Origin of the sequence: Levilactobacillus yonginensis (genome assembly GCF_964065165.1) — a bacterium.
In the GTDB taxonomy this organism is placed as follows: Bacteria; Bacillota; Bacilli; order Lactobacillales; family Lactobacillaceae; genus Levilactobacillus; species Levilactobacillus yonginensis_A.
In genome coordinates, this window is sequence record NZ_OZ061551.1 from 1 (window position 1) to 43,285 (window position 43,285).

The following is a 43,285-nucleotide window of genomic DNA, read 5'->3' on the forward strand; positions in this document are numbered from 1 at the left end:
TACACCGGCACCCCCATCTTTAATGAAAATAAGAAACAGCTCAAGGGTGATCTAGCGGTCACGACTGAGGAGCTATTTGGTAAAGTCTGTCACGTTTATAACTTGCGAGATGCCTTAGAGGACCAAGCCGTGTTACCGTTTAACGTCGAACATGTAACAACAATTGGCAAAGATACGTTAATAACCCGGGCCCTCGAGAAAGAAACCCAGCGCGTCAAAGCACGTCGCGATAAGCAAGGCCGCCTGCTGAGTACAGCTGATGAAGCAAAAATTCAAGCCAAGATTCAAGCGATGTCAGTAAAGGACTTGGAAGAAACGTATTTAACTCCGGCTGACTTTGAGACCGATGAACATATTAACCAAGTTGTTCAATATATTTTACAAAAAGGCCCGCGTAAAACGAGTTTGGGTCATGGCAACTACAATGCTATTTTGACCACCAGCTCCATTGAAATGGCGCAACGCTATTATCAAGCCTTTAAGGCCGCTAAAAGGACTATTCACAATCAGCTAGATCCTGATTGGCCCCGAATTGCGATTACTTATTCATTAAGTGAAAACGAAGATCAGAGTGCGCGAAAACATGACCAAATGGCCACCATTTTAAAAGATTATAATCAGCAGTATCACACTAATTTTGATTTAGTCGATTTGAATCTCTACAACGAAGATGTCGCGAAACGGGCCGCCCGGCGTGAGGCGGTCTTTGCTCATTTACAAACGGATCAAGAAATTAATTTAGTGATTGTGGTGCGGCGATTATTAACAGGCTTTGATGCCCCTCGGCTAAACACGCTCTTTGTTGACCGTACCCTAGCCTATCAAGAACTCATTCAAGCTTACTCACGCACTAACCGGCTCCAAAACCGAGAATTAAAACAAGAGGGTCAAATCGTGACCTTTCGGGTGCCGGCAATCATGGAAGCGAATGAACGTGAAGCTTACAAGTTATATAGTGGCGAAGGCTCGTTTAATGTCATCATTCGTCCCACTTATCAGCAGGCCGTCTTAAAATTTCAAAAGGCTGTGGTGGATTTAAAAGCCATTGCTCAAACGCCGACGGCGGCCGATGACCTGAAAGGAACCACTGCCAAGGTACAGTTTGTGAAAGCCTTTCGCCAAGTGAATCAGCAATTGAATTCCTTATCGATGTACAACGATTTCACTTGGGAAAACAGTGAAAAGGCCTTTGGTATCGCTCAGCCCGAAGTAGAATCCTATACGGGTAAATATTTGCGAATTAAAGCGGCGGTTACTAACCAAGAGCCTGAGAAAATCCCCGAAGAATTAGCCGCCTTAGACTTTTCCTTAGCTGTTGGCTCAGTCGTCTTGGTGGACTATGATTATTTGACGCAATTAATTCAAGACTGGATTGATGAACAGCAACGGTACTCGACACCCGATCAGGCCCAAGCGCATATGACAGATTACCTGCAAAACAGTGCCAAAGTACAGGCTAGTTTGAATAAATTGGCGGAAACGCAACCGCAACAGGCCCAGTTAATTCGCGAAGCCATGCCTTATATTGAGCAACAAATGCAACAGTCTCAGCAACAGAGTGACCAAAATAAAGCACCAGTAGCGTTGAATGCTCGGGAGTTGGTGGCTGATTATGCCCAGAGACAATTGGTCAAAAAAACGTCGGTATTCGCCCACACGTGGGGCTTAGATCAAACAGCCCTATTGCGGGTGGCACGTGAACACACCGTGGGTACCGATGAATGGCATCATGAACAAGAATTAACGCAGTCAGCGAATTTAGCAGCGGCCTTACAAGCTCAAACTGCCACTGGGCCGAAGATTCCAGCTATTTTGCCACTATACCGGATTAAGTCCCAGGCCGCTTGGCGGCAGTTTATTGAACACGATTTAGCAATTTATCTACAAAAATAAGTGAGGTTAAACAATGTCAGAAAAAACAACTCAAGCTAGTCAACTTGAAAGCGCCCTATGGAATGCGGCCGATGTCTTACGCGGGAAAATGGACGCTTCTGAATATAAAAATTATTTATTGGGGTTAATTTTTTATCGGTTTCTATCTGAGAAAACCTTAACGACCTTTAGTGATTGGTCAGGCGAAACCGAAAATGTCCCCCGGAAATATGCTCAGTATATGGATCCTCAGTTTGAATTGGAAGGCGTCTCGGTGCAGCCCAGTTTAGTGGAGTATTTGCAAAACACGCTCGGCTATTTAATTCAACCACAAGCGTTGTACACCACCCTGATTGGCAAGATTCAAGCCCACACTTTTGCGTTAGACGATTTATCTCAAGCACTTCATGATCTGGAACAGTCGACACAAAATCTATCTTCAGCGCAAGACTTTTCGGGCTTGTTTGCCGATGTGGATTTAAGTAGTAATAAATTAGGCAGTTCTTTACAACAACGGAACCAAACTATTAGTGATACTATGTTAGCTTTAAATGCGATTGATCTTATCCATCATCAAGGCGACGTCCTAGGTGACGCCTATGAATACTTAATCGCGCAATTTGCTAGTGATTCTGGTAAGAAGGCGGGGGAATTTTATACCCCACGACAGGTGTCCGACATTATTGCCCAGATTGTGACTTATCAGCGCAATGCAGGTGACAACCAATTGCGGACTGTCTATGATCCAGCAGTTGGTTCTGGTTCGCTGCTATTAAATGTCGGACAGCACGTGCAAGACCCCAATTTAGTGAGTTATCACGGCCAAGAATTGAACACCACGACCTATAACCTGGCCCGTATGAACCTAATGTTACATGGAGTCTCGTATGACGATATGCACTTACGCAATGGTGACACGTTAAGTAAAGATTGGCCGGTTGACGAACCTTACTTATTTGATGCGGTCGTCATGAACCCGCCCTACTCGGCACACTGGGATAACAGTGATAAACGCTTGTCTGATCCCCGTTTCCGCGACTATGGCGTCTTACCACCTAAATCTAAAGCCGACTTTGCCTTTCTGCTACACGGCTTTTATCATTTGCAGGAACACGGGACTATGGGCATCGTCTTACCCCATGGCGTGTTATTTCGGGGGGCTAAAGAAGGCAAGATTCGCCAAAAGCTCCTGTTAGATAACCGGATTGATGCCATTATTGGACTACCCGCCAATATTTTTCATTCCACTGGTATTCCAACGTTAATCATGATTTTAAAGAAACATAAAACCACTGATGACGTCTTGTTTATTGATGCGTCACGGGAATTTGAAAAGGACAAGAATCAAAATAAGCTAACGGCAGCCAATATTCAAAAAATTGTGGCCACTTATCAAAACCGGCAAGATGTCGATAAATATGCTCATGTGGCCTCACCGGCGGAAATCAAGGAGAATGACTACAACTTAAATATTCCGCGCTACGTTGATACATTTGAACCGGAACCCGAGATTGATCTGAACCAGGTCAAAGCTGATCTAAAGCAACTGGACGAGGAAATCAGTCAGAATGAACAAGCCTTTAATGAATTAGCTAGCCAGTTAGTGACCACCCAGGTGAATGACCAGTCAAAACCGGAGGCCCACAATGAAAGATAACCAGGCTAAATATCCGCAATTAAGATTTAAAGGTTTCACTGATCCTTGGGAAGAGCGTAAGTCTAAGGATTTGTTCACTCCTATTAATGAACGTAATAGAGAAGATTTGCCGGTTCTATCAGTTACTCAAGATCAAGGTGTAGTATTACGAAATGACTTAGCGATTGATATCAAGTATGACAAATCAACTCTGTCATCATACAAAGTGATTCATCCCGGAGATTTCGTTATCAGTTTGAGATCTTTCCAAGGTGGATTTGAATTGTCAAAGGTTCTTGGTATTTCTAGTCCCGCGTATACTATTTTTGATTTGAAAAATCTGACAGCACATAATAAGTTGTACTGGAAGTATATTTTTAAAAGCTTTAAGTTCATTGAATCATTAAAGACCGTAACATTTGGAATTCGTGACGGCAAATCCATCAGTTTTAGAGAATTTAGTGATTTGAAGATCAATTATCCTAGTGATGTTTCTGAGCAAGAAAAAATCGGTTCATTCTTCAAGCGGTTAGACTACACTATCGCTCTTCATCAACGTAAGTTAGATTTACTCAAGGAACAGAAAAAAGGCTACTTGCAAAAAATGTTCCCCAAAAATGGCAGCAAGTTCCCACAATTAAGATTTTCAGGTTTTGCTGACGCTTGGGAACAGCGAAAGTTGGGGGACATATTTTCTGAGCGAAATGAACGAGCCAATTCGGGACAATATAAAATGCTATCCATAACCGTTGATTCAGGCATTGTTCCTGCAGATTCCCTTGATAGGAAAGATAATTCGAGTTCAGATAAATCACACTATAAGAGGGTTTTTGAAGGTGATATAGCATATAATTCTATGAGAATGTGGCAAGGTGCAAGTGGAGTTTCTGAAATGAATGGTATTGTAAGCCCAGCATATACTGTCCTTAAACCATCAAAGCAAACTGATACAAAGTTCATTTCATATCTTTTTAAACTAACCCCAATGCTTCAAAGTTTCCAAAAGAATTCTCAAGGCTTAACTTCAGATACTTGGAACTTAAAATATAAGCAATTTAGCCCGATAAAAGTAAAAATTCCAATTCTAAATGAACAAATGAAGATTGGTAAAGTGCTTGAAATGTTAGATGATTCCATCGCTGCCAATCAACGTAAGCTTGAAAAACTCCAAGAACTAAAAAAAGGGTATCTACAAAAGATGTTTGTATAGGGGCTATAATTAACAAATACCCCCTCAAAAACATTGAAAGAATAGCCCCCAATATCTACATTATAGATATTGGGGGCTATTTTAATTTATTCTTTTATAAGTGCCCCTAAACTATAGCTATTGATTCAAGATTTCATGGGAGCCAGTTGCAACCAATAACAAAATCAATTCATCATGATCTAGCTGATAAATAACAATCCAGTTGTCATAATTTTTACCATAGTTGCCATATCTGGCAGGGCGAAATTCACGATAGCCACGCCAATTTCCTTTTAATGCATGATCTTTAATCTGTTTCAAAACAGGATGACCAGTGAAACCATGTTGATGACGCGGTTGATGGTGTCGATTGGGGACATGAAGGACTCCTTTTCGGTTTATTGACGTGTCACACACCACTTAATGTTATGAATGTTTAACTTTACGCGTTTTAACATTTACTTCTGACAAATCATGATCACTGCCAGCTAACAATCGTTTGATGTGTTGTACCCGACTCCCAGCGCTATCTCCACCTGCGTAGACGGCAACGTCAGAATCACCTAGTTGCCGGTAACGTTGATCTGCCTCGACTTCATTAACATGTTTAACAAGGCTTTCATCACTATTGGCCATGGCAAAAAAGTTAGATGGGTCAGCATCCCACAGGAGGTCAATCAGTTGATTGTATAAATCAGTCCAACTTTTAATTTGAACCACCTGATCATCAACAAAACTGAAAGCAACTGGCTTAGTGCCGGTTGGGTTGGCTTCTAGAATCATATCCAACGTATCCCATGAATTTGGATCGTCTTTCGCAAGCTGAGTTGACACCTTGGGACGTGGCCAAACTGTTAACGCTCTTGTTAACAAATCAGCCTGCCGTTCTTGTAAAGTTGCTTCATCCCACTTATCGAATTGCGCTACCCATTGGTTAAGTTTAATACCTGACTTACGATAACCGTCTTCCATATCCCGCTTCTCAATATAAGGTCTATTGCTCATCTGACCATTAAACCCAGTTAAAGTCAGGTTAGCTAGTCGGTTCAACCAAACATTGTGGACCGGTCGCCAATCGGTCCCCAAAGCCTTCTGCCAACTACTATTCACAACTTGCGGCATAATATGTTCAATCGAGTACTTACCAGATTGCGCCGCATCGAATAAGTCCTGCTCCTCACCACTCGCATTATTCAGTTCATCTAGAATGAACCACAGTGACATAGAACTCATGCGGTAGTAATCTTTCTCGACCAACGCGTCTTTTAAAGATTTATCTGTTGGAAAACGTTTATTTTCTTTAACGATCTGCATCAACACTAACTTCAAGCCTCCAACATAATCAACCTTAGCCTGGTCAACATAATGCTCCACTTGGCGATCCAGCGCGGCAAACAGCAAATTCAGCCCAGTGGTGGGGACGCCAATAAAAAGCCGCCGGGCCAGATAGGCAAGCAAAACCTTCAATACTTCAACTAACTGATCAGCCGATAGCGCGCCATCACGCGTTTTTGCAAACACCTGCAATAAGTACGGCACCAAAATATCGTTATTCAAATGACCGAGTCTAATCAAAAGTGATTTGACTCGTTGATCTTTGATGTCAACAGTCGCTGGCGACGTGATTTCCGCAAAGAGTTTGGCTGCCGCCTTCTCCTTTTTCAATTGAGCAATTTGATCAAAATCTTTGGTCAAGCCCACAAAACGGCGATAATCGCTATAAATCTCATTTTCTTTAACCGGCTTTGAGCTCCGAGCCAAAGAGGTCAAGTACTGCCGATAGAACCGCGAGAGCTCCTCACTACCAACTAGGCGCTCGTTCTCTTGCCATAGTTGAAAAGCCGTTGCTTGTTGATCGCCCTTCAAGCCCATCAGCAAAAAGTTCCGGATCTTGTCTGATTCCGTTAAATTCATACCAGTCGAATTTAAACTTTCAAAGATCAATTGAGCGTCATCGTACTGATCAACAACGATGTTCATAACTTGCAACCGCTGTTCCAATAAGGAAAGCCACTCACGAACTGTTAAGTCTCCCTGCTGCAAAACATTCCAAAAATAAGCGTAGGTGCTTTTGAAAATCGTATCCGCAGCTGAAATACCATTAACTAGTACATCGACATACTGTTCCTCATCACCAGGTACCGGATGCAATCGATTCTTCGCGATTGAATCCCGATCAAACCTGTCTATTAAAAACATTTCGTTAATTCGTTGATAATCCACATCACTTGGTCCTAAAAAATCACGGATAGCAATCAAGAATAACGAAACAGTGGTCAGTCGTTGCTGACCATCAATGACATCTACTGTACTAGTGTCACCAGTGGCGTTCAAAATTAAACTTCCAAAGAAATATCGCTCGCGTTGATTCGCATAAGCCGTCTTCAAATCCGCGACAAGCCGTTCCAACTGTTCCCGCCGCCAACTATAGCGCCGTTGATAAACTGGAATATTGATAGTCCTATTATTCGCAATCACCTGACTGACGATAAGCTCTGCATTGCCCTTCAAAATTGTCACCCCAAAGTAGTATTTTGCTGGCTGGTTCAAATTGATTGACACTAATTGATCGCTAGCATTCTCCGGGTATTAGCATACCAGAGATGTGGGGTTGTGGCGAAGTTTGGTTGCTGATGTTCTTGGAGTTTGCTTGGAACGCTTGGGAAAAGCGTAAGTTGGGTGAACTTTATAAGAAAACTGTCGAAAAAAATGATGGAACATTTAGTCAAAACCAAATTATTTCAGTTGCAAGTATGTCTTGGAATCCCAATGCTCGTCCAACAACTGAGGGATACTTATCCACATATAACGTATTAAGAACAGGGAATGGCACACTGTCTACCGCTATTACGATATGTGGCGAGATAAACCAGACCCGACAGCTGATTCGCTATTAGAAAGGTTTTTAAAAAAATGTTGCTTCCTATCGCTTTGCACAGGGCCGATCGGCCCGAACGTCGTTTGTGATTGTTGATGCTCAAAGTGTTAAAACCACTGATTTAACGAAAAATAGTGGCTACGATGGCGGCAAAAAGATTTCAGGGATTAAGCGTCATATGGCGGTTGATATTAATGGTTTACCACAAGCCAATCATCCGAGGCACAGATGACGGTATATGGCGGCGATTAATGCTAATTCCATTCAAGGTTCAAATACCGACAGGTAAAGTTGATAAGGACTTAAAGTATAAGCTTCAACGTGAGTCAATTGGAATTTTAAATTGGATCGTAGAAGGCGCCTTAATGTGGCAGAGGGAGGGATTAAACCCACCAGCGAGTGTGACTAACGCTAGTCGGCAATATCGTGAGGAAATGGATGTCATTAGTTTATTTGTGGATGATTGCTGTGAAGTGAGTGATAGTTACCGAGCTCCGGCTGGTGAACTTTTTAAGAAATATCAGTCATGGGCTAATGAAAATTCAGAATACTCGATGAGCAAGCAAAAATTTGGCCGGGAAATGCGGCAGAAATTTGAATTTAAGAAAACAAAACATGGAAGATTTTATTCAGGGATACGAATAAAAACAGACCAAAGACTAAATTGGATTAAGTAAGGTGACGGATAAACTCAAAAGGTGTCGGATGGGTGACGGATAAAAAAATCGCTCAATCCCTTGGTACTACTACTATTATTACTCTTTATTCTTTAGGTGACGGATAAATGTATAAAAGTAGTACGCAAATTGCAAGAACAAGTTAGTCACTAGGACCAAATACTGATACCAAGGGATTCTCAGGGGTTGAAGTTGGTGGCGCGAGGAGCCTAGCCGCAGGCGGCGGCGAAGAGTTCGGCGGGAGTCTGGAAGCCTAGCAGACGACGAGGTGTGTTATTCAACTTGTCCGCTGTTCTAGCAACAGCCCGAGGACTTACGGCGTCTAAGGACATGCCTTTGGGAAAGTCATAGCGGACCATCCGGTTATGGACCTCATTGGTTCCCCGTTCACTAGAGGTGAACGGGTGCGTATGAAAGACTGGTGCCACTGAACGCAATGCCTCGCTCAGCAAGGCAAACTCAGGTCCGTTATCAGCGGTGATCGACTTGATAACTGGTCCATACTCTGCGAGGATTTCTCGCAGGGCGTACTCAACCGAATCGGCGTCACGCCCGTCAATCAGACGGATAAATTGGAAGCGAGTTTGACGCTCAATCAGGGTCATAATCACACTCTCATGGCCATCACGTTTACCAACGATAGTATCAATCTCGAAATGACCAAACGTCTTGCGAGAGTCAACTTCAGCCGGACGTTCTTCAATACTCCGTCCCATTACACGCTTATTTTTGTGATTAACGTGCTTGGGTAGTCGCCGCCGCATTTTCTCGGTAAGATCTAAGTTACAGACCTCTAAAAGTTGTTCGTCGATGTACTTGTACAACGTTTGGGTACAGACCATCTCGTCAGGCCGAAAAAGGTTTAACACCTTGGCGCGGCCTACAGCAGCATCTGGAGCCCAGCCATCAGTCTTAAAGTGTTCTACAAAGAAGGCTATAAAGTCAGCCGCCTGGAAGAACTTACAAGGCCTGTGGCAGGCCTTGCGGTTCTCGTGGTACCGCTGGTCGGCTAGTTCCGCCACGTAGACCTCATAGAAGACTACGTTACCGTTAACGATTTTCTTATTGGTTACCAAGCCTCGCTTGATTTCGTTGTTTATGGTTTGCGGGCTAACGCCAAGTAACTCAGCAATCTTCCGCCGAGAAAGCTTGTCGTGGTTAAAGTAGACCTCAATGTTTCCACGCTCTTTCAAAGTTAGATGGTGACCCTTGGGACGATTCATGGTAAGCTGTTCTTGCATCAAGACGAAGACCTCTTTCATTGTTTGTGTGAGAACTCCAATGATACCTGAGATTTACGTCTTGGTGTATTTATTTTGTCCTAAATTTCAAGTGGCTAACTTGATTATAAAATTCGCCGTATAAAAGTAGTATATAAAAAGTAAAAAAATATATATAGGAGAAAGAGTTTATTTTGATTTATCCGTCACCTGACAAAAAAATCGGATAAACACTTACTGCGCCAACGCATACAGCGATTTAACCATCCGTCACCTTATCCGTCACCATCCGTCATATTGGAGGTGTGACCATTAAATCAGAGCATGAGATTCAAAATGAAATTTTACTAGAGTTATCAAAAAGCGGCACAACCGTATGCCGAAGTAATGCTGGAAAAGTTAAAACTAAAGATGGCCGAACAATTGCCCTGTTTCCTAAGGGGTGGCCTGATATTACTGGATTCCGTCATTCGGATGGAAAGATGATATTGATTGAGTGCAAAAACGCTCGTGGACGGCTGCGTAAAGACCAGCAACAGTTTGAAAAGTTTATTAGTCAATACCCAGTTCTATATGGTGTTGCACGATCAGTTGAAGATGCGTTAAAAATTGTTGATAAGGAGTAAAAGTTATGTCATCAAACAAGGAAATGGCTGAAATTAGAGCTGCTTACGCCAATTATGGCGACGATCCAGATAAGTGGCCGGAAGATGTTAAAAAAGAAATCCGCGGTCAAGATGAGGAACAGCATACGGCAGAAAATAATATCCTACGCCACCTGATTCTCCGTGGATACACCATCCAATATATTGCACAAGAACGGTCAAAGTCACCGCATTATCTAAAGCAATTACGTGGAAAAATGAAAAGTCGTGACGAATTGGATTACCAAGCCACGCCAGATGAATTAGCACAGCTAAAATACAACCTCGATCACATGGATTGGCCTAACAATAAAGGAATTGCTAGTGTTATGGGACGCGACAAAGATTGGGTGCGCTGCATGCGAGTGAAGCTACGGGAGGCAGAACATGACACACGAACAGATTGAGTATCGCAAATATGTGCTGCAAGGCATGGCAAGCTATGGTGGCGATGTGGCACAGGCGTTGGTGTGGTGTGGCAATCACTTTATCAAGCTGGGCGATAGCCAGCGCAACGCGATTAACAAATTGTCAGCGAAGGAACGCAACCAGGTTATCCATGAGCTGACAATGAGATAAAATTCATATTTCATGTAGGAGGAAAATAGCATGAATGAAAAAAATTATGTTTTTTATAACAACAAGAGTCATTCCTATATTAAGCGGATGGATCGTCGTCTAGTTAGCGGTTACGTTGAATATTGTGAAACGGATGACCCTGACAAAGCACTTTCTGTTCTGACCGACATGGACCAGGCAACATCAATAGCAAATAGAGCTGCTGCTGAACTTAAATTACCAGAAAAAACAATTCTTGTTAAGAAAGCTAGCCAAGGCTCTATTGAATACACACGAAATAGGAAGCTACTTGCAGATTTACATGAAGCAGTTATTTCGTGTGTATTCCAGGGGGGATAAAATGGCAAAACGCGCTGTCAATCAAACAATTAATGACTTTATAAATTACGCAGGAATTGAGCTAGAAGAATCAGATGATTGGGAGGACTAATCTTGGATAAAACGCGCGACGCAATGAACGGCAACCAACGTATGCTGCTTAGCTATCTGGAATCATTGGTACTAGAAGACGATGTATTGATGGGGCTGGCTGAGTTTCAATCCAAATTAAGCGATCACAGCGTGCCTAAGGAAGTTTACATTGCTTTGGGTATGCTGAGCAATGTGGAGATTACTAACGTGCTACACGAGCTTACACGGCCATTTTAGACAGCAAAAAAGGGCTGACGTAACAGCCCTCACCCCAAATTGGCTTCTAAAATTAACTCTTACTCCGTGGCCAACAAACAAAACATTATGCCATTAACATTAAAGCAAACTTAAAATAAGCTTAAGATGGAGGAATGATGGGTGAAACGATCGACGATTAGAACGGTAGAGGACATCTTACGGGATTATCCTAAGATTGATAAGTACATTGAACAACGTGAACAGGAGTTACGTTATCCGGTAACGCCGGTTGATGAGAATGTTGGCGGTGGTCGGGCACAGAACGGGTTCGACGATAGCGAAGACCGGTTAATTATCACAATAGATGAGGATAAGCGGATTAACGCACTCAAGAAGCAACGCCAAGTTATCGATGACTGCTTAGATGAAGTGGGAGAAGACACCGAGATTATTATTGACGAGCTGTATTTCAGAAAACGGCCTCGATATACGATTGATGGACTAGTTGTGAACCACTTGATTGGGTGCAGTCGAGCAACTGCATTTAGATTGAAAAAGCAATTCATTTCAAGCTGTGCAAAACAATTGGGACTTTACTCTATGAATTGAGACTAAACTGGTATTTTTGACCCCTAGTTTGGGTGTAAATTGGTAACATAAGCGATTGATGAAATGGACGTGCATAGCTCAACGGCAGAGCAAAGAAGATACGGGTTCGACTCCCGTTACACGTATTGTTATTAAGGACCTTTAACTCAGCTGGTTAGAGTAGACGGCTCATAACCGTTCGGTCGTAGGTTCGAATCCTACATGGTCCATTGGTCAGCAACCACGGTATTGCGCAATACCAAAATGCGAGTTCTATACGCTAAGCTTAAAAGCGTAAGTCGACGGGTGGTTGAAACGTGGATGAAAATAGAAAAAGTCCACGTCAGGAGGTTCATAACCGCGTGTGGTTCGATTCCACACCAATCACATATACGGTCGTCTCTAACGAGGCGGCCTTTTAATTTGGAGGAGTAGCAATGAGAAACTATCAACGGGACAACTTAATATTCGGCCTGCTGATGGTGCTACTCATTATTGTGTTGGGAGTGTGGTTACATGCGACACACTGAGTATGGCTACGTTAGCCCAGCAGAGAATCGTTGCTATCGTGACTTGGAGCGTTGGTTGGATGATAAGAAGAAACGTGAGCGTCGTGCTAAACAGCATGGCGCTTTTAATATGCAATTGAAAGGAATACATAGACACAATGAAATTAAAAGATAAATGGAAGCGTGGGCTGCCATACGTTGGCAACAAGGGACAGAAGGTTGAACAAATTATGGAAGCCCTACCCGATGGCAAACGATTGGTTGATATATTCGGTGGTGGTGGATGTGTTAGTTTGACGGCTGCTTCATCCGGAAAATACGAAGAAGTAATATATAATGACCGAAGGAAAACCGTGGTTGAGCTATTAAGAGCATTAATTAATGACAAACCGCATTTTAACTTGATGGATTACGTAGCATTAACACGAGAACAATTTTTTGATTGGCGAGATAATCAACCTGATTCGATCGAACGAATGTTAGTGTTGATTGCTTATTCATTTAGTAATAATCAGAAGAGTTATTTGTGGAGTAAAAAAAGTGAAGAGGAAAAGCTATTGCTAACCAAGGCACTATTTTACGGAAACACTGGAACAGAATTTGACCAATTATATAACTATTCTTTAAATGCTAATACAATTAGTGAGAAGTACAGATTATTCCATAAATGGCGACGAGAACAAATGAATATTAATTCTCGTTTTGACCAACTGCAACAACTGGAGCGACTGCAACAACTGGAGCGACTGCAGCAAACTGTACGGTTGGAACAACTGGAATATTCTGTAAAGGACTATCGCGAACTAGTCATCGATACTGATGACGTTGTTTACTGTGATCCATCATACGTTGGGACTCAGTATGATTATGGTGGATTCGACCATAAAGCATTTGAGAATTGGTATCTACATGAATGCCCAGCAAAAGAAATTTATATTAGCGAATACACAAAGCTACCTCATACCGAGGTGGCTTTTAATTTTGGCAAAAAAATAAACTTTTCTGGAGTAAACAAGCGTAGAGATGAGTTGCTGCTAAGAGTAGTCCGTTAGTAAATATGTTAGATGGAACACTAGCGTTGTATGTAATCAATCCAATTAGACGGAGGCGATGATCATGCCAAGGGTAAGACGCTGTAGACAGCCAGGGTGCCATGCCATGGTTAACTTCCCTGATCATTATTGCAAGCAACACTATGAACATGAAGCAGAGTACCTAGCAAGCCGTGAGCGTTGGGCACGTAGCCACGATAAGCATTACACGCACAAGTACAACACGGTCACACGTAATCGTGATGACACTAAGCGCCAGCAATACAACTTCTATCGTACAAGACAATGGTCACATCTAAGACAACAAGTCCTAGAGCGTGACCATTACTTATGTGCTTACTGTAAAGTGCAAGGCGTTATCACACCTGCTAAGACAGTGGATCATTTACGACCTATAGAAGCTTTTCCAAATGATAAAGCTAACATAAATAATCTTGTTGTTATATGCAGACAGTGTCACGCACTTAAAACTCGGTTTGAGCAAAAGTATTACGGATGTGGGAAAGACAACGTGTTAACAGACGCAAAACCAGTAGATGATATTAAGAAGATAGTTTTGTTAATGAGAAAGGAACATATTTAATGGAACACTGGAAGACAGTTGACGATTACAAGAATCTTTATGAGGTCAGTTCATATGGCAGAATCAGAAGTTTAGACCGCTTTGATAGACTAGGACGAATAACTTGGGGAAAGGTTCTAAGCCCTACTAATAATGGAAATGGTTATTACAGTGTTATGCTTTGCAAGCCTAATTCTAAAAGAAGATGTTATGTTCATCGACTTGTGGCAACGGCATTCGTTGACAATCCTAATAGTTTTCTTGAAATAAACCATAAAGATATGAATCCTAGAAACAATAGAGCATCTAATCTTGAATGGTGCTCAAGAAAATATAATGTCAATTATGGAGATCACAATGTTAAATTGTCGCATACCAAAGGAGAGCCTTTTAAAGCTATTAATTGTTTAACTCACGAGAGCAGCCTGTTTTACTCAAAAGATACGGCCGCTTCAGAATTACATATTGGTAGAGACAAAATAGTTAAAGGCTTGAAAGAAGGAAAAATAAGCTACTTTTTTAAAGGACAAAAATTTAGTTGGTATTTTGAAAGATTGCAGCCGAAATAAAACAATAAAAATTACCCCCCCGCCTATTTTCAAAGCAAGGAGAGCCGCACATAACCCTCATTTTGTGACGCAAACGTTTTTTTAAAATTTTTAGGTAGGGGGGTCACGAAATAATGAAAGGAGGCAGAGAAAATGAAGAAAACGGATAAAGACGTCAACAATGGTCAATTAACGCGCACACCGCCAGCTTACTTAGGACGGCAAGCTAAGGTCGTTTGGCGTCGATTAGTGCCTTTTTTAGAGGATAACACCCCAGTTAGACGTATTGATAGCGGGCTTGTGGAACAATATGCTTCTCAGTATGAGATTTACCGCAATGCGTATAAACATATCCAGGAAAACGGTGAAGTCCAAGCAATCTATAAAACGTTACAAGATCAGACCGGTAAAAAAATTGGTCGAGACTTCGTGGGATACAAGCGTAATCCTATGACTCAAATTTACGATTCAGCGGTTAAAAATCTGACTAAACTAGGCGCTGAATTGGGACTATCTCCTAAGTCACGTAGTGATTTACTCAAGTTAAACTTAGATGACCACAAGGATGAGCGAAGCGTTGATGAACGTATGCGAGAATTTTTGGGAGGGTAAAAAAGACTACTTCTTAAATGCAAAATATTTCATTGTCACTAATCTTGACGAAGTCCGTCTCGGTGTCTATCAATTCGTAATCTACTCCTAAAGACTCATCAAGTTGCTTAGCTCTTTCAAGCATTTGTTCAACACTATTGCCATGAACAATCTTAGTTTTCATCATTGTTGGTCTCCCTTTCTATTTCTTCAATCTGAAATAACGTATTCAGTGCCCTTTGCCGATCATACTCATTATCACTTTCAGCTAACGACTTGTAAGCCAATGACCGCATAACATAGTTGTCTACTCCCCAACCGGCAGTCGTAAACTTGAAATGATCCGAGGAAAATCCCTTAAACTGTGGAAACTCTCGCTTATATTCGGCTAATGTTTGATGTTGGCCGCTATCAATGAGGCCCTTATCAAAAGCCAATTGTGTTGGACACCCATTACTATCCAAAACACCCTCAGCAACTAATTCTCGGTAAATATCAGCTTTAATGCTATTTGCTTTAGTCATATCTAATGGAAACGATTCGTTTAAAATATCAAAGGCCTTTTCTACTAACTTAGGATACTTGATTTTCATTTTGTAATCTCCTTAGTGTATTTAGCGGGTTGTTACCGAAATTATGGATAGTAGTATCCAAACATATATCCAACTTTTATAGATCAAATATGCCTATATATCAACGTTTTCACCCATAGTATCCATAATATCCAACATTTATGGGGTACCCCCTCGCACGCATAATAATATATATTCTATTATTTTTTAGAATTTATTTTCTTAGTATGAGTTTAAGGTTGGATATTATGGATAGTCCCTTGTGGCTCTAAGGAATTTTCTGGATACTACATTGGATATGCTTTTGGATATTACTCCTCAAATGCTGGGTTGATATAGCTTTTTGTGAGCTTTAATCCTCTAAATCGCCAAATGAAATTGTGGTCGTGCATTCCATGCTGGCTTCTAACTTTTTGCACCCCATACGCTTTCAGGTTTTCGGTGATCGTCTGTGCGGTAGTCTTATCGGAGTAGTTGTTTTCTGAGCAGAACGCCTTATATTCAGCAACTACACTCTTACTAGAATCGCCCTCGTCCTTGCTGATATCAATCTCACAAGCTTCTTCAATGAATTGGCCGAAGTGGTCGTTCAATTCTACCCACTCGTCACGAGCAAGCTTCATATCGTCCGTTTCAGTCAGTGAACCTCGTTTCATGGCCGCCATGAATGCTTTAATGCACTGGTACACGAATGCGCTTCTTTCATCCTTGACGAGTTGCATATCATGTTCTTTCCAAAAATCCTTATTGACTGTTCGGGTGTTGCCGTTGATGAACTTGATTAGAACCAGCCGGTCCGTCATGCCATTGGATGAGTCGGTAAATGATGGTAAGGCATTCGCGCTGAAAATCATCTTGGCGTAGTTGATAAAGGTAAAGTTTTGCATACCCTTGAATTCCGCGTCAAGGCTATCCCCCCCGCTTAGCTTCTTCAAAACAGCCGTGTTGCTAAGGTATCCTTTAGGAATATCGGCAACAATATTGGCTTCCATGCCATACAATTGTGCTGGCTTAAAACGTGCGTCATTGCCAGCCAATTCATCAGGCGGAACGGCCGCATAATTGTCAGCCCCGTAAAGTGTCTGGGCGAGAAGATCAATGAGAAATGTTGTCTTACCTTCGCCACCATTACCACTAAGAAACACCATTTTTTGAAACGGTCGGTAGCTATGGTAGAAACCATAGCCGATATACTCCTTTAAGAATGTGGCAGCATTGCCGACCATATCTCGAAGTAATGCGTCTGTTCGGGGTGTCATCATACCACTAACGTCTAAGTCATAATCATGGCCGTTCAGCAAATAGTTTTCAGGGTTCTTAGATTCCAGTTTTCCGGTTGCCATGTTGAACGTGCCATTTCTAAAGGCAACTAAATTGGGGTTAGCATGGTCAAATGGGTTGTCTCGCTGGTTAGCTTGATACATGAAGCGTTGAGTGTAGCGCCGCACCCTACCAATGTTTCCATCGTTGTAAACGCCCCACGGCTTTAGAATATGCGTCAGGCGGCTTTCAATGTAAGTAACGGCTTCTTTATCTTTAAACATTCGCCAAGTCCCGGTAATATCAAGGTAGACAGCACCCTCTTTTAGCATTGGAAAACTAGTTAGATGATCATGCTTAATCAGTTTATCGCCTAAAACTATTTCACTAACAAAGACTTTAAAAACAGGCTTGGGATCGCCCTTCCCCTCAACCTTGTAATATGCGTTAATCCATGATGGCAGGCTTTCTTTGAGTTCTTTATTGAAATCAGATAACGCCTGTGGATCTCTTAAAGTGGTATCATCGGGAGCTTCAATGAAATTTACATCTATTGGGGTTAATCCCTCGTCGATGGCGTTGCCGTCTTTTGATACAACTACGGATAACCGCTTCTTATCATGGTAATTAGCCAGCAATTCTTGAGTTTCTGACGGAATTTCGTTCAAATTGCTTCATCTCCCGTTTCAATATCGAGTTATAAATCGTGGTAACTTCTTTCGTTTCTAGTGGCTGATCAATAAATCGCTCATTGATTGAACAAGCTAATTCGTAAACAGTTTCTGGCTCGGCGCCGGTAACAAACAATCTTCCAATCATTTTAGTTAACCAAGCATTCCGATTGCCTTGGGTTGTCCCGGTTACCATTTCATCTAACAAGCGCCCCGTATATTTCTTTAAGCGCGTTGTATAGGCGTGTTCTGACGCACCGTTCAAACTATTGGTGCTTAATTCATCAACTAACCAATTAGGCGCCGGTTGAATATCAGCCAATGTTCGCCCAGATAAGGGTGCATAAGCCGCACCATCAACTTCACTTGGTGCAATCACTGTGAAATCACTTAGCAGATCAATGCCCGGCCAATTATCGACCTTGCGCACTTTGTCTCCGGTATACTTAAAGAAGTAGTGGAGACCACCGCTGGCTGTCTTTTCAATGTACGTATCTGGTGAAAGTGACTTACCTTGGCGCTGTAATTTCATCAGGCTATCTTTTCCATTCTTAGTAGAATCGTGAATATCAACATCAACCACCAATAAATGGGACGTGTCTAACCGCAATCCCAAATTGTAATCCGGGTTACTTTGAAACCAGTCCATAATGGTGTTTTTGTCTCTGGTGGCTTCTAAATATCCGTGGTGGCCCTTAGGTGGCGTCTTCGTGTTAGCTGATAAAGGGTAAATTTCATATCCGCTTTCAACTAAATCAAGTGCCACATACAACGAAGCGAATTCCTTCATTGTTTATCGCCACCAAACATATTAAAATTGTCCACGTTTGTGTAGTGATTTTCAGCATATTGATTTATTACTGTAATTAACCCGCGTAGGTCACCAACCCTATCTATATCGTTGTCTAAATTATCACTGGCTAACTGACTTAAGGCTCCCAATGCGTTGGCTAACGTACCTGATTCAAACGCTAAATCATCTAAGTCCTCTATTTTATTCATTTTTATCTTTTCCCTTCATCAAAACAGTAGTGACGTGTTATAATTAAGGGGAAACATACATCCCATCCCTAATTATCTGACCTACTGCCGTTCAAAGCTAAGTAGGTCTTTTTTGTATGCCTTCTTCATTCCAACTAACGCCGTAGCAATGCCAAGAAAATAACTGGCAAAAAGTCCGACTAACAATAAACTGACCAAATTCATAGGGCCACCTCATCAAGCTTTTAAATAATATCAGACAAAAGCATCAAATTGTGTCTTCACATCGCTATTTAACGCAACAGCTATTTTCATAGCTGTTGGCCCCGTGCAAGTCCTTTTTCCGTTTAATACCTGAGATAAAAATGACTCGCTAATCCCCGTAATATCAGACATTTTGGATTGGGTTAGGCCCTGTAAAGCAATGCTTTCTTTTGCTAGTTTGGAATTTTTAATCTTGCACTTCAAAATATCGTCACCTCCTATCTACAAGAAGCATGATAGCATACTGAGATTTTGCTTGCAAACGTTTAGCATACATTTGTCAAAAAAACGTGTTTTTGTCTGATGTTTATGAGATAATTATCTCATCTTGAACTAAAGGAGTAATATCATGAACGACTTTGATTATAAATTCCCGGAAGTTTTAAAATTCATTCGTAATCACACACCTTATCAAGGCAAAAAAAGGCTATCCTTGAGAAAATTATCTGAACTTTCCGGCGTATCAACACCATACATTTCACAGCTAGAACAATTCAGCCAGCAAAGAAAGCCAAGTATGGAAACCGTATCAAAACTAGCAACTGGCTTAACAGTTCCTACAAAAGCTAACCAAAGTGACATGTTTAAGCTACTAAGTAGCACAGCCGGATATTCAAAGATTGATCCACGTGTCGCCCTGAAAATCACCAAAACATTACCTAACGTGAAATTTTCCGACTTTTTGCAACTCGTTTTAGGATATACAGGAACCATTAATTTAGATGAAAATAACGAGGAAAGGATTGCAAACGAAGCTTATAAAAACTGGGATAATTCAGAATTAGAAACAGTTAACGAATTGCTGTATCAATATAAATTAATGCGAAATAACATCCACTTAGAAGATTGCGAAGATGGGAATCATAAAATTATGCTAGATTCAAAAGATCTAACCAAAGTAGAAAATATTGTTTTACTTGGTGCAATAAAAACAATTCGAGAACTAAGAAACAATGGTAAATAAAAATAGGCCAGCAGACTACAATTAAGTAATCTACTGGCCTACTATTAATTATTATTCTTCTTCTCGTTCAATTCCCCACTCGTCAACATTTACAATGTCATCAATAGCAGGACCATTATTGGCCGCAAGAGTAACATCAATGTCATACCAATAACTAATATACCTACCTCTTACTCCAAGTGAAAAATTCTCATTACCTGATTTAACACAACAGGAACGACGTAGCCAATGACACACAAGATAATACCGGTCTTTTGAATAACGGTTAAGTCCTTAAAATCATGCCAGAATCCCACAATTAGACAAATAACCCCAATTAAAATTAAGAATGAAATTAAAACTGCAATATTAACCCAATTAATCATGTGATCACCTCATCTATTAGCTATACCGATTCTTACTTTACATAAGGCGGCTTATCCCAAGTAACCCACATTCACCGCGGTACTTCCACATTCCGTTCTTTTTTGATTGTGAACTTGTCCAAAAAAGAAGTGGTATAGGTCGCAGATTGGCTTTAATTGGGGAAAGAAATTTTGTGAAATTTACTGGTATTACGTCTAGGCCATTCCCTTAAATTCAACTGTCTCATTCTTTGTATTAACCAAAAATTTGCCAACACTTCCCCGATACTTCACTGATACTTTAAAGGAATACTTGTAATTTACCCGAGTGTATCGAATACTACTAATTCTTCCCTGATACCCTTGACTACGCAAAACTCTCTTCACTTGGTTCCTTTGTCGATCAGTAATTCTTGCAGAACTCCGATAGATTGTCTTCTTAACGATCACATCTGGATTCAATGGAACAATGTAATCCTTACCTTCCAACAATTCCACCAACTTTCTTTTTTCTTTGGAATTTGTCTTGACGGGTTACGGTTTTCCATTCAGTTTAGAGGGAGTGACGTTTTGAGCGCAGAATTGTTCCCTGGAATCAGCTATTTGGAATAACTGAACCAGAGTACAATTCTACTACTAAAAGTTTCCCCTTAGTTCGTCGGTCGTTAACGCCCGTCGCTTGTCTGTACAATTGCGGTATTGCTACCACCACTCATTATAAACCTACGTTTTCGGTTTAACCTACTAAAAAACGCCCTAGAAGGCGTTGATGATACGTATTTATTTTTGTTCGATCACCAACTAATCAATGGCACCAAGCCGAAGCTTCGTTTTACCACCCGCGCCGTTAATGGTCGCGCTCACCATTCACCACCCAGCCGTACAGATGACCTTGTTGTGGTATAGCCAGACTTATTGAAGTCGCACTGGCAAACGTGTCCCCTTGGATTTAGACCCCAGCTTGTCCCCTAGGGCTTTAAAAATCGCACCGGCCATGATATAATAGTCATTAAATAGCGATGACTTTTATGTGGCGCTCACCGATTCCCGTCGGTGGGTGTTTTTTTGTATTCACTTACAAGTACAATTGTATTTCTCTCAATAAAGGAAATCAACACTTTTTTAAAAAATGTATACATTTTTACATTAGTACAAATACTAATGTAAAAATTAGTATTTGTATACTCATTAAAAACGCCTATATTGCAGTCTACATAGAGCTCATGTATACATTTTTACTTTTACACACTTGTATTTGTATACATGTACTAATTTTTGTGCTATGCTTTAAGAGCATTACACTACATATTTATGAGGTGATATTTTGGATAGCAAAGTCATAACATTTTCAAACTTTAAAGGCGGGACTGGCAAGACAACTAATAGTACAATGACTGGTATCGAGTTGGCACGTCGTGGGTATAAAACACTATTAATAGATTTGGATCCTCAAGCTAACGCCACTAATTTATATTTAAAAACTAAAAATAACGTCGGCGGTGAAGTAACTTCTTTTGATGAAACCTTGATGACCGCAATTAAAAACAAAAACCTCAAACCAGCTATCATCAACGTAATCCAAAATTTAGATATTCTTCCATCCTCAGCTGACTTTTCTTTATATCCTAGATATATGGAGAATATAATTTCTGACTACACCGATCGTGTAAAATACTTGTCTACCTTAATAAATCCGTGGAAAGATGACTACGACTACTTGTTGGTAGACGTTCCACCTACAATTAGCCTAATCACAGATACCGCATTATATATGACAGACTACGCGATTGTCGTTCTTCAAACTCAGGAAAGATCGCTTCAGGGTGCCCAGGCATTCATCAAATACATGCAAGATCAAATTATCAATGAATTCCACGCTCCGACATTAGATTTACTAGGAATATTGCCGGTTTTGCTGAAAAATGGTGCCCCTGTCGATAAGAGCACCTTAGCTAAAGCAATTGATATATTTGGTAAAGAAAATATTTTTGACATAACAATTAAAAATATGGAACGCTTAAAACGATATGATGTAACCGGGGTGACATTTAAAGATCAGTTTGATAAAGCAGTTCAAGACGTATACTCCAACGTTACTGATGAAATATTTAGCAGAATGGCTGGTGAATAGGAATGAGCGGATTATTAAACAATCCCAATCTAAAAAAACAACCAAAGACGGACCCACTTGATCGTGGACAAGATATCAAACCCAAAAACACCTTTACTACAGATGATCTTAAAAGTAATAATGGCAAACCATCAAAACCGGGAAAAAGCGTTGCAGATTCTGTTACTTTTTATGCTAACGTTAGAATCAACAACCATATTAAGAACAAAGCGGAAGCTTTATCTGGAATTGGTCTATATAAATCTCAAAAAGATGCCATTGATAACGCATTAGACTATCTCATTGATTCTTTAGACGCTGAAGACAAGCGAAAATTTACTTTTCAATTAGATATTCTGGAGAGTAGAGACGCCCGAACTAGGGGAAAATAATATCGCGCTCTCAGACAACACGTTCAGCTTTTAGACGTATACTTGTCCGTTTAAATTAAGCAGAATGCACACAAAAAAGTCCTCTATTATGCGGAATAGAGGGCTTTTCTGAAATCAGTACATACAGGCTTTGCTTAGGAGCGTTGCTTGTGTCCATTTAGGACATACACAATCATATAACAATCAATCAATGCTGTCACTTAACTTACGCAAAAAAGCCACCCATACTACTCAAAAAATATTCACAACCTATCTAAACAACCGTTTCCAAAAGTTCTCTCTCGTCTCATTAGAGGGCTTTTCGTTTTGCTTGCTTATATTTGTATATGAATCATTGCTATCGTCCTTAGAATCGTTCTCACGGCTTTGTAGGGTGTTGCTTTTGATATTTTGTTCTGACTTTTGATTTTCAAGTAATTTCTGACTGGATAAATTTAATTGCTGTTGTTGGTCTAATAATTTTTGAAATTTGTTTATCTGTTGATCCTTTTCGTCAAGTTGGCGTCTAAGTATATTAACTAATTGATCGTTGCTTGACGTGCTTTTGTCTTGTCTATGGTCCCCTGTCAATAAAATAGACAATTTAAATAGAGACTTTTTTGTCCTATGCCACGACTAAATTTTGAATTTGAGTTTGATACTCATCTTCAAGTTGCTTTGGTGATTTGAATCCACAGTGACTGTGAATTCTAACTGTGTTGTAAAACGTTTCAATGTACTGAAAAACTAGTCGTTTAGCTTCGGAGTATGAATGGATTTTAAACCGATTTATCCATTCACGCTTAATCAAGGCATGAAACGACTCAATGCAGGCATTATCCCAAGGATAAGCTTTCTTTGAATAGCTTAATGTCATGTTAGCTGTAACTTGATTGTAAGCTTCAGACGTAAACTGACTACCACGATCACTGTGCATGATTAATGGCTTGCTAATATGGCGACTGTGCTTAGTCTTTTCAATAAGTGGGATGACATTCGATACCTCCAAGGTTTCAGATAAGTCCCAACCAATGATCCGTCGGGAGTACAAGTCCATAATACTGGTTAAATAAACGAATCCGTCATGAACTGGAATATAAGTGGTGTCAATGCACCAAACGGCGTTTGGTCGCAATGGATTGAACTGCTCGTCTAAAATATTTATTAGCTGTTTATCAAACTTAGAATTGCGAGTGGTAGTCGTCCAAGGGGTTAGGTAAACGGCGTGAATGCCAAGTTCACGCATATACTTACCAACAGTTCGTTCAGCGATCTTATATCCTTTTGAGCGAAGTTCTTGGGTGATTTTGCCGGCACCGTAAATACAAAGGCTTTTGAGCCAAATTGCTTTAATTTCACCTTGAATAAACTTCTTCCGAAGCTTTCGCGGTGATTGGTGATTATGACGCTTTTCTCGTTGATAGTAACCACTTCTTGAGATTCCAACATAATCACACATACCATTGATGGAAGGGTGGGATTCCAAAGCGTGCTGAACGTCCATTTCTTGGTATACCTTTTCGGTAGTTACTTGCTCAGAATCCCGATTGATTTTTTTAACACTTCGATCGCTCCTTCAGCGTCACGAAGTTGACGCTTTAGTCGTGCAATCTCCTTGTCCTTATCGCTGGCAAAATTACCAGAGCCACGGCCAAACTCCCCAGTCTCAGTAAACAGCTTAATCCATTTATGTAATGTACTAGCCCCAATACCTAGATTCTTACTTATTTCATTCATGGTCATGTGATCCTTGTTATCTAAGTAATACTGAACGGCCTGTTCCTTAAATTCCTTGTCATAACTGTGCTTCGTCATTATTTGATCCTCCAATTTACTTCCTTAATTATACTAAATCAGAGTCTCTATTTAACTTGTACACTTTTTATTCTAGGCCCAGTCATTATATTGTATGATCTCACTCGTGCTAGTCTATGGCTTTGGCATTGGGAACATGTATGGCAGTTACTGGATCTGGCTCGTCGGTGGTGCACTGTATTTTCCAGCTATCTTTATTTTTACACGGGTCAACGATTCGGAATTCTTCGATGGCCTTACGCTCGGCAACGTCGTTCGGTTATTGAGTGGGTCGTTTGGTGAATGGACTGGCTGTGTGCTGTTCTTCTTATTAATTGGAAACTTTATGGGATTACCCATTGATTTTGCAGCAGTCGTGCCGTTATTCGTGATTGCTTCGGTTGTCGGTGAAGTGTCAATGGTACCCGGTGGTATTGGGTCATTCGACGTTTTCATGATTTTTGGTCTCAGTGCGGTCGGAGTTTCTCGACCAGACGCCGTCGTATGGCTCTTATTTTACCGGTTATTCTACTATATTATCCCGTTTGCCATCGGGCTGGTCTTATTCATCCATGACACCGGCCATCGCTTAAACGTGCGCTTAGCGGGTATTCCTAAGCAGGCATTACAACGTGTTGCTCAGATGGTACTGACGGTTTTTCTCTACTTTTCTGGTTTTCTGATGTTGTTGATGTCAACGGTCCCTACCTTTGCATATAGCAATAAACTCTTCTTACAGTTTTATCCGTACACCTTTTTCTTTATTAATCAGGCCAGCAGTATTATTATGGCCTTCTTACTGATTGGGGTGGCGTTGGGAACTGCTGGCCGGGTCAAAAAAGCTTTTTGGCCAACGGTGATTGTCCTGCTGATTGCAATTTTGAATACGATTCGCTGGCTCGTCGTTTATGATGCAATTTCGATGAAATTTGTGATTTTCTTGATTGTGATTCTAGCGCTAGTGGCTTTGTCGCGGCATGCTTATTATCGTGATCGGTTGGCTTTTTCGTGGGAGCAAACGTTGTGGGTCAGCTGCGTGTATGTGGTGACCTTTATCTTGTATACGATTGTGGGGGTCTATAATGCGCCCCAAATTCATCATCAGCATGCGGTTCCTGAAGCTCTGTTCTTCCCATCACAAAAGCTCTGGTTATTTGGGGTGATTGGGTTAGTCTTAGCGGCAATGATTTTGATTATTATGTACCGCTACTTTGCGAGTGGCTATAACGTCCGATTGCGTCAAAAAACGGATGCGGCTCGGGTCAAACAAGTGATCGAAACTTATGGCGGCAATGAAATCTCACATTTGGCTTATTTGAATGATAAGTTAGCATATTACTATCAAGTCGATGGGGTCGATCAACTGATTTTCTTATACCAACAGAAGGCTGATAAACTGATCATTATGGGAGAGCCATTCGGTAATCAAGCGGTATTACAAGCTGCCTTGGAACAGTTATTGGATGACGCAGATAGTGACGGTTGCTCGCTAGTCTTTTACGAAATTAGTGAGATGCTGACGATGCGCCTACACGAAATGGGCTTTGACTTTATCAAAACTGGTGAAGAAGGGCACGTCAAATTGGCAGACTTTAGTTTGGCTGGTAAACGGCTACGGGGTGAGCGGGCCCTAATGAATAAGTTTACCCGGGATCACTATGAGTTTGCCATCTTGCAGCCACCGTTCAGTGCCAACGTTATGGCTGAATTACGAGCTGTTTCGGATAGTTGGTTAGCAGGTGAGACGGAAAAAGGATTCTCGCTCGGATTTTTTGATGAGCAGTATCTCAATCAGGCACCCGTAGCGGTCGTTTATGATCCTGACCACCGAATTGTCGCGTTTGCGAATATTATGCCGCAGGGAAATCATCAGACGACTTCAATTGACTTAATGCGGTCAAGCAAATCGGCGCCATCCGGCATTATGGACACGGTCTTTGTGCACCTATTTGAACAGGCGCGTGACGATGGCTATGCTTATTTCAATATGGGAATGGCACCGTTATCCGGTGTGGGGGTTTCACGCTACAGTTTTATTCAAGAAAAAATTGCTCATTTAATTTACGAATATGGCTACCAGTTATATGGTTTTCAGGGATTACGGTCGTACAAAGAGAAGTATGTAACCGAGTGGGAACCGAAGTACATTGCGTACCGAAAACGTAATTCACTAATTTTCACCATTTTACAATTGCTACAAGTCGTTAATACCCGGGTGCACAAGTCTGAGCGGCACCGGCCAGTATGGTTGTTGAAACGATTGAAATAACTGAATCATGCACGTTGTTGATAAGACGCGCATTTTAGAATCAAGCTAGCCACTGTCTCAAAATTTTTTGGACAATAAAAAACATCAAGAACAGATATCCTGTATCATTGAAGTTCCTACACAAACAATGGAAGAGGATGTTGTCTTGATGCAGAAACAGGATAGCACACACCGCCAAAAAGGTCAGCACTTAACATCACTCGAGCGCGGAAAAGTGGCCGGATTCCGCCAAGCTGGGAAGTCCAATCGTTGGATTGCTGCTGAAATTGGCGTCTGCCCACAGACCATTAATAATGAAATCAAGCGAGGTACAGTAGATCAGGTCAAGAAGAGTAATGGCAAGCGCGTCTACCATCGACAATACCTACCAGAGGCTGCTCAGGCACGTTACGAGACTGCACGCTTGAGCTGCCATCGTCCTGACAAGTTCGCCAGTGTACAGGTCTTCTTAGCCTGGTACGTACAGCGAGCTAAGCAGGACAAATGGTCGCCGGATGCTTCAATCGGCTATGCCAAGCGACACAAGCTGTTTACTCCTGAAGAGCTTGTTTGTGCCTCGACTTTGTACCAGTACATTGACGACCAACGCCTAGAGATTCGAAATATCGACCTGTTGGAGAAGACTAAGCGGAAGACCTCTCACCAGCACCACACCAAGGCTAAGCGCCTGGCTGGCCGCAGTATCGAGGAACGGCCTAAGGTCGTTGAACGACGCAGGCAGTTCGGTCACTGGGAGATGGATACCATTGTCGGTAAACGCAATGGCAAGGAGAGCGTCATCTTGACTCTGATTGAGCGCAAGACCCGTTGCCAACTTCTCCGCTTGATCGAAGGACGAGATGCAGACTCTGTGAGCTATGCATTGCGTGGAATCAAGCGCGAATGGGGAGCTTGCATCAAGACCATCACAGCAGACAACGGACCCGAGTTCACCGCCTTAAATACTGCTTTTGCTGGGACGGAAACTGAGATCTTCTACGCCCATCCTTACACGTCCTGCGACCGTGGCACCAACGAGGCACATAACCGGATGATCCGCCAGGACTTCCCTAAGGGCATGTCCCTAGATGACATTAGCCCTAGTCAAGTGCAGGCCACGCAAGACCGCTTGAATCAGTTGCCTCGCAAACAACAGGGCTACTGCACACTCCAGCAAAACTTTGAGGCCGAAGCTCGGCGCGTTCGCCGCATGGCCCAGTAGTCTCTCTAGCGCCACAACTTCTATTTGATAACGGCCTGTTCTGGGATTGTCCTCAACGACTGGCTAACTTGTTCTTGCAATTTACGATTTTATTTTCAAGATTGTATTTGAAAATAAAATGTTACCTTTTACCCTAGAAAGGTAACGACAAAAGAAAAATTCCCAATGCATTTAGCAAAGGGAATTTTTTGTAGTTAATTCGTGGTTTTTTTGATAATCATTTGAAAGTGAATTATCGAATTGTGGCCCCTAATACGTTTTTAAAATGATTCATCGCCCATTCAGCACCAGCTGGTGAGAACGTGGCCACGGCTGCTTGTGGAATCACAATGTGGTAATCCAGGTTGTAGGCACTGATTGCGGTGTGGAGGACACAAATATCAGTGCAGACACCAGCAATCCAGACTTCATCAATCCGCCGTTCCCGCAGGTAGTTATCCAAATTGGTGTTTTGGAAGGAGGAGTAACGGTTCTTATTGAATTTGTAGACATGGGAATCGTCATGATGTCGATCAAACCAGCTGCCGACTTGGCCGTATAGTTTCTGACCGGTCGTCCCAATAATATTATGGGCCGGATATAGTTTGGTTTCTGGATTGAATGGGTCATTAAGCCGGTGACCATCAGTGGGAAAGATCACATAATCATGCTGGCTTAAGAATTGATCGGCTAACCGCATAATTTCTGGGGCCAACGTCTGCGCTGGCTTGCCAACCGTTAGTGATCCCTTATCAGCCACAAAGTCGTTTGTATAGTCAATAATTAAGAGCGCTTTAGCCATCTTAATGTTCCTCCGTAAATTGAGCTTTAGTAATTAACTGTTCTTGCAATTCAGCCAATGTAGCTGTTAAGTAAACTGGGTACCGATCGGGGTTAACTAACCGTTTTGTGGCTTCTGGTAATTCTGCTACTTGATCCATTGAGAATTGCTGAATCTTAAAGAGATCATTTTCGATTGGGGAAGCATTGGAACCCAGATATTCTTGCATCAATGGCTTAGCATTAAAGTTAGTCAGAACTTGGCTGGCGTGCGTGGCTGCCGAAGTAGCATTAACCACTTTCAATGGAGCCGTGATGTGCTCATCAGCCAGGGCAATCACATCGGCGATCGCTTGATGAAGGTTATCTTGCCGGTAAATCCGGTAAACTTGCTTATTACCAGGCAGGGTGATCTTTTCTCTGCTATCACTAACCTTAATTTTTGGGATCCATTGGTCATTAATCTTTTCTTCGGCGAGCTTATAAACGCCACTTAATACCGGACTGGAGGAACTGGTAATTAAACGTTCCCCAATCCCAAAGTTATCAATTGGAGCTCCTTCATCCAACAACGACTTAACTACATGCGCATCAAGGGCATTTGAAGCTGTAATCTTTGCCTTGGGGAAGCCAGCATCATCGAGCATCTTCCGGGCTTTGATGGCTAATTGCGAAATGTCACCGGAATCTATCCGGATCCCGACTGGTTGGTGCCCTTGAGCGCTAACTTGCTTGAAGACCCGAATCGCGTTCGGCACTCCTGACTTCAAGACATCATAAGTATCAACGAGCAAGGAAACTTTGTCAGGATAAACCTTGGCCCAAGCTTGAAAGGCACTTAATTCATCAGAGAAGCTTTCGACCCAGGCATGTGCCATTGTGCCGGCCGCGGGAATATTAAATTTACTGGCTGCTTGTAAGTTCGACGTGCTGGTACAACCGCCGATCACCGCGGCTCGCGCCCCATACGTGGCGGCATCAGGGCCTTGCGCCCGCCGCGCGCCAAATTCCATAATTGGTCGGCCTTGAGCGGCATGGTTGATTTGCCAAGACTTCGTCGCAATTAATGATTGATGGTTAATGATGTTTAGAATAAAGGTTTCTAACAGCTGGGCTTCAATCAACGGTCCACTAATTGAAATAATTGGTTCCCGTGGGAAAACAGGGGTTCCTTCTGGTAAAGCCTTAATCGAGCAGTGATTTTTAATCTTGCTCAGGTAATCCAAAAACTCGGGAGTAAATTCATTCAGGGAGGTCAGGTATTCAATATTCTCCTTAGTGAAATGCCAATTTTGAACTTGTTCTAACACTTGCTGGAGACCAGCGACAATGACAAAACTACCGTTGTCGGGAACCCGGCGGTAAAAGACGTCGAAGCGAGCTTGTCGATCATGGGGTAGGGTAGCGTAGTACCCATTGGCCATGGAAAATTCATATAAGTCGGTTAATAGTTGTAGATTCATCTTAAATACTTCCTTTTAAGTAAAAATTACTTTAATTTGGCTAAAAATAAAAGTATGGTTAACTTTTATTTACGTCTAGTATAAATACTTTGCAGCAAAATGCAAATGATGCCCTTTAGTTAAGTTGGTAGAGCTTTGGTGGCCGCCCAGAATGGTTCAAAGTGGCGGCCCCGACTTCTTTGAAGAGGTGGTTGTGAGTTTTCTTAAAGTTGGAATTATCAATCTTGTCAATTGTCGTACCTAAGAAAGCCGCAAAGACTTCGCGCGCTTGGCGCAGGGTAAAGGTATTACCTAAGATCCGAAGAATTTGGGGTTGATAGTCCAGCTTGTTTTTAATCCGATTAATGGCGGTGGTAATGATTTGAATATGATCAAAGACCAGGTGACCGGCGGGACTTAGGATAATCTCCTGTTGGTCATGGGTGATCACATAGTTGCCCTGATCTTTATCAAGCACGAACCATTGGGCATCTGTGGCCCCATACCCTGGATGCAATTTTGGGGTTGATGGTAAATAGGTCATATAGGCGAGTGCCAGTGCCCGAGTTCCCGTAACCCGCTTGGAATCTGTAAAGGTGGCCAGTTGTTCGGTTGAATTCATCGGAACTTGCAGGCCAATTTTATCGTCAATTAGACGAATGCAGGCCGCGTCGGCACTCTCTTTACTCCGCAAGAGGGTTTCGGGGAGGGCCCAATGTCCCTTTAGAGGTTCATCTGCCCGCTTAATCAATAGTAATTGTGGTCGGTGTAATTCAGTATTAAAACTCCAAATGACGTTGGTGATGGTCACCAATGGCCGGGCAATAATTTCACTATCCAATTGACGCTCCTCCCTTCATAATTGTTAACTCAACTCTATTTTAGCATTTCTCGGCCACTAGTAATTGCCCAGTTGCTTTAAATCATGTTTGACGAGGATTGCTAAATTTTGAATGGTGATCGACGTCGGCTGGGCTAACCATAAGCAAAAAGTATTCCAGAAAATACCGACGGCAATGCGGGTCATATATTCAACTTTGGTATCGTTAGTGACATCGACGTGTCAAGCAACACTGGGGTGGCGGAGTGCTCCTATGTCAATAAATGGCACATCTTTTTCTAAACACTCGTTCTAATTCTGTCGGAATTAAACCAACTGATGTAATTTGAGGTTCGGATTACCAAGTCCTCAAAATTGGAAAAAGTTGTTTGAAAGGCAAACTCTCTCTTCAACAATGAGTGAAAAGCTTCAATTGGCCCATTATCATAAGGATAACCTTATTTTGAGTATGAGTGGCTAATCTGATGCCGTTCAAGTAAAGTTTCAACTTCGTTGCTGGTGTACTGTGAACCCATGTCAGAGTGAAAATATTGTGGCTTTTGATGACATTCAAGCGCCTGATTAATCGTTTCTACAACTAACGTCGCCTCCATCTGACGACCAATCTTGAAAGCAAGAACTTGATGAACCTTTGGTTCGTAAATAGAACTGAGATAAACCCAGGTTCCTGGACGTAATTCCAAATAAGTAATGTCAGCACGCCATATCCTTGCATTGGGCTGGTGCTTGATTAAATTGGGGCGTTGTGAATGATCCACATGAGTGCCAGGTTTTTTAAATCGCCGATTCATTAAAGAGTGAATCTCCATTTCCCTCATTAATCGTAAAATTCGTTTTGACCCAACACAGATGCCTGACTTGCGAAGCACCATCGTTATTCGTGGATAACCATAGGCACGATAATTATTTTCCCAAATCAATTTAATTTTTTCTTTGAGCTGATTATCAACACGTTCGTGTTGACTAGGTTGATATCTTTTCCAATGGTAATAGGTGCTGCGCGGTAATTTCAGTGCCGAAAGAATAATTGATAAGCGGTGTCGCAATAACTGATCTTCTATGAAGACAAGGCAATTAATTCGTCCTAATGCTTTCCCAGTAACACCGCCGCAGCTTTTAAAATTTCAAGTTCCTCCTTTAATCGCTGATTTTCCTTTTGAAGTTGTTTGAATTCTTTGGACGTTACTTCAGTACCGTCTTCTAGCTCAACTGATTTAGCGCCTTTAACCCAGTTATGAATTGCGGCTGGAGAAACACCGTATTCCTCGGAAAGCGAGCGAATAGATCTTTTCTCTTCACGATGCATCTTCACAATGCTGGCTTTAAAATCATCTTGATATCGTTTCATTGGAATGCTCCTATCTTGTTTTATTAATTATGGCACAACTGTTCAGAAATTTATGTACCAAATACTAGGATAGGAGCAACTTTTTCTTGGTCATAAAAACACAATCCTTCCTATTATGGAATTATACTAAATCGTGTCCATGATTTCATACTACCTTCAACTAAACGCATTTCGATGAATAAAAATGGTCTGATCTCAGTAAAGTACTGAGATCAGACCATTAATTAAAACTAAATATAATTTTTCTAACTTAGTTGTTGCACTTAAACTACTGCATACTCATTTTTCAGTCTTACTTAATCTGCCTCGATGATAAATTTTCTTTTGGATTAAGTATTGATCCTGATCTTGAGTAATAAATAACGGAGAACTTTCTTCTATGACATTGCTAAACTCCAAACCATACCATGAAATAGGTGAGGCCGTAATTTTCTGCAAATAGATGCGCCCGCCAATCAATCTTCTATCTAACGAGCTTAACTTATCATTGACAATTAAATCTGCTGGTTGTTCCTTTATAATAACAAACTTAAAGTCGCCGACTTTCCGTTGTCGCTCTGTTGAATACGTGGGTATTTGTGGTTCTAAAATACCTTGTTCCACTAGATGATTTACAACTTGATGTAAATAGACACTAACGGATTGAGATTTCCTAAACCCTAAGTAAAATTGAACGTTAACAACATTATGCGTCTCAAGTAAATCAACTGTATAATTACTTTCATAAGGTGCATTGGTTTCATTGACTGTAACAAACCAATAAACTTTAGCTCTTTTAGGTTGTCTGTCGAGAATAGAATACATGGTACTACGCTTAATTTGGTAATCACCCTTAATTTTAGTCATATACACTAAGTTAGTCGTGAACAAAGGTACTGTATTGTCTGCGCTTAATTTAGAGAGTTGATCACGATAGTCAAGAAGTGAAACATACTCGCTTTCTTTCTCATAATGGTCTCTTCGTTTATTTCCAAAGTACCAAAGCCACATAATATAAAGAATGCCCAACATGATTGTTAACGTAACATAACCGCCATGAATAAACTTAACCAAACTTGAAATTAGAAAGATTAACTCAATAAAACCAAAAAACAAGGCAATTATAAGTGCTGTTCCCTTAGCCAGGTGTTTCTTTAAGAATTCATGCAAAAGCACAGTAGTCATAAGCATGGTAATAGTGATCGCTAAACCATACGCGGCCTCCATTTTTTGTGAACTACCAAAGAACCAGACTACACTAATTGTTATTATACATAGCATCCAGTTAACAGTTGCAATATAAATTTGATTTTTTATATTACTTGGATGTCTAATAACCATTCTAGGTAAAAATTTTAAGCCAATTGCTTCATCGACTAAAGTGTAAGAACCCGTAATCAACGCTTGAGAGGCAATAATTGCAGCGAGTGTGGCTAGCAAAATGCCAACTAGGCGCCAAGTTCCGGGGAGCATTTCATAAAAGGGATTTAAGTTCGATAAGTTCCTGTAAGCAGTATCACCTGCATGTCTAATTATCCAAGCACCCTGACCTAAGTAATTTAAAAATAGGGTACTATATACTAGTGGCCATGTTACATAAATATTCTGCTTGCCAACGTGACCCATATCGGAATATAAAGCCTCTGCTCCTGTGGTTGCCAAAAAGATACTTCCAAGTATAAAGATTCCCACTTTGTTAACTGGACTGAATAGTACCCTAATTGCATAATAAGGAGAAATAGCCTTCAATATCATTGGATAATTGATTAGATTAACGATTCCAAAGACAGCCAAAAAGCCAAACCATAAAATCATCACTGGTCCAAAGGATTTCCCAATCACACCTGTTCCAAAACGTTGAATCATAAATAATACGAGTAGAACAACTGTTGTGATAATCAAGACGTTATGTTGAGAATTACTAAACACCACAGGGCCAAGGTGTTGTTTTTTTAATCCCTCAATGGCTGAAGTCACAGTTACTGCAGGAGTTAATGTTCCATCGGCCAAAATGGCCGCCCCACCAATCAAGGCTGGCCAAATTAACCATTTTGAATTTTTTCGAACCAATGCATATAAAGCAAAAATTCCGCCCTCACGCTTATTATCGGCTTGCATTGCAATGACAACATACTTCAACGTTGTAATGATCATTAATGTCCAAAAAATCAACGAGATCGATCCAATCACGTAATTGGGAGAAATATTTCCCATTTTACCGGCGTCACCAATCAATGCATTCATAACATACAATGGTGAAGTGCCAATATCACCGTACACAATTCCTAAAGTAACAAGTGCCCCCGCAAAAGAAACACGTTCTAGTTGCTTATTCATATTTGCTTGCCTCCAACGCTAATTATTGAAATATAGCACTGCAAAATAGTAAGCCTAAACACGAAGAAAAGCAACTATGCCAGCAGTGGCTTAGTTACTTTTTATCTAATAAAAGATCGTCCGCAACCGGCCAAAGTAAAGTGCTCCATAATTGTTAGACAAGAAATCTAACAGTTATGGAGCACTTTAGTCAGGGTGTCATTCTTGTATGACATCTCGTCGATGGTTTAATAAACACGGAATCAGATTCCAAGAAAAAAACTTTAGTAAACACCCTCCAAAACTATAAGTAAAGAAAATAGGGTCCCTATTTTCTTTTAATACCGTATTTCACACGGTATCGAATAAAGGTCGTCCGTTTAATACCTGTATTTCGGGACACATCAATGTCACTCATGCCAGCTCGATAAAGCTTAAAAGCATGTTGCAAACGGGGATCATCTTTGGCATATTGGGGTTTGCGCCCATGATATTTACCCTGCTGCTTAGCTAAGGCAATCCCTTGTTGCTGACGCTCAATGATCCGCTTACGTTCACTTTCAGCTTGGTATTTATAAAGTTCAATAATGAGGTTGGTCATGAGTTGACGTAAATTGGGGTCAGCAATCCCTGTCATGGACGGTAAATTCAACACATCTAGGGTGGCACCCTTATTTTGAATGGAGTTCATGATCTTAGTCAAATCATGGTTGTTTCTGCCTAAGCGATCTAATTCAGTGACCATTACAATATCACCCTCACGAATATAGGCCAGCATTTTTTGCAGTTCTGGCCGATTAGTGTTAGCCCCACTTAATTTATCCGTAAATAATTTATCAACGTCTTTTAAAGCCGCTAACTGTCGATCTAAATGTTGCTCCTTGGAACTCACACGCGCATAACCGATTTTAGCCATTTCCAGTTCTCCTTTTGGACAGTTCTAATGAACACTTGTAATTCCTAGTATAGCACAGAATCAAAAACGGCCAATAGGGTATACCCTATTGGCCGTTTTTGATCCATTATCAATGGCTTTTTAAATTAGGGCCTAGTACTTTTGGAATGGAAATACTTTCCAACACCAAAAATTCTAGACCCTCAAAAACTTGAACATGATTGTTCCGAGCTGTATTGAAGATCGTTTCGGGTAGCGATTTATCGGTAACAATGTAGTTAATCGCGCTCATTGGTGCACTCATGTATAGTTGATGCTTACCGATTTTAGTGTGATCCACCAACAGCACAACCGCATCGGCATGAGCGGAAAAAGCTCGCTTGATATTAGCCTCTAAATCATTGGCATCCCTAGATTGCATAATTAAAGTTACCACCCAGTAAATGTGAAAAAAGACTATGGCAATAGTCAGGTGCTCATGTGTGATTACACGCAGGCAAAGGAGATTAAAGTCGTGCTTAGCGAGATTGCTGATCAGGTTGCTGGCAGACTTCGTCACCATCAAGCACAAGGTGAAGTGGTTAGCGTTGGGATTGATTATGCTGATGCAGAAGAAGCGGGCACCTCCGGTTTCGGTGTGCAAATGAAGATTGATCCCACAAACCACACTGACAATTTGAGCCCAAAAAAACGTCCGCACGTCCAACCGTACAATTCTTGTCCGGACCATTGACATTCTTGCCGAACGATTTGGCAGGTCATGCATGAATTAGGCATTCAATCGACTATGTATCGAAAACGTCCTAAAAAGCCTACAACCAATACTGACACGTCGCAGAAGCCTAATTTAATGAGACATCTAGCTGATTTATCTGGGGTCGTTACCATTGACATCACCTATATTCACCTGATCAATCAAAACTGGGTTTATCTCGCAACTTTGTTTGTCGTTCCTCGGTCACATCAAAACAAAATAAAACACTGGTAAAAGACCTGATGATGCGTGAATTTAAGAAATAACCAAGTGCCTTCGTCAGACCGTAACTTCTTTTGTCCGGCCTATTGACATTCTTGCCGACGTAGAGCCAAATAAAGACCCTGAAGAATAATAATATTCTTCAGGGTCCTCTTTAAATAATCTATATTCGCTACAGATATATTTATTTAATGGGGTAAATTCTATAATTAATCCGAACAAAAATTAAAAAAAGCCCAAAGCAATCTCTTACAATGGTAGTAGCTAATTCCAACCAACTATAAGGAGCGATTACTTTGGGTATCTCTACTTTATCAAGTTTTCAACGTGGCGCGCTAGCACAACTAGTCAGTGAAGGTCATCATACTTACCAAGATATGGCTGACGCTTTAGGCGTTGCCAAATCTACCATTCACTATGAATTGAACCGGGTTAAACCTTATGACCCTGAATTGGCCCAACAAGATGCTGATCGCAAAAGACGGGCTTGCGGTCGCCATTCGATTCTAACATCATCATTAGTGACTTTAATTACCAATCACTTGCGATTAACCTGGTCACCAGAAGCGGTCGCGACTGCTTTTAACTTGGGTACCGCTTCAATTTATAATTGGCTTAATCGTGGCTGGTTACCTTTCGAATTAGCTGATCTACCTAATCGAAATATCCGACAGTGTCGAGTTAATGAACACCGTGGCACATTTACAAGTGGGACTTCGATTGAACAACGACCAACAATTGTTAATCAGCGGTTAGCTTTTGGTCATTGGGAAGTAGATACAGTGCTTTCTGGCCGGAAAGCGTCACGAGCATGCCTGGTCACTTTTGTAGAACGTAAGACGCGACTTCTATGGGCCATAAAAGCCCCTAACCGAACTGCCAAGGCCTTAAATAGCGCCTTTGAAAAGTTTATGAGAACCTTTGGTTCCCAAGTGAAATCTATAACTGTTGATCATGGTAAAGAGTTTGCCGATTATCAATCCATAGAACAAGGCTATCAAATTAAAGTTTATTTTTGCCATCCATATTCACCATGGGAACGGGGTTCCAATGAATATTTCAATCGACGGTTACGTTGGTTCTTCCCGAAAAAGACTAACTTTGGCCAGGTAACGACAGATGAAATCCTGGCAGCGCTTGAACTTATTAACCAACGGCCATTAAAAATCCATCATCAACAAACTGCCATTGAAAGTTTCCGGGCTTGTTCGGATTAAACTTGTAATTTTCCATGGTTAATCATTACGACGTTTCTTGATACCAAGAAAACCGTATAAACTTCCAAACATTGCCAACAAAATACCAATAAATGACATTGTTTGACTTTGACTATTGTTTTCACCAGTTTGAGGTAATTCTGGTGAATTAACAGCACCGTTGTTAACTTTAGATCCTATATTAGTCGACGTATTGATTACTCCATTGTTAGTAGCGTTACTTGGCTTTTTCGGAGTTGACGGCTTATTTGGTACGTCTGGTTTCTCCGGCGTCGATGGCTTGTTCGGTACATTCGGTTTCTCTGGCGTCGATGGCTTATTTGGTTCCGTTGGCGCAGTCTTCTTAATTAAGTGAACGTAGAATTGTTGCACAGTGCCATCCTGGCTATAGACAACCCCATCAGTTGGGTAGTTATCACTGACAAATGTGTAGCCATTGCCTAAATAGCCATCAATCGTTGGCTTTGTTCGATATGAGTCCATCGTATTGAAATTACCGCTCAGATCTTTGGTTTCTAGCGTTTGACCATTTGCATCGTCAATGTATGTGACCTTAGCTGTCTCTTTATTTATCGCATACGTTACAGTTGTCACTACATTAGCACTAGTTTCCGTCAGACCTGTGACTTCGTCGACTGACTGATGATCGGGCGTATAACCGGTGATTACAGGCGAAATTTTTTTATTAAACGTCGTATCCCCGTTGGTTGCAGTCCATGCTTGATACAAACTGTCGCCTGTAACCTCATCAATGGTCCCTGTCCGCGTAAACGTCACTTGATCGGTTTTGTCATCCGCCGCCTTTGTGCCGTCGGTATAAACATAGTGAACGGTTTGCGTAACAACCTTGTTTAAAGAATCTTTTTCAAAACCGTTCGGCCACTTTGGACCATTTGGCACTGTAGGATCAAACGGCTGCCCCGTTTTACCTGGCGTCGTAACCGTTGCCGTAGCAATTTTGTGCTTTAAATGAACAAGAAATTGCTGCTTTGTAGTGCCGTCTCCATATTTAAATCCTTTTGTAAAATCATTGCTAACCACTTCATAACCAAGATTTGCATATGCGTTCAAAATGTTGGTTTGATCATAGTTTGAAATCGAAGAGGTCCGCCCACCTTTGAGATTTGTATAGTGAAGCATTTTATGAGTGGTGTCATCAAGATAGACGATTGTGGCCTGCTGTGGATCAGGATAAAGGTGGTAATAAGTATCAACAGCAGGGTTACCGGGTGTTTCAAACGGTGCAATTGCATATCCCTTAGAAGGGTCGCCAGCATACCAGAGATGTAGCTGATGAAAACCTTTTGTTCCAAATTCAGACCCACGGGCCGCATCATCAGTAACGTAATAAACGTATCCTGTCCAGCCAGTAGCTGTTGGGTAATGAATGTAATGTTCATCAGTGTAAGGCAGGATTGCCGTTGCATCGTTAGGATCATTCAAATACATAAAAGTTGGCTGCCCTGTCCATGGGTTGGTCTGAGTGGGATCACTAGTCGGTTCGGTGTAGAGGTCGTGATCCGATTGCAAAGTGGCAGAGGCTGTAATGTCAGTGGCAGGCGTGGTATCAGTATCGGATAACAGATCTAGGCTAGTGGCTCTACCTACGCTCAAATTTTTTGCTGCAGCCATCAACTCAGTTTGCTCAGTAGATGTTGATGAAGTTACCGCTTGTACCTCACTCGTAGTGTCTGAATGATTGTCTGCCTCAGCATTGGAACTCGCTGTCGAAGCAACACTCACAGAATCGGAGTGAGATGATGCAGCAGCACTATTATCTATTTTTTGTTGACCAGAGCTTGCAGACGAACTAGAAACTTCAGTGCTAGTTGGCGTTGATGCGTTCGTTTTCACTGCAGACGTTTGTGATTCAGAGTTGCCTGTATCAGCTGACTTATCACGCGACCAGTTCGTTTGTATTCCATTTTTATCAGTATCTGTTAAGTTTGATAGGGTTTTACCGTCAAGATTCTTTTGAGAAGTTGCATTATCGGCCATTGGCTGAACAGCACGCTTCGTATCACTGGCACCTACAGTAGCTGCTGATTGATCAGCACGCTTCGTATCATTGGCACCTACAGTAGCTGCTGGTTGAGCAGCACTCTTCTTATCACTGGCACTGCTTGCTACAGTAGCTGCTGATTGAGCAGCGCTCTTCGTATCACTAGTGCTTTTTACAGTGGCGGCAGTTAAGTTCCCTGAGGTGGTATCAGCATGAACTGCTACCGTTGATACCCCACCGAAGACAAAAAAAGACATTGTAGCAATTGCGGCAAAAACGAATTTTTTGCCATCTTTATACATTTTATAATGTAATTTCTTTTCTCCCATTATAAATTCCTTCCCGCTCAATTATATTGAGCTAACCTATTTTTAATTTCTTCCTTTATAAACTCCTGTAAACTCCTTCCCCTCAATTATATTGAGCTAACCTATTTTTAATTATATACTCGTAGAATAAGAATGACATGCCTAATTCTGCAAAATAAAGCACTTTTTTGTAAATAGTCAGGGAGATATCATGAATCAGTCAACTTTTCAGCTACTTGGTAATGTTGCTTCAGCAGATTTCTACCTTTGTGAAGGCAGTGATATTACTTTAATATCTGATAATAATGCCTATAATATGAAAGCTTTAGCCCAAGAAGCGCTTAAACTGCGTGTTCCTAATTCTTTGACCGTTATTGATTTAAACAACTTCTACGTTGGTATGATCCCTATTGATCATAATCAGATATTGACCATGATTCCTCATATTAACACCACCAATATCCCATTCAATTATCAGGAAATCACTAATTTTATCGGGTCTAGAATTTTTGGTGTTGGAAAGTATTTCCATTCCAAAAGTACTAGGCCCTAATTTAAAAAGCCATTGATAATGGATCAAAAACGGCCACTAGGGTATACCCTAATGGCCGTTTGATATGAACTTATTTTGTTTTATATTTATCTTGAACAGCAAGAATTTTTGTTAAATATTCCATATCTAAATCTTTTCCCAAGGAGTCTTGATAATCTGTTTCAACGACAAATTCCTTCACTGTGCCACTCATGGTCTGATATATGAAATAAATATAAACGGGCTTTTTATTAACGAAGCGCTTTAATGCTTTATAATTAGACGTAAGACGATTCTTAACTGCGTCTAAAAAGCGTCCTTTAGGAATAACAATAGTTCTCATTTCGTGACTTTTGATGGGAATAAAACCAGTCGCCGAAATTTCATCGCCATTTTGAATATTCACCATTTGAAGGTAAGGATATAAGTCCTTATCTTCATATTGCTTTTTATAGTTCTTAGACTTTATCTTATCTATAAACAATAAAAATAAGCGATATGTCCAAGACCTTGTCGTATGCGTAGTCTTACTATTGCTGTCTTTGCACAATCTAAGTTTTACTCGAATGATGTATGGCAACAACTTTCGATATAGATAGAATTTCTTGTCTGTAACCATTATTCCTAGCAGTTCAGACGCTTCAGTGCCTAAACTGTCATTATATATGGAAATAGCTGTTTCAAAATTGTTGTTTCCTGAGGAGTATTCAAAAGATTGTCTCAGCTTCCTGTGACGATTTCTTAAAAATGTTATTACTGCTAATCCGAATGCTAACCAACCTACCGATATGTTAATGCTAATCCATTGGATGATATTTAAAATTAGTTCCCATGATTGACCTATAAATAATTGTATAACTTTCAACATTATAAAATCTTCTTTCTTATTTGTTTGCATTTGTATTATTATTTTTATAATTATCAAGCGTCTTACTGTTCTACGTCACCAAGTTTTAAAGCCTTCTTTCAAATTTTGTCCGTGTCCTACTAGTAATATAAGGATTAACCTGAAAGTTAATCCGTTTAAATTGGTTCTCACTAGTAATATAGCGATCAGGCAAATTTGTTTTAAAACTTGGATAGTGATATAGATTCCCTGTATAATGGTATTTTGTAGAGAAGTTAAGGCGGTGGCTATTTCCGATCGGAGGGTTGACCAAAACAACCGTCATTGGCCAGATATCACCACCTTGATTCATGGTTACAATGCCAATGATATTGTGGTTGATGCTGATCGGTTTATCCCACTACCAGAAATTCGAAATGTTTCAACATAAAAGGACGGAACGGTTACTTAATAATTAACCTTCCGTTTTTTTGATGCTTGTCTATTTGGCTTTATTTGTATCCTAGCTATATTAAATTATGAAGCCTAAACGCTAATCTGTTCGCGTATAATAAACTAGTGAGTAATTTAAAGGTGGGGGAAGGAATGTTTTTATGTTGGAACTGTCGTTTGAAAAAGAAGTTGTTAAAACCTTAACGACTGGAAGCAATCAATGGGTGGAACGCAAAGACCTGTATGGTGCGACGCCGGATCAATTATGGGCTAATTTTCGTGATAAATTAAATAACAATAACTATGCTAAATTGCAGGGACACCCTTTAACTGATACCGAATTTAATCAGGTTAAACGGGCGATTGAGGTCCGGACACCTTACGAAGCAGCTAAGTTACTAGCCGCCGAAAATGGCATTGGCAAAGTTGAAGTTGAACGTGATGATGCTAAGCTGGGCACGGTTACGCTCGAGTTGTTTTGGAAAGCGGACGTTGCTGGCGGTAAATCTAGTTATGAAGTGGTACGGCAAGCAGTGCGACCACGGTTAGCTGGTACTCAAGATGTCGATCCTGATCGCCGTTTTGACGTAACCCTATTGATTAATGGGTTACCCTTAATTCAATTGGAACTAAAAAAAGCCACGGTCGAACTTAACCAGGCTTTTAATCAAATTGAAAAATACGCACAGGAAGGTAAATATACGGGAATTTACTCGCTGTTGCAAATGTTTGTGATTATGACGCCGGATAGTACGGCGTATTTTGCGAATGCCGAACCGGATCATTTCAATAAAGCTTTTTTGTTTAATTGGCGAACGCGGGATAATCACCCCGTGGAAAACGGCTTAGCGTTTACGCGCCAAGTCCTTAATATTCCCATGGCCCACAAAATGGTCAGTGAATATACGGTCATCGACCAAGAACGTCAGAGCTTAATTCTCTTACGGCCTTATCAGATTTATGCGATTGAAGCCGTGATGCACCGGATTCATGACCATCAAGATGGCTTTGTTTGGCATACCACGGGTTCTGGTAAAACACTCACCTCATATAAAACCGCTAAATTAGCTGCGCAAGATCCCGGTGTCGATAAGGTCATCTTCTTAGTTGACCGGCGGGATTTAGACGAACAGACAACCAGCAACTTTAGTGCCTATGCTGCCAATGACGATATTGCCATTAACGAAGCCCAAAATACCGGTGATTTAATGCGTAAGTTGCAACAAAATGACGGTAAGGTCTTGGTCACCTCGATTCAAAAACTTCATCGGGCGGTCAAAAAAACGCAAGCCCAGCTGGCAACCGGTAAGCAATCCCGCTTTAGTAAGACTTTAAAGCAACGGGTGATCTTCTTTGTTGATGAAGCCCACCGGTCGCAATTTGGTAAGATGCAAAAGGAAATTCGGGCAGCGTTTGTCAATAGTAATTGGTATGGT

Annotated in this window: 40 protein-coding genes, 2 tRNA genes and 7 pseudogenes; 27 read left to right on the top strand and 22 right to left on the bottom strand. The window is 41.1% G+C overall.

The window, feature by feature from the left end; genetic code table 11:
* From AB3Y94_RS12840 to AB3Y94_RS12850, 3 genes and pseudogenes are all read left to right on the top strand, one after another.
* Positions 1–1,893, top strand: a pseudogene (locus AB3Y94_RS12840) (type I restriction endonuclease subunit R); the annotation flags it as partial.
* A gap of 13 nt (positions 1,894–1,906) precedes the next feature.
* Complete coding sequence (locus AB3Y94_RS12845) at positions 1,907–3,529, top strand: type I restriction-modification system subunit M (protein WP_367296554.1); 1,623 nt, start codon at positions 1,907–1,909, stop codon at positions 3,527–3,529.
* Positions 3,519–4,718, top strand: coding sequence for a restriction endonuclease subunit S (locus AB3Y94_RS12850; protein ID WP_367296555.1), 1,200 nt, complete (start codon positions 3,519–3,521; stop codon positions 4,716–4,718). Before AB3Y94_RS12845 ends, AB3Y94_RS12850 begins: the two co-directional genes overlap by 11 nt.
* Positions 4,719–4,835: 117 nt before the next feature.
* Here AB3Y94_RS12850 and AB3Y94_RS12855 read toward each other — a convergent pair.
* A pseudogene (locus AB3Y94_RS12855) lies at positions 4,836–5,021 on the bottom strand (type II toxin-antitoxin system mRNA interferase toxin, RelE/StbE family); the annotation flags it as partial.
* 102 nt (positions 5,022–5,123) lie between these two features.
* Positions 5,124–7,259, bottom strand: coding sequence for a DUF262 domain-containing protein (locus tag AB3Y94_RS12860; RefSeq protein ID WP_367296556.1), 2,136 nt, complete (start codon positions 7,257–7,259; stop codon positions 5,124–5,126).
* Positions 7,260–7,584: 325 nt separating this feature from the next.
* Here AB3Y94_RS12860 and AB3Y94_RS12865 point away from each other — a divergent pair.
* Positions 7,585–7,786: pseudogene (locus tag AB3Y94_RS12865) on the top strand (transposase); the annotation flags it as partial.
* Positions 7,779–8,252 (top strand): annotated as a pseudogene (locus AB3Y94_RS12870) (phage/plasmid primase, P4 family); the annotation flags it as partial. The pseudogenes AB3Y94_RS12865 and AB3Y94_RS12870, both read left to right, overlap by 8 nt.
* A gap of 209 nt (positions 8,253–8,461) precedes the next feature.
* Here the strand turns inward: AB3Y94_RS12870 and AB3Y94_RS12875 are convergent.
* Entirely contained in the window at positions 8,462–9,514 is a 1,053-nt protein-coding gene (locus AB3Y94_RS12875) for an IS30 family transposase (protein ID WP_367294742.1), read from the bottom strand.
* 269 nt (positions 9,515–9,783) lie between these two features.
* On the opposite strand from AB3Y94_RS12875, the gene AB3Y94_RS12880 reads away from it, so the two are divergent.
* The 12 genes from AB3Y94_RS12880 to AB3Y94_RS12935 all read left to right on the top strand — a co-directional run bounded on the left by AB3Y94_RS12880 (position 9,784) and on the right by AB3Y94_RS12935 (position 15,175).
* Positions 9,784–10,098 carry a VRR-NUC domain-containing protein gene (locus AB3Y94_RS12880; RefSeq protein ID WP_367296581.1) on the top strand — a complete coding sequence of 105 codons (315 nt, stop codon included), beginning with the start codon at positions 9,784–9,786 and terminating at the stop codon, positions 10,096–10,098.
* Positions 10,099–10,103: 5 nt separating this feature from the next.
* The gene (locus AB3Y94_RS12885) at positions 10,104–10,523 is read left to right on the top strand and encodes a hypothetical protein (protein WP_367296557.1); all 420 of its coding nucleotides are present in this window, start codon (positions 10,104–10,106) and stop codon (positions 10,521–10,523) included.
* Positions 10,504–10,695, top strand: coding sequence for a hypothetical protein (locus tag AB3Y94_RS12890; protein ID WP_367296558.1), 192 nt, complete (start codon positions 10,504–10,506; stop codon positions 10,693–10,695). The genes AB3Y94_RS12885 and AB3Y94_RS12890 overlap by 20 nt, the downstream gene beginning before the upstream one ends.
* Positions 10,696–10,725: 30 nt before the next feature.
* Positions 10,726–11,034, top strand: coding sequence for a hypothetical protein (locus tag AB3Y94_RS12895; protein ID WP_367296559.1), 309 nt, complete (start codon positions 10,726–10,728; stop codon positions 11,032–11,034).
* A gap of 93 nt (positions 11,035–11,127) precedes the next feature.
* The gene (locus AB3Y94_RS12900) at positions 11,128–11,343 is read left to right on the top strand and encodes a hypothetical protein (protein ID WP_367296560.1); all 216 of its coding nucleotides are present in this window, start codon (positions 11,128–11,130) and stop codon (positions 11,341–11,343) included.
* Between the two features lie 141 nt (positions 11,344–11,484).
* Complete coding sequence (locus tag AB3Y94_RS12905) at positions 11,485–11,913, top strand: transcriptional regulator (protein ID WP_367296561.1); 429 nt, start codon at positions 11,485–11,487, stop codon at positions 11,911–11,913.
* 67 nt (positions 11,914–11,980) lie between these two features.
* A tRNA-Ser gene (locus AB3Y94_RS12910) sits at positions 11,981–12,038 on the top strand.
* A 10-nt stretch (positions 12,039–12,048) separates the two neighbouring features.
* A tRNA-Ile gene (locus AB3Y94_RS12915) sits at positions 12,049–12,122 on the top strand.
* Between the two features lie 437 nt (positions 12,123–12,559).
* Entirely contained in the window at positions 12,560–13,453 is an 894-nt protein-coding gene (locus AB3Y94_RS12920; protein WP_367296562.1) for a DNA adenine methylase, read from the top strand.
* Between the two features lie 106 nt (positions 13,454–13,559).
* Positions 13,560–14,036, top strand: a complete 477-nt coding sequence (locus AB3Y94_RS12925) for an HNH endonuclease (protein WP_367296563.1) — start codon at positions 13,560–13,562, stop codon at positions 14,034–14,036.
* Positions 14,036–14,584, top strand: coding sequence for an NUMOD4 motif-containing HNH endonuclease (locus tag AB3Y94_RS12930; RefSeq protein ID WP_367296564.1), 549 nt, complete (start codon positions 14,036–14,038; stop codon positions 14,582–14,584). The genes AB3Y94_RS12925 and AB3Y94_RS12930 overlap by 1 nt, the downstream gene beginning before the upstream one ends.
* A gap of 132 nt (positions 14,585–14,716) precedes the next feature.
* On the top strand, positions 14,717–15,175 hold the full coding sequence (locus AB3Y94_RS12935; protein WP_367296565.1) for a phage terminase small subunit P27 family: 459 nt from the start codon (positions 14,717–14,719) through the stop codon (positions 15,173–15,175).
* Between the two features lie 152 nt (positions 15,176–15,327).
* Here AB3Y94_RS12935 and AB3Y94_RS12940 read toward each other — a convergent pair whose 3' ends face one another.
* The 6 genes from AB3Y94_RS12940 to AB3Y94_RS12965 form a co-directional block, all read right to left on the bottom strand.
* Complete coding sequence (locus AB3Y94_RS12940; RefSeq protein WP_367296566.1) at positions 15,328–15,747, bottom strand: hypothetical protein; 420 nt, start codon at positions 15,745–15,747, stop codon at positions 15,328–15,330.
* Between the two features lie 290 nt (positions 15,748–16,037).
* Complete coding sequence (locus AB3Y94_RS12945) at positions 16,038–17,654, bottom strand: phage/plasmid primase, P4 family (RefSeq protein WP_367296567.1); 1,617 nt, start codon at positions 17,652–17,654, stop codon at positions 16,038–16,040.
* Positions 17,614–18,447 carry a bifunctional DNA primase/polymerase gene (locus AB3Y94_RS12950; protein ID WP_367296568.1) on the bottom strand — a complete coding sequence of 278 codons (834 nt, stop codon included), beginning with the start codon at positions 18,445–18,447 and terminating at the stop codon, positions 17,614–17,616. The genes AB3Y94_RS12945 and AB3Y94_RS12950 overlap by 41 nt, the downstream gene beginning before the upstream one ends.
* Positions 18,444–18,659: a hypothetical protein gene (locus tag AB3Y94_RS12955; RefSeq protein ID WP_367296569.1), complete on the bottom strand. Its 216-nt coding sequence runs from the start codon at positions 18,657–18,659 to the stop codon at positions 18,444–18,446. Before AB3Y94_RS12955 ends, AB3Y94_RS12950 begins: the two co-directional genes overlap by 4 nt.
* A gap of 81 nt (positions 18,660–18,740) precedes the next feature.
* Positions 18,741–18,863: a hypothetical protein gene (locus AB3Y94_RS12960; RefSeq protein WP_367296570.1), complete on the bottom strand. Its 123-nt coding sequence runs from the start codon at positions 18,861–18,863 to the stop codon at positions 18,741–18,743.
* Positions 18,864–18,893: 30 nt separating this feature from the next.
* Entirely contained in the window at positions 18,894–19,106 is a 213-nt protein-coding gene (locus AB3Y94_RS12965) for a helix-turn-helix domain-containing protein (RefSeq protein WP_367296571.1), read from the bottom strand.
* Positions 19,107–19,251: 145 nt separating this feature from the next.
* On the opposite strand from AB3Y94_RS12965, the gene AB3Y94_RS12970 reads away from it, so the two are divergent.
* On the top strand, positions 19,252–19,866 hold the full coding sequence (locus AB3Y94_RS12970; RefSeq protein ID WP_367296572.1) for a helix-turn-helix domain-containing protein: 615 nt from the start codon (positions 19,252–19,254) through the stop codon (positions 19,864–19,866).
* A 170-nt stretch (positions 19,867–20,036) separates the two neighbouring features.
* On the opposite strand, the gene AB3Y94_RS12975 is transcribed toward AB3Y94_RS12970, so the two are convergent.
* Positions 20,037–20,231: a hypothetical protein gene (locus AB3Y94_RS12975; RefSeq protein ID WP_367296573.1), complete on the bottom strand. Its 195-nt coding sequence runs from the start codon at positions 20,229–20,231 to the stop codon at positions 20,037–20,039.
* A 195-nt stretch (positions 20,232–20,426) separates the two neighbouring features.
* Positions 20,427–20,708, bottom strand: a complete 282-nt coding sequence (locus tag AB3Y94_RS12980) for a hypothetical protein (protein ID WP_367296574.1) — start codon at positions 20,706–20,708, stop codon at positions 20,427–20,429.
* An 826-nt stretch (positions 20,709–21,534) separates the two neighbouring features.
* On the opposite strand from AB3Y94_RS12980, the gene AB3Y94_RS12985 reads away from it, so the two are divergent.
* On the top strand, positions 21,535–22,341 hold the full coding sequence (locus tag AB3Y94_RS12985) for a ParA family protein (protein WP_010010558.1): 807 nt from the start codon (positions 21,535–21,537) through the stop codon (positions 22,339–22,341).
* 2 nt (positions 22,342–22,343) lie between these two features.
* A complete protein-coding gene (locus AB3Y94_RS12990) occupies positions 22,344–22,712 on the top strand; it encodes a DUF5388 domain-containing protein (RefSeq protein ID WP_020090532.1) in 369 nt (122 codons plus the stop codon).
* Between the two features lie 604 nt (positions 22,713–23,316).
* Here the strand turns inward: AB3Y94_RS12990 and AB3Y94_RS12995 are convergent.
* On the bottom strand, positions 23,317–24,195 hold the full coding sequence (locus AB3Y94_RS12995) for an IS3 family transposase (protein ID WP_010011610.1): 879 nt from the start codon (positions 24,193–24,195) through the stop codon (positions 23,317–23,319).
* 23 nt (positions 24,196–24,218) lie between these two features.
* Positions 24,219–24,506 carry a transposase gene (locus tag AB3Y94_RS13000; RefSeq protein ID WP_003688751.1) on the bottom strand — a complete coding sequence of 96 codons (288 nt, stop codon included), beginning with the start codon at positions 24,504–24,506 and terminating at the stop codon, positions 24,219–24,221.
* Positions 24,507–24,600: 94 nt separating this feature from the next.
* Here AB3Y94_RS13000 and mprF point away from each other — a divergent pair, with 94 nt between their 5' ends.
* Together mprF and AB3Y94_RS13010 are read left to right on the top strand one after the other, a co-directional pair.
* Positions 24,601–26,754 carry a bifunctional lysylphosphatidylglycerol flippase/synthetase MprF gene (gene mprF, locus AB3Y94_RS13005; protein WP_367296575.1) on the top strand — a complete coding sequence of 718 codons (2,154 nt, stop codon included), beginning with the start codon at positions 24,601–24,603 and terminating at the stop codon, positions 26,752–26,754.
* A gap of 148 nt (positions 26,755–26,902) precedes the next feature.
* Positions 26,903–27,955, top strand: a complete 1,053-nt coding sequence (locus AB3Y94_RS13010) for an IS30 family transposase (RefSeq protein WP_275781293.1) — start codon at positions 26,903–26,905, stop codon at positions 27,953–27,955.
* A gap of 232 nt (positions 27,956–28,187) precedes the next feature.
* Here the strand turns inward: AB3Y94_RS13010 and AB3Y94_RS13015 are convergent, their stop codons facing one another.
* The 7 genes and pseudogenes from AB3Y94_RS13015 to AB3Y94_RS13045 all read right to left on the bottom strand — a co-directional run bounded on the left by AB3Y94_RS13015 (position 28,188) and on the right by AB3Y94_RS13045 (position 36,097).
* On the bottom strand, positions 28,188–28,736 hold the full coding sequence (locus tag AB3Y94_RS13015; protein ID WP_045353555.1) for a cysteine hydrolase family protein: 549 nt from the start codon (positions 28,734–28,736) through the stop codon (positions 28,188–28,190).
* Between the two features lies 1 nt (position 28,737).
* On the bottom strand, positions 28,738–30,177 hold the full coding sequence (locus tag AB3Y94_RS13020) for a nicotinate phosphoribosyltransferase (RefSeq protein ID WP_367296576.1): 1,440 nt from the start codon (positions 30,175–30,177) through the stop codon (positions 28,738–28,740).
* Between the two features lie 115 nt (positions 30,178–30,292).
* A complete protein-coding gene (locus AB3Y94_RS13025) occupies positions 30,293–30,997 on the bottom strand; it encodes an NrtR DNA-binding winged helix domain-containing protein (protein ID WP_046872111.1) in 705 nt (234 codons plus the stop codon).
* A gap of 278 nt (positions 30,998–31,275) precedes the next feature.
* Positions 31,276–32,345 (bottom strand): annotated as a pseudogene (locus AB3Y94_RS13030) (IS3-like element IS1163 family transposase).
* Between the two features lie 279 nt (positions 32,346–32,624).
* Complete coding sequence (locus AB3Y94_RS13035; protein ID WP_044010381.1) at positions 32,625–34,661, bottom strand: KUP/HAK/KT family potassium transporter; 2,037 nt, start codon at positions 34,659–34,661, stop codon at positions 32,625–32,627.
* A gap of 307 nt (positions 34,662–34,968) precedes the next feature.
* A complete protein-coding gene (locus AB3Y94_RS13040) occupies positions 34,969–35,556 on the bottom strand; it encodes a recombinase family protein (RefSeq protein WP_003596518.1) in 588 nt (195 codons plus the stop codon).
* Between the two features lie 109 nt (positions 35,557–35,665).
* Positions 35,666–36,097, bottom strand: a complete 432-nt coding sequence (locus tag AB3Y94_RS13045) for a DeoR/GlpR transcriptional regulator (protein WP_180375296.1) — start codon at positions 36,095–36,097, stop codon at positions 35,666–35,668.
* On the opposite strand from AB3Y94_RS13045, the pseudogene AB3Y94_RS13050 reads away from it, so the two are divergent.
* Positions 35,993–36,214 (top strand): annotated as a pseudogene (locus AB3Y94_RS13050) (DNA polymerase); the annotation flags it as partial. The gene AB3Y94_RS13045 and the pseudogene AB3Y94_RS13050 overlap by 105 nt on opposite strands.
* Before the next feature lie 593 nt (positions 36,215–36,807).
* Positions 36,808–37,728, top strand: coding sequence for an IS30 family transposase (locus AB3Y94_RS13055; protein ID WP_367296577.1), 921 nt, complete (start codon positions 36,808–36,810; stop codon positions 37,726–37,728).
* A gap of 18 nt (positions 37,729–37,746) precedes the next feature.
* On the opposite strand, the gene AB3Y94_RS13060 is transcribed toward AB3Y94_RS13055, so the two are convergent.
* Entirely contained in the window at positions 37,747–40,080 is a 2,334-nt protein-coding gene (locus AB3Y94_RS13060; RefSeq protein WP_367296578.1) for a mucin-binding protein, read from the bottom strand.
* A gap of 169 nt (positions 40,081–40,249) precedes the next feature.
* Between AB3Y94_RS13060 and AB3Y94_RS13065 the strand changes: the two genes are divergently transcribed.
* The gene (locus AB3Y94_RS13065) at positions 40,250–40,591 is read left to right on the top strand and encodes a hypothetical protein (protein WP_014919559.1); all 342 of its coding nucleotides are present in this window, start codon (positions 40,250–40,252) and stop codon (positions 40,589–40,591) included.
* 70 nt (positions 40,592–40,661) lie between these two features.
* Here the strand turns inward: AB3Y94_RS13065 and AB3Y94_RS13070 are convergent, their stop codons facing one another.
* Positions 40,662–41,468, bottom strand: a complete 807-nt coding sequence (locus AB3Y94_RS13070) for a hypothetical protein (protein WP_367296579.1) — start codon at positions 41,466–41,468, stop codon at positions 40,662–40,664.
* A 247-nt stretch (positions 41,469–41,715) separates the two neighbouring features.
* On the opposite strand from AB3Y94_RS13070, the pseudogene AB3Y94_RS13075 reads away from it, so the two are divergent.
* Positions 41,716–41,847, top strand: a pseudogene (locus tag AB3Y94_RS13075) (DNA-directed RNA polymerase subunit beta); the annotation flags it as partial.
* Between the two features lie 163 nt (positions 41,848–42,010).
* Positions 42,011–43,285 (top strand): DEAD/DEAH box helicase family protein (locus AB3Y94_RS13080; protein ID WP_367296580.1); only part of this gene is annotated, 1,275 nt, incomplete at its 3' end.

What these genes read in the sequence shown, in the direction of transcription:
- AB3Y94_RS12845 (WP_367296554.1), top strand. Translation starts at nt 1,907, where the DNA reads ATGTCAGAAAAAACAACTCAAGCTAGTCAACTTGAAAGCGCCCTATGG.
- AB3Y94_RS12850 (WP_367296555.1), top strand. Translation starts at nt 3,519, where the DNA reads ATGAAAGATAACCAGGCTAAATATCCGCAATTAAGATTTAAAGGTTTC.
- AB3Y94_RS12875 (WP_367294742.1), bottom strand. Translation starts at nt 9,514, where the DNA reads ATGAAAGAGGTCTTCGTCTTGATGCAAGAACAGCTTACCATGAATCGT.
- AB3Y94_RS12885 (WP_367296557.1), top strand. Translation starts at nt 10,104, where the DNA reads ATGTCATCAAACAAGGAAATGGCTGAAATTAGAGCTGCTTACGCCAAT.
- AB3Y94_RS12890 (WP_367296558.1), top strand. Translation starts at nt 10,504, where the DNA reads ATGACACACGAACAGATTGAGTATCGCAAATATGTGCTGCAAGGCATG.
- AB3Y94_RS12895 (WP_367296559.1), top strand. Translation starts at nt 10,726, where the DNA reads ATGAATGAAAAAAATTATGTTTTTTATAACAACAAGAGTCATTCCTAT.
- AB3Y94_RS12920 (WP_367296562.1), top strand. Translation starts at nt 12,560, where the DNA reads ATGAAATTAAAAGATAAATGGAAGCGTGGGCTGCCATACGTTGGCAAC.
- AB3Y94_RS12925 (WP_367296563.1), top strand. Translation starts at nt 13,560, where the DNA reads ATGGTTAACTTCCCTGATCATTATTGCAAGCAACACTATGAACATGAA.
- AB3Y94_RS12930 (WP_367296564.1), top strand. Translation starts at nt 14,036, where the DNA reads ATGGAACACTGGAAGACAGTTGACGATTACAAGAATCTTTATGAGGTC.
- AB3Y94_RS12935 (WP_367296565.1), top strand. Translation starts at nt 14,717, where the DNA reads ATGAAGAAAACGGATAAAGACGTCAACAATGGTCAATTAACGCGCACA.
- AB3Y94_RS12940 (WP_367296566.1), bottom strand. Translation starts at nt 15,747, where the DNA reads ATGAAAATCAAGTATCCTAAGTTAGTAGAAAAGGCCTTTGATATTTTA.
- AB3Y94_RS12950 (WP_367296568.1), bottom strand. Translation starts at nt 18,447, where the DNA reads ATGAAGGAATTCGCTTCGTTGTATGTGGCACTTGATTTAGTTGAAAGC.
- AB3Y94_RS12955 (WP_367296569.1), bottom strand. Translation starts at nt 18,659, where the DNA reads ATGAATAAAATAGAGGACTTAGATGATTTAGCGTTTGAATCAGGTACG.
- AB3Y94_RS12960 (WP_367296570.1), bottom strand. Translation starts at nt 18,863, where the DNA reads ATGAATTTGGTCAGTTTATTGTTAGTCGGACTTTTTGCCAGTTATTTT.
- AB3Y94_RS12970 (WP_367296572.1), top strand. Translation starts at nt 19,252, where the DNA reads ATGAACGACTTTGATTATAAATTCCCGGAAGTTTTAAAATTCATTCGT.
- AB3Y94_RS12975 (WP_367296573.1), bottom strand. Translation starts at nt 20,231, where the DNA reads ATGATTAATTGGGTTAATATTGCAGTTTTAATTTCATTCTTAATTTTA.
- AB3Y94_RS12990 (WP_020090532.1), top strand. Translation starts at nt 22,344, where the DNA reads ATGAGCGGATTATTAAACAATCCCAATCTAAAAAAACAACCAAAGACG.
- AB3Y94_RS12995 (WP_010011610.1), bottom strand. Translation starts at nt 24,195, where the DNA reads ATGGACGTTCAGCACGCTTTGGAATCCCACCCTTCCATCAATGGTATG.
- AB3Y94_RS13000 (WP_003688751.1), bottom strand. Translation starts at nt 24,506, where the DNA reads ATGACGAAGCACAGTTATGACAAGGAATTTAAGGAACAGGCCGTTCAG.
- mprF (WP_367296575.1), top strand. Translation starts at nt 24,601, where the DNA reads ATGATCTCACTCGTGCTAGTCTATGGCTTTGGCATTGGGAACATGTAT.
- AB3Y94_RS13010 (WP_275781293.1), top strand. Translation starts at nt 26,903, where the DNA reads ATGCAGAAACAGGATAGCACACACCGCCAAAAAGGTCAGCACTTAACA.
- AB3Y94_RS13015 (WP_045353555.1), bottom strand. Translation starts at nt 28,736, where the DNA reads ATGGCTAAAGCGCTCTTAATTATTGACTATACAAACGACTTTGTGGCT.
- AB3Y94_RS13020 (WP_367296576.1), bottom strand. Translation starts at nt 30,177, where the DNA reads ATGAATCTACAACTATTAACCGACTTATATGAATTTTCCATGGCCAAT.
- AB3Y94_RS13035 (WP_044010381.1), bottom strand. Translation starts at nt 34,661, where the DNA reads ATGAATAAGCAACTAGAACGTGTTTCTTTTGCGGGGGCACTTGTTACT.
- AB3Y94_RS13040 (WP_003596518.1), bottom strand. Translation starts at nt 35,556, where the DNA reads ATGGCTAAAATCGGTTATGCGCGTGTGAGTTCCAAGGAGCAACATTTA.
- AB3Y94_RS13045 (WP_180375296.1), bottom strand. Translation starts at nt 36,097, where the DNA reads ATGGTGACGAAGTCTGCCAGCAACCTGATCAGCAATCTCGCTAAGCAC.
- AB3Y94_RS13065 (WP_014919559.1), top strand. Translation starts at nt 40,250, where the DNA reads ATGAATCAGTCAACTTTTCAGCTACTTGGTAATGTTGCTTCAGCAGAT.
- AB3Y94_RS13070 (WP_367296579.1), bottom strand. Translation starts at nt 41,468, where the DNA reads ATGCAAACAAATAAGAAAGAAGATTTTATAATGTTGAAAGTTATACAA.